Origin of the sequence: Singulisphaera sp. GP187 (assembly GCF_900129635.1) — a bacterium.
Classification (GTDB): Bacteria; Planctomycetota; Planctomycetia; order Isosphaerales; family Isosphaeraceae; genus Singulisphaera.
The window spans coordinates 3,018,601-3,076,271 of sequence record NZ_FSRB01000001.1 but is presented as its reverse complement, the minus strand read 5'-3'; the positions used below and the strand labels follow the sequence as shown (position 1 = coordinate 3,076,271).

General features: G+C 59.7%; 43 protein-coding genes and 7 pseudogenes (2 of these 50 only partly in view). 25 read left to right on the top strand and 25 right to left on the bottom strand.

Annotation, left to right across the window (positions count from 1 at the left end):
• On the bottom strand, positions 1–466 hold the 5' portion of the coding sequence (locus tag BUS42_RS41875) for an ISAzo13-like element transposase-related protein (RefSeq protein ID WP_083670171.1). It extends 197 nt beyond the left edge of the window; only the first 466 of its 663 coding nucleotides appear in the window; it begins with the start codon at positions 464–466; the stop codon falls past the left edge of the window.
• A gap of 126 nt (positions 467–592) precedes the next feature.
• Here BUS42_RS41875 and BUS42_RS12045 point away from each other — a divergent pair, with 126 nt between their 5' ends.
• The 3 genes from BUS42_RS12045 to BUS42_RS12035 all read left to right on the top strand — a co-directional run bounded on the left by BUS42_RS12045 (position 593) and on the right by BUS42_RS12035 (position 2,313).
• Positions 593–772 (top strand): hypothetical protein, encoded by a 180-nt coding sequence (locus BUS42_RS12045; protein ID WP_143206305.1) that lies wholly within the window; start codon positions 593–595, stop codon positions 770–772.
• 373 nt (positions 773–1,145) lie between these two features.
• Complete coding sequence (locus tag BUS42_RS12040) at positions 1,146–1,712, top strand: transposase (RefSeq protein ID WP_074307125.1); 567 nt, start codon at positions 1,146–1,148, stop codon at positions 1,710–1,712.
• A gap of 16 nt (positions 1,713–1,728) precedes the next feature.
• Positions 1,729–2,313, top strand: coding sequence for a transposase (locus tag BUS42_RS12035; protein ID WP_083670169.1), 585 nt, complete (start codon positions 1,729–1,731; stop codon positions 2,311–2,313).
• 114 nt (positions 2,314–2,427) lie between these two features.
• Here the strand turns inward: BUS42_RS12035 and BUS42_RS12030 are convergent, their stop codons facing one another.
• Positions 2,428–4,119: a hypothetical protein gene (locus BUS42_RS12030; RefSeq protein ID WP_074307123.1), complete on the bottom strand. Its 1,692-nt coding sequence runs from the start codon at positions 4,117–4,119 to the stop codon at positions 2,428–2,430.
• Between the two features lie 12 nt (positions 4,120–4,131).
• On the bottom strand, positions 4,132–5,265 hold the full coding sequence (locus BUS42_RS12025; RefSeq protein ID WP_083670168.1) for a bifunctional DNA primase/polymerase: 1,134 nt from the start codon (positions 5,263–5,265) through the stop codon (positions 4,132–4,134).
• 1,061 nt (positions 5,266–6,326) lie between these two features.
• Between BUS42_RS12025 and BUS42_RS12020 the strand changes: the two genes are divergently transcribed.
• From BUS42_RS12020 to BUS42_RS11975, 9 genes and pseudogenes are all read left to right on the top strand, one after another.
• Positions 6,327–6,539, top strand: coding sequence for a hypothetical protein (locus BUS42_RS12020; RefSeq protein WP_143206304.1), 213 nt, complete (start codon positions 6,327–6,329; stop codon positions 6,537–6,539).
• A gap of 128 nt (positions 6,540–6,667) precedes the next feature.
• Entirely contained in the window at positions 6,668–6,961 is a 294-nt protein-coding gene (locus BUS42_RS12015; RefSeq protein WP_254053454.1) for a hypothetical protein, read from the top strand.
• Positions 6,962–7,225: 264 nt separating this feature from the next.
• Positions 7,226–8,367 (top strand): annotated as a pseudogene (locus tag BUS42_RS46415) (ISAs1 family transposase).
• A 114-nt stretch (positions 8,368–8,481) separates the two neighbouring features.
• A complete protein-coding gene (locus tag BUS42_RS12000) occupies positions 8,482–9,579 on the top strand; it encodes a recombinase family protein (RefSeq protein WP_074307118.1) in 1,098 nt (365 codons plus the stop codon).
• Positions 9,580–9,624: 45 nt separating this feature from the next.
• Positions 9,625–9,987: an IS66 family insertion sequence element accessory protein TnpA gene (gene tnpA / locus BUS42_RS44105; protein WP_074307117.1), complete on the top strand. Its 363-nt coding sequence runs from the start codon at positions 9,625–9,627 to the stop codon at positions 9,985–9,987.
• The gene (tnpB, locus tag BUS42_RS11990) at positions 9,975–10,376 is read left to right on the top strand and encodes an IS66 family insertion sequence element accessory protein TnpB (RefSeq protein WP_074307116.1); all 402 of its coding nucleotides are present in this window, start codon (positions 9,975–9,977) and stop codon (positions 10,374–10,376) included. Before tnpA ends, tnpB begins: the two co-directional genes overlap by 13 nt.
• Before the next feature lie 8 nt (positions 10,377–10,384).
• Positions 10,385–11,974, top strand: a complete 1,590-nt coding sequence (tnpC, locus tag BUS42_RS11985) for an IS66 family transposase (protein ID WP_074307115.1) — start codon at positions 10,385–10,387, stop codon at positions 11,972–11,974.
• Between the two features lie 581 nt (positions 11,975–12,555).
• Positions 12,556–13,641 (top strand): hypothetical protein, encoded by a 1,086-nt coding sequence (locus BUS42_RS11980; protein WP_143206303.1) that lies wholly within the window; start codon positions 12,556–12,558, stop codon positions 13,639–13,641.
• A gap of 83 nt (positions 13,642–13,724) precedes the next feature.
• Positions 13,725–13,946: pseudogene (locus tag BUS42_RS11975) on the top strand (transposase); the annotation flags it as partial.
• Between the two features lie 51 nt (positions 13,947–13,997).
• Here BUS42_RS11975 and BUS42_RS11970 read toward each other — a convergent pair.
• Positions 13,998–14,963 (bottom strand): glycosyltransferase family protein, encoded by a 966-nt coding sequence (locus BUS42_RS11970; RefSeq protein ID WP_143206302.1) that lies wholly within the window; start codon positions 14,961–14,963, stop codon positions 13,998–14,000.
• A 55-nt stretch (positions 14,964–15,018) separates the two neighbouring features.
• Positions 15,019–16,233: an ISAzo13 family transposase gene (locus BUS42_RS11965; RefSeq protein ID WP_074307112.1), complete on the bottom strand. Its 1,215-nt coding sequence runs from the start codon at positions 16,231–16,233 to the stop codon at positions 15,019–15,021.
• A 266-nt stretch (positions 16,234–16,499) separates the two neighbouring features.
• On the opposite strand from BUS42_RS11965, the pseudogene BUS42_RS41870 reads away from it, so the two are divergent.
• The 3 genes and pseudogenes from BUS42_RS41870 to BUS42_RS43620 form a co-directional block, all read left to right on the top strand.
• Positions 16,500–17,290 (top strand): annotated as a pseudogene (locus tag BUS42_RS41870) (IS5 family transposase); the annotation flags it as partial.
• Positions 17,291–17,441: 151 nt separating this feature from the next.
• Positions 17,442–18,050 carry a transposase gene (locus BUS42_RS11950; RefSeq protein ID WP_074307109.1) on the top strand — a complete coding sequence of 203 codons (609 nt, stop codon included), beginning with the start codon at positions 17,442–17,444 and terminating at the stop codon, positions 18,048–18,050.
• 336 nt (positions 18,051–18,386) lie between these two features.
• Complete coding sequence (locus BUS42_RS43620; RefSeq protein WP_159452213.1) at positions 18,387–18,563, top strand: hypothetical protein; 177 nt, start codon at positions 18,387–18,389, stop codon at positions 18,561–18,563.
• 363 nt (positions 18,564–18,926) lie between these two features.
• On the opposite strand, the gene BUS42_RS11940 is transcribed toward BUS42_RS43620, so the two are convergent.
• From BUS42_RS11940 to BUS42_RS46410, 9 genes and pseudogenes are all read right to left on the bottom strand, one after another.
• Positions 18,927–19,982, bottom strand: a complete 1,056-nt coding sequence (locus BUS42_RS11940) for a DUF1559 domain-containing protein (protein ID WP_074307107.1) — start codon at positions 19,980–19,982, stop codon at positions 18,927–18,929.
• Positions 19,983–20,556: 574 nt separating this feature from the next.
• A complete protein-coding gene (locus BUS42_RS11935; protein WP_074307106.1) occupies positions 20,557–22,146 on the bottom strand; it encodes a glycosyltransferase family 39 protein in 1,590 nt (529 codons plus the stop codon).
• Between the two features lie 44 nt (positions 22,147–22,190).
• Positions 22,191–22,853 (bottom strand): transposase, encoded by a 663-nt coding sequence (locus BUS42_RS46000; RefSeq protein WP_256386140.1) that lies wholly within the window; start codon positions 22,851–22,853, stop codon positions 22,191–22,193.
• A 1,246-nt stretch (positions 22,854–24,099) separates the two neighbouring features.
• Positions 24,100–24,249, bottom strand: a complete 150-nt coding sequence (locus BUS42_RS43610) for a hypothetical protein (RefSeq protein WP_159452211.1) — start codon at positions 24,247–24,249, stop codon at positions 24,100–24,102.
• Complete coding sequence (locus BUS42_RS11920) at positions 24,246–25,070, bottom strand: glycosyltransferase family 2 protein (protein WP_083670163.1); 825 nt, start codon at positions 25,068–25,070, stop codon at positions 24,246–24,248. Before BUS42_RS11920 ends, BUS42_RS43610 begins: the two co-directional genes overlap by 4 nt.
• A 610-nt stretch (positions 25,071–25,680) precedes the next feature.
• On the bottom strand, positions 25,681–26,172 hold the full coding sequence (locus BUS42_RS11915; RefSeq protein WP_074307104.1) for a MauE/DoxX family redox-associated membrane protein: 492 nt from the start codon (positions 26,170–26,172) through the stop codon (positions 25,681–25,683).
• 36 nt (positions 26,173–26,208) lie between these two features.
• Complete coding sequence (locus tag BUS42_RS11910; RefSeq protein ID WP_074307103.1) at positions 26,209–27,390, bottom strand: rhodanese-like domain-containing protein; 1,182 nt, start codon at positions 27,388–27,390, stop codon at positions 26,209–26,211.
• Positions 27,391–27,915: 525 nt separating this feature from the next.
• Positions 27,916–29,055 (bottom strand): hypothetical protein, encoded by a 1,140-nt coding sequence (locus BUS42_RS11905; RefSeq protein WP_074307102.1) that lies wholly within the window; start codon positions 29,053–29,055, stop codon positions 27,916–27,918.
• Between the two features lie 1,207 nt (positions 29,056–30,262).
• Positions 30,263–30,779, bottom strand: a pseudogene (locus BUS42_RS46410) (transposase); the annotation flags it as partial.
• Positions 30,780–31,119: 340 nt separating this feature from the next.
• Between BUS42_RS46410 and BUS42_RS11895 the strand changes: the two are divergent.
• From BUS42_RS11895 to BUS42_RS11865, 6 genes and pseudogenes are all read left to right on the top strand, one after another.
• The gene (locus BUS42_RS11895; RefSeq protein WP_074307100.1) at positions 31,120–31,788 is read left to right on the top strand and encodes a transposase; all 669 of its coding nucleotides are present in this window, start codon (positions 31,120–31,122) and stop codon (positions 31,786–31,788) included.
• 286 nt (positions 31,789–32,074) lie between these two features.
• A complete protein-coding gene (locus tag BUS42_RS11885) occupies positions 32,075–32,512 on the top strand; it encodes a transposase (protein ID WP_074307098.1) in 438 nt (145 codons plus the stop codon).
• A 222-nt stretch (positions 32,513–32,734) separates the two neighbouring features.
• Positions 32,735–32,968: pseudogene (locus BUS42_RS46405) on the top strand (IS4 family transposase); the annotation flags it as partial.
• Between the two features lie 694 nt (positions 32,969–33,662).
• Positions 33,663–33,959: a hypothetical protein gene (locus tag BUS42_RS11875; RefSeq protein ID WP_074307096.1), complete on the top strand. Its 297-nt coding sequence runs from the start codon at positions 33,663–33,665 to the stop codon at positions 33,957–33,959.
• A 149-nt stretch (positions 33,960–34,108) separates the two neighbouring features.
• Complete coding sequence (locus BUS42_RS11870) at positions 34,109–34,261, top strand: hypothetical protein (protein WP_159452209.1); 153 nt, start codon at positions 34,109–34,111, stop codon at positions 34,259–34,261.
• 9 nt (positions 34,262–34,270) lie between these two features.
• Complete coding sequence (locus tag BUS42_RS11865; protein ID WP_074307094.1) at positions 34,271–35,239, top strand: hypothetical protein; 969 nt, start codon at positions 34,271–34,273, stop codon at positions 35,237–35,239.
• Between the two features lie 350 nt (positions 35,240–35,589).
• Here BUS42_RS11865 and BUS42_RS11860 read toward each other — a convergent pair whose 3' ends face one another.
• The 9 genes and pseudogenes from BUS42_RS11860 to BUS42_RS11810 form a co-directional block, all read right to left on the bottom strand.
• Complete coding sequence (locus BUS42_RS11860) at positions 35,590–38,250, bottom strand: redoxin domain-containing protein (protein ID WP_159452208.1); 2,661 nt, start codon at positions 38,248–38,250, stop codon at positions 35,590–35,592.
• 318 nt (positions 38,251–38,568) lie between these two features.
• Positions 38,569–39,183: pseudogene (locus BUS42_RS11855) on the bottom strand (transposase).
• 324 nt (positions 39,184–39,507) lie between these two features.
• Positions 39,508–40,539, bottom strand: a complete 1,032-nt coding sequence (locus BUS42_RS11850; RefSeq protein ID WP_074307092.1) for a Gfo/Idh/MocA family protein — start codon at positions 40,537–40,539, stop codon at positions 39,508–39,510.
• 62 nt (positions 40,540–40,601) lie between these two features.
• Positions 40,602–41,879 carry a glycosyltransferase gene (locus BUS42_RS11845; RefSeq protein WP_074307091.1) on the bottom strand — a complete coding sequence of 426 codons (1,278 nt, stop codon included), beginning with the start codon at positions 41,877–41,879 and terminating at the stop codon, positions 40,602–40,604.
• Between the two features lie 60 nt (positions 41,880–41,939).
• Entirely contained in the window at positions 41,940–42,812 is an 873-nt protein-coding gene (locus tag BUS42_RS11840) for an AAC(3) family N-acetyltransferase (RefSeq protein WP_083670159.1), read from the bottom strand.
• A gap of 39 nt (positions 42,813–42,851) precedes the next feature.
• Positions 42,852–45,230, bottom strand: a complete 2,379-nt coding sequence (locus BUS42_RS41855; RefSeq protein ID WP_083670158.1) for a DegT/DnrJ/EryC1/StrS family aminotransferase — start codon at positions 45,228–45,230, stop codon at positions 42,852–42,854.
• Between the two features lie 508 nt (positions 45,231–45,738).
• Positions 45,739–46,884: a glycosyltransferase gene (locus BUS42_RS11820; RefSeq protein WP_074307089.1), complete on the bottom strand. Its 1,146-nt coding sequence runs from the start codon at positions 46,882–46,884 to the stop codon at positions 45,739–45,741.
• A gap of 564 nt (positions 46,885–47,448) precedes the next feature.
• Positions 47,449–48,522 carry an ABC transporter ATP-binding protein gene (locus tag BUS42_RS11815; RefSeq protein WP_159452207.1) on the bottom strand — a complete coding sequence of 358 codons (1,074 nt, stop codon included), beginning with the start codon at positions 48,520–48,522 and terminating at the stop codon, positions 47,449–47,451.
• A gap of 218 nt (positions 48,523–48,740) precedes the next feature.
• Positions 48,741–49,757 (bottom strand): ABC transporter permease, encoded by a 1,017-nt coding sequence (locus BUS42_RS11810; protein ID WP_159452206.1) that lies wholly within the window; start codon positions 49,755–49,757, stop codon positions 48,741–48,743.
• Between the two features lie 1,069 nt (positions 49,758–50,826).
• Here BUS42_RS11810 and BUS42_RS11805 point away from each other — a divergent pair.
• From BUS42_RS11805 to BUS42_RS11795, 3 genes are all read left to right on the top strand, one after another.
• Positions 50,827–51,669: an IS5 family transposase gene (locus tag BUS42_RS11805; protein WP_074307086.1), complete on the top strand. Its 843-nt coding sequence runs from the start codon at positions 50,827–50,829 to the stop codon at positions 51,667–51,669.
• Positions 51,670–52,871: 1,202 nt separating this feature from the next.
• Complete coding sequence (locus BUS42_RS11800) at positions 52,872–53,723, top strand: tyrosine-type recombinase/integrase (protein ID WP_074307085.1); 852 nt, start codon at positions 52,872–52,874, stop codon at positions 53,721–53,723.
• A 2-nt stretch (positions 53,724–53,725) separates the two neighbouring features.
• A complete protein-coding gene (locus BUS42_RS11795) occupies positions 53,726–54,961 on the top strand; it encodes an IS91 family transposase (protein WP_074307084.1) in 1,236 nt (411 codons plus the stop codon).
• 346 nt (positions 54,962–55,307) lie between these two features.
• Here BUS42_RS11795 and BUS42_RS11790 read toward each other — a convergent pair whose 3' ends face one another.
• A complete protein-coding gene (locus tag BUS42_RS11790) occupies positions 55,308–55,718 on the bottom strand; it encodes a hypothetical protein (RefSeq protein ID WP_074307083.1) in 411 nt (136 codons plus the stop codon).
• Between the two features lie 142 nt (positions 55,719–55,860).
• Between BUS42_RS11790 and BUS42_RS11785 the strand changes: the two are divergent.
• Positions 55,861–56,723: pseudogene (locus BUS42_RS11785) on the top strand (phosphorothioated DNA-binding restriction endonuclease).
• A gap of 107 nt (positions 56,724–56,830) precedes the next feature.
• Here the strand turns inward: BUS42_RS11785 and BUS42_RS11780 are convergent.
• Positions 56,831–57,671, bottom strand: partial view of a tellurite resistance TerB family protein gene (locus BUS42_RS11780; protein ID WP_074307082.1) — the 3' portion only. Its footprint extends 341 nt past the window's final position; only the last 841 of its 1,182 coding nucleotides appear in the window; its start codon lies off the right edge, out of view; its stop codon occupies positions 56,831–56,833.

Genomic DNA, 57,671 nt, shown 5'->3' with positions numbered 1-57,671 from the left:
TGCCCTTCTGGATCCGCTTGAGGCGGTAGTTCATGCGATTGAGGATGTCACGCATCGTGCGTTCGCTGGGCAACTCCGCCTTGGGATAACCCTGACCGATCAAAGCCTGACACACCTCGGCGGCCGACAAATTCGTGTACCGACGTGACGACTGGAGTCCTGGGTCGGCGTAGGTGTGGGGTTCCACGACGGCGCGGATCAGGGCCGCCAGGCGCGGATCCTTCTCCTCGCTTCGCCTTCGGCCGCGGGCGGCGAAGTTCTCCAGGCAGCGAACGCCCTGCTGGGACTCGTGCAGTCCCTTCTCGATCGTATCGCGTCCCCAGCCGAAACGTCGTTCGGCCAGTCGGGCACTGCCATGGCAAAGTTTGGTAGTCACCTCGGCCTGGAAGAGCCGGCGCTGATGTCCGGTGAGTCGTCGGGCCCCCGAGCGAAGCAGTGCATCAATGTGGTCGGCGGAGCCTTCCATGTTGAAGAACCTCCGTGCTGGAGAGTTGACAGTCTTGGATGTGTTCCCCTACCGTGCTTTTGCGAGCATAACTCCGAACACGGGTAGATTTCCAGATACCGGTCGCCTAAGCGAATGACGCAGCCGATGCTCGACCTCAAGCGGCTCTTCTGGAACTGTCATCCCTTCGGTTCCGGTCCCCGCAAAGACGTCTGTCCCTACCAGGCATTGGGACTCGAACTCCCCACACACGACTTCTGGGAGTTGCTCAACACCGACCCGACCGAATTGACGCAACAACTGTCAACTCAAGCAAATCCCGAATGAGACAGGGCCAACAGGGTAGGTACTAGTCTGGTCGTAAGGATAATGACCTCAGGAGTTTAGGTGTAGAATAGGGCGGTCAGGGTAGGTCACATGATAATCTTTCTCCCGGCGCATCTCCAAACGTCATAACAACGGTCATTTAGTGGATGTCTGGCAAGGTTTATGAAGTTACCTACCCTACCTGCCCTGTTACCTGTAAAGCTCCCCAAAAAATGGGATGGTGCATCATCGTTCTGTAACCCCCCCTCCCGCCTGGATGGGGTCTGGGCTTGAAGCGGCAGGCCATCGCCGCCCCCCTGGTAGGTCGCCAAACTCTTCAAGGAGCCAGACCGATGATGACCCACCAAGTGCAGACTCAACCCTGGACGCGATCATGGAACTCCTCGTCGAGCACGGCTTCGACGGCATCGCCCGGGCAGTCACCGTGCTCCTGAACGAGGTCATGAAGCTGGAGCGGATGCAGGCCTTGGGGGGTCGCTCTCTACCAGCTGTCCGAGAACGCGCCGGCCATGCCAACGAGTTCATGCCCAAGACCTTCCACACCCGGCTCGGGGGGCCCTCACCGTGTCGTTCTGCAACCCCGGGGGGGCGAGTTTTTTCCTTCGCCCCTGGAGAAGAGTGTCCGCCCCTGGAGAAGAGCATCCGCAGCGAGAGGGCGTGGAAGCTCGCCGTCACCGGGATAGGCGAGCAGGGCGACTCGACCCGCGAGGTGGCCGCCATCACCGAACAACTGTGTGGCCTGGAAGTCACCAGTGGCCAGATCAGCCGGGCCGCCGCCATGCTCGCTGACCAACTACGGAAGTGGCGGGACCGTCCCCTCGGCGGGACGTCCTCCCTGATCCTGGACGCCCGCTACGACAAGGTCTGCCACGGCGGCTCGCTCGTCTCTTGTGCGATCCTGATGGCCATCGGATCGACCCCGAAGGAAAGGAAACGATGATGGGCACGGCGTCTCGCTGTCGGAGGCCGAGGTCCACTGGCGGGAGTTCCTGGTGGGCTCGCAGGCCCGGGGCCTGCACGGGGTGAAGATGGTCGAGCCCGGCCCTCTACGCCCGTCTCTCGGGGTGCCGTGGCAGTGGTGCCCGTTCCAACTGATGAAGAAGGCCCTGGCGTTCCTCCCAGGGCCGTCGATTCGGCCCCAGTTGGTGGCAAGTCTGCGCGCGGTGTTCGGAACCCTGGACCGGCCCGAAGCCGAGCAGCAACTGGAAACCGCCGTGAAGAAGCGCCGGAAGAGTGCCTCGAAAGTCAGTGAGCGGCTGGAGGCGAATGTGCCCGAAGCTCCGACGATGTTCACCCTGCCGCCTGGGCGCCGGCGACGGTCGAGGACGTCGAACGTGCTGGAGCGCGTGTACGAGGAGATCAAGCGGCGGGCCAGTGCAGCCGGTCAGTTCACGAACGACGCATCGACCCTGCGGCTGGTCAGTACCGGTTTGATGGAGATCAGCGAAGACTGGGAGGCGAGCTGGAAGTCTCTGACGATGGGACCGGACCTGCGGCTCTTCAGACCGGGGATTTACAGAAGCGGTGTTGCATCATCATGATTGGATAAATAGGGCAGATGCGTCCTTGTCACCTACCCTGTCCGAGCGTCACGCGAATCTGTTCTCCGCTAAAACAAGCCCGCAGTCCGGGCGACCCCGTCACTCGTGCCCGAATCAGAATTGCGCGTATTTGTTGGCCCAAGAGCCGCCCTGGCCGTCGGTTCGTGGACGAAGCTTCATGCGTTTGCCGTCAACAGGAGCCTCCGAACCTCGCCACTCCCAACCTGGTCGGCCGTCCGACCGTTTCGGGATCAACTCGTCGATACCGAGTGTCTTGAGGTGGACCGTGGCCTTGTTCGTCTCGTAGCGATTCCGGGTCGCGGTCGAGAGCCATTCGGCGGCATCACACGAAGGGATGAAGACTCGCTCGAAGTCGGCCTTGTGGCCGCGGGCTTGCAATTCGTCGCGGAACTGGCCGGCCACGAGGTCCCGCTCGCTCGAGTCGGCATCGACCTCCTCTTGCCTGAGAAGGATCGCCTTCCGGCAATTATTGGGGGTTGACACCTTCGCCAGCACCTCGGCCTCCCACTCCGCCCACCGCGTCGTCGCGACGTAGCCTTTCTTGGCGTCCGACTGCAGGAACGCTTGAATGTCTCGGAGGATCGCCCATCGGTGCGTCTCGATGAACTCCCGAACCTTGCGCCCCCAGTCCTCGGAGTATTTCGGTCGAGCCAATTTGATGTTCACGACTCGCTGGGCCATGTCTTTGCTCAGGCTGGCGCCGTTGAGCGTGATCAACCACATGAGTGTATTGGGCCGTTGCCCCTCCCCGTGGTACATGTGGTGGCCGCTGATTACGGGCGACGTGATCAGATTCTCCAGGTCATCCCAGGAGAGCTTGAGCGATTTGACGTTGTCGAGACGGGCCACTCGCCTAGGTAGCGCGTCGGCGCTTAGCAGCCGTGTCTTGATTTTGTCGATATCACCATGAGTTGAGAAGTCGACGAAGCCGCCATAGAGTTGCCCGACCATCTCCGTGAGCGCGCTCTTGCCGACGCCGCGGCCCATCCCTCCCTGATCGTCGTCCGGTCCGGTGATGAGGAACGCGGGCCTGGCCCCCGGCTTCCCACCCCAGGCCGGAGTGGCCCACAGACTCTTCAGGAGATGTTTGTCTTCGGGGGTTGCCGGCCGAAAGAATCTAAGGAGCTCATCCAGGAAACTACCGTTAACTTTGGGCAACTCCGGGTGCAGATAGTAGACGCCTGGCATGGGCGGCCAGTGCGGAAAGGTCTCGACGGCCACGTACTCCTCGGCGTTCGTTTTCAGGTACTCGAAGAATCGCTCTTGGGTGATGCGGTCGGCACCTTTGTCCCAGATGACCCGGGCCTGGGAGTCGACCCACGCAAAGAGGCAAGTGGCGTTCTTCAGGTCGAGCGGACACCCGTTTGAACGGCGGGCGAAGAGGCGGTCGCCGATCCGCTTCGGCCATCCTCCATTAAGTGTTCTCAGTTCCTCTGCGATCTCCTCGATCGGCAAGCCGCGGCCGTCGGCATGGACGTTCGTCAGCTTCGGACGTTCATCCTCGACGTCGGCCTTGGAACTGTCGACTTCCAAGGCCGCGGCTACTTCCAGCAATCGCTCCTCCACGGCCGACTTTTCGACACGGAGCAATGCCGCGACCTTCTCGGCGAAGTCTGCGCGGGCCCTGCTGGCACTCAGGTTCAGGACGTCCTTGTGTCGCAACTCGCCGTCGAACCACACGCTCAGCGTGATCCTGGTCCTGGAGTTCTTCTGATACCTGAGTTCGAGGCCGACTCGGTTCGTGCCCGATTCCGCCTCTTTCGCCTTCTTCAACTTCTTGCCCATGTTGCAATTCCTTCAGTATTTGTTGATATCTCGAGGCACCAACAATGTGAAGCTGCCTCGCTTGCCTGTGGACACAAGGCCCCGTTCTGCGGCCAGGACCCGCGCAGGCACACGTTCCTGTGAGAAGGCCGACTCGATCGTCCTCGTCGCAGCATCCTGGTCTTCTCGACTCCAGGGTCCCGCCGCCTGCATCAGGAGTGGTAGGGCCTCTTCAAACTCGTAACCGCAGCCAACCATGTCGGCCGACGCGCGAAAGAGCCTGTCGTTCCAGCCCGGCTCGTCGGCGTACGTTCCTGCGAGGAATTCGCGAGTGGCCAGGCAGAATCCCGACTTGGCAGATTGCCCGGCCTGCTCGGAGCGCTGAATGTTTGACATGTGGCGCGTCCCGCTGACTGGTTTTTTTCTGGAACCTGAGTTCCTTGTGAGCTTGGACTCCCTGGCCTGCAACGCCTCCAGGATCGGTCCTGGAACCTCGAGCATGGGCACGTCGTCGAGCGACCTCCCCTCGGCCCAGCGATAGCGATTGCCGCTCTTGTGCAGGCTGGGTGGAGCGATCACAATCCCCCGGTATCCCCGGAACTCCAGGTTGCGATGCCATGGTGTGAACTTCGCGTTCGTTGGCAACGCGGGATGCTGGAAGTACAGGTGGTACTTGTGAGGCAGTCCGCTACCTGACAAGACCGTTGGCGTCGGAGGCAAGCCGCCGAGACGATCGACGAGGATCCTGTGAGCCTCCTCGCCGTCGCAATCCACGACGAAAAGGTTAAACGCTGGGCCGAGGACCAGGGCGATCCCCGCATCCGGGAAATCATCGATAAATCTGTATTTGATAACAGAACGAGATGGCGGCTGATTCTGGTAGCCCTTCCATTTGATGCACGGGCTTTTTGCACCCGGTTTCTGAGGAATCGGGCAGAAGCCCCGCTCGTGGTAGTCGAGGGCCTCGCACACGAGTGAGGAAGGGGGAGGCAAAGGCTCGCCCCACTGGCGACACTGGGCCTCGATCGACGAGTAAATACGGGCCAGCCTCCCCGCATACGACGGCGAAGCCAGGGAGGATAGTTCGCTGCAATCGGCAGGTTTGGATGTGTCGCCGCGCGAGACGGATTGACCGCCCGCTCGGCGTAGTGTACGATTGTGAGGCATCCTGATCGTGTCTCCAGGGCCCCGGACGGGTGGCTACCCCGTCCGGGGCTCATCTCGTTTGATGCGGGTTGGTCCACGTCGGACCGACCTCGTGGTTGCAAGAGACTTGACCAAAGCGGCCTGGAGATCCAGGCCAACTCAACCAGTGGTCTTTCCCGACTCCCCCGCGCGGCGAGGGGGACAATCGGTCGGGCTGACCAAGGGGAAGCGGAAGCTGTCCCTCCTGTCGCGATGTCCCATAAACTTGCTGAGTCGTCTTCGACACAAGATGGCTCACGGGACCACCCGGGCAGGAGGGCGTGAGTTGCCCTACGAATCGACTTATATCTTTCAACTCTTTGGCCACCTGCCCGGTGAACGTCGCGGCCAACCGCGCGAAAATCCACCAAGGCGATTCCGGTCCGGGTCTTGCCACCGCCAGTTGGAGACACTGGAGAACTGACAGCGGGTTGGATCCCCGGGGGCCCCCAGCACGATCCGGTCGGCCTCGCGTTGCTGATTGAGGGGCGATCGGCTCTCCAGGATCGCTACAAGGTTCTGAGGCGTAGGTCCGGCTCGTAGTCAGGCCTGTGATCAATGCTGGGAGTTGGTTCCGGCGGGGCGTTGGCGTGCCGGCATTCCACGCGGGGCCGAAGACACGCTTGAAGAGGTCTTCGACAGGGTGCCTCTCCTTGCGCTGCGGGTCCTCGAGCGTCACGATCGGAGCATTGAGGGCGGGATCGCGGCGTGGCGTCAGCAGACGGTGCGGCTTGCTAGTGTCCTGGAAACTCCGCCCACCGGAGTAGCAGGTCCGCTCCCTATTCATAAGATCTCTCCTCGAAAGTCAAGGAAGGTACATAGTCGGGACCAATTGCAAGCGGAGACCGAGCCTGGCCGGGTAAGATCTTACCCCGATGTTGGTCTGAGCCCCCAGTTCGATGCCTCGACACGGTTCTCGGAGATGCATACTTGACATCTGGCCTTGCTCCATGCGATCGGGGCGGCCGATGATGACCGTCGATCGACGCGAATGTCATGGGGCCAAGCAGGCGCGTCCGATGGCCTACGCGAGGATCAGAGCGATGGAGAGCCTCCTCGAATCCTTCAAGCCGCGCCAAGTCGACTTGGAGCAACGATGGGGCGAGTTGCAGGAGGAGATACTCCAGACCTGGATGCGTTCAAGACGGCGAGGAGAGCACCACGCGGGGAAGGGAGCCAACGTCGCAAAAGCCGCAGCTCTGGGTTCAATTCTCGATGACACCGACTGTCATTTCCGCGATCCGGGCGGCAAGTGAAGGGGCCCCTGGGAGCGTTCGGGATCCGGTCGAGGTTGTGCCGATCATGGGGCCATCGCTATCGTACCCGGCCGCATTCTCTCCGAATGCAATCTGGCCGGCGCGGAACAGGAGAAGGGGCAGGAACGATGACCACCGACGCAGCACCGCGGAATCTCGACGAACGCCTCGACCGCATCGAATCGATGCTGGCCGCGTTGATCGAGCGGCAGACGATCAGGGACTGGTATTCGACGGACGAGTTCGCCCGTCTCGTTAGCAAGGCCGAGTTCACCGTGCGCGAGTGGTGCAGATTGGGTCGCATTCATACCGAGAAGAGGCAGTCGGGCCGTGGCGCGCATTCGGCCTGGGTGATCTCCCACGCGGAGCTGCAGCGGTATCAAAAGAGCGGGCTGCTGCCGCAACATAAACAAATCGGCTGATGTTTAGTGCCAATGGCTCTATGGATGGAAGTGCTGGGTGCAACCAGCACCTTTTTGATAAAACAGAAAGGATAATACATTCTGTATTCTCCGCGGATTTTACAGCTTGAGATTGGGATATGGATTATCGGCAGTGGCCTTTTGGTACAGGGCTAGCGCGCATTTTGAGCAAACAAGGCAAACTGTAACGCTTGCGCCCTGGGCAATTTGTTTGTATACCTTTCTTGGGAGACTTTTTCGACAACGGCACGCAGCGGGTCAATCATGGCGGACATCCAGCGGATCGGCGTGGACGAGATCATTCGGCATTTCGCGGAGCTTGAGGACCCTCGCTCTACCATCAATCGGCATCATCCTCTGAGCAGCGTCATCGTCATTGCCCTGATGGCAGTGCTGGCCGGCGCCGCTGGGCCAACCGCGATCGCCAAGTGGGCCACACTCAAGCAGGTACTCCTCGTCAGAACGCTGGACTTGCCCCATGGAGTCCCACGAAAAGATGTCTTCCGACGTGTCCTGATGGTTCTCAAGCCCGCGATGTTTCAAGCTTGCTTTGCCAACTGGCTGCAGGCGTTGCGGGAGACAGCGACCGCGGAGACCGGCGTGGAACAACCGATCCTGGCGGTGGACGGCAAGACGTTGCGGCGGAGCCAGGATCGCAAGAACGGGCTGGGAGCCTTGCATTCGGTGAGCGTCTGGGCCAGCGAATTTGGACTGTCGCTGGGGCAAGTGGCCTGCGCCGAGAAATCCAACGAGATCACGGCGATTCCCGAATTACTGAGACTGGTGGACATAAAAGGGCGATCATCACGATCGACGCGATGGGGACGCAGAAGGCGATCGCCGCGCAGATCATCAAAGGCGAGGCGGATTATCTGTTGGCGGTGAAAGGGAACCAGGAGACGTTGTTTCAGGCCGTCATGGAATCGATCAACAAGGAGTGGGAGAACGATTTCGTCGATGTCAAGGCAGGTCAACTTCAGACCCGCGAGAAGGCGCACGGGCGTGAAGAAACCCGCACTTACATTCAAATGGCTGTGCCTACAGATTTGCCGGGGCTCGCGTTATGGGAGGGCATGAAGTCGATCGGTGTGGTGGTCTTGGATTGCGTGCGAAATGGGAAAACAACGAATGAAGTTCGTTATTACATCAGTAGCCTTGAGGTGAACTTAAAGCTGTTTTCTCGCGCAGTTCGAAGCCACTGGGGCATCGAGATCCCCCAGCCAGAAGACCCACGAAGCGATAACTTGTGCGCCCTCGGATGCGCCGGTTACCATCACGGCAGACGCCCTGTTGGCGTTGGCCGCGTGGAGCGACAGAATCTCTCAGGACCACGGAGGCACCTCATGCTTAACAGTGAATCCACCTGCGTCCCCCCCCGCGCTCGATTTCTCTGCCGACCCCACTGACCGAGATCTGGGCCCAACTCCCGCCAGATCGTCGGCGGAGGCTCCAACGTCTCCTCGCCGAACTTCTCGCTCGTCCCTTGGACACCAGCGCGGCTACGCCGGAGGAGGCAAGTCATGAACATCCTCTCGCGTGATGTGCCATCGTCCCCCAAGCTCAAGTCCTGCCATCTCGACCGGGCCGCGGTCGTCTACGTCCGGCAGTCAACACCCCAGCAGGTCCTCGAACATCAGGAATCCACCGCCCGTCAATATGCCTTGACCGATCGGGCCGTTGACTTGGGATGGCCGCGGCCTCAGGTCCAGGTGATCGACGACGACCTGGGTAAGAGCGGGCGATCGATCGAGGGCCGGCCGGGGTTCCAGCGGTTGCTCGCCGAAGTCGCGTTGGATCGGGTGGGGTTGATCCTCGGGCTCGAGATGAGCCGGCTGGCCCGGTCTTGCAAGGACTGGCACCACCTGATCGAGCTCTGCGCCCGGTTCCGGGTCCTGCTCGCCGACGCGGAATCGATCTACGATCCGACCGAGTATTCGGATCGCCTGTTGCTGGGGGTGACCGGCATGATGAATGAAACAGAACTGCATATTCTAAAACCAAGGATGCACCAGGGGAAATTGAACAAAGCTCGTCGCGGAGAGTTGGTGGTCGCTGTCCCGGTCGGGTACGTCAAGTCGTCAGCCGGAGAGGTCAGCTTGGACCCGGACGAGCAGGTCCAGGAGATCGTCCGCCTGGTCTTCGATCAGTTCGATCGCCAGGGGACGGTCCACGGGGTCCTCCGTCACTTGATCGCCTGCGACTTCCGGATGCCATTACGTCGGCGCGGTGGTCCCAACCGTGGGGAACTGGACTGGCGTCCCCCATGCCGGGAAACCGTCCGCCACATCCTCCGTCACCCGATTTATGCAGGCGCTTATATTTACGGAATTCGTCCAGTCGATCCGCGCCGCCGGAAGCCCGGCAGCCCCAAGAGCGGCCGCAGCAGCGGGCTGGCTGCGGAGCAGTGCCAGGTCTTCTTGAGGGACCGGTATTTACCCAGCGTACATCAGCTGGGAGCGATTCGAGGCGAACCAGACGCGGATGGCGGCGAACCGGTCGCGAGCCGAGTCGGCCGGCGCGGTCCGGGACGGGGCCGCCTTGCTGGCGGGCGTGGTTCGTTGCGGTCGATGGAGTCCGTCCGGTGGACTGCATCTGGAAGGCGGCGTGAAAACCGGTGATCATTCCCGTGATGGGGCTGACGGCCCTGTCCGGGAGATCACGCCATGCCTCGGGGCCATATCCTCGACCTCCGCTGGAACGCCCTCCTCAACGATTTCCGCCGTAGCGGCCTGACTCAGGCCGAGTTCTGCCAACGACGCGGAATCTCCATCCATTCCTTCCGAAAGCGCCTCTACCAGGCCCCCACCCCGAAGCCGACCCCCGCGAACCCTCGTTCCGCCGACGCTGCGGCCCACTTCATCCCCGTCACCATCCTCCCTGATCCCATCCCCGCCACCGCTCCCGTCCCACAGCCTCTCGAACTGATTCTTACCAGTGGCCGCCGAATCGCTGTCGCACCCGGCTTCGATCCCCAGACCCTCCGCCAACTTATCGCCCTCGTCGAGGAGCGACCATGTTCGGACTGAGCGCCGCCGTTCGTGTCTACCTCGCCAAAGAACCAGCCGATATGCGGAAGAGCTTCGACGGACTCTCCGCCCTGGTCGTGGGCGCCCTCGAACTCGATCCCCTCTCCGGCCACCTCTTCGTCTTCATCAACAAGCGACGGGATCGCATCAAGATCCTCTATTGGGACCGTGACGGTTTGGCCGTCTGGGCTAAGCGGCTTGAGAGCGGGACCTTCCGCCTTCCAGACGCCGCCGCGGGCCGCGTCGAGATGACCACCGCCGATCTCGCCGCGCTCCTGGCCGGCATCGACCTGAACACGGCCCGACGACGGCACCGCTACACGCGGCCCCTGACACCCCTCCAAAATTCGGAGAAAGTTTCGCCAACAAATGAGCACACGTCGACGTAGTCTAGGGTATGATCACCCCGGCCGATCCGCTCCCCGACGACCTCGAAACGGCCCATCAACTCATCCGCGAGTTGTTGGAGACGCTCGGCCAGCAGCTTCATCTCAACGCCAAGCTTGAGCATCAGCTCGAACAACTCCTCCGCCAGCGCTACGGCAGGAAGAGCGAGCGGGTCGACCCCGCTCAGCTCTTGCTCTTCGCTCAGGAAATCCTGGCGCAGGCCGAGGCCGAGGCCGAGCCCGAGCCCACGCCGCAACCCGGCCCGGCCCCCGAGTCCCCGCTCCCTCCGGGGGCGCCCCAGCCCAAGAAGAAGGGCCACGGCCGAAAGCCGCTCCCTGCGAGCCTGCCCCGCAAGCCGGTCCTCCACGACGTCCCCCCCGAACAACTCGCGTGTCCCGATTGCGGCACCGTGCGCCACCGCATCGGCGAGGAAGTCCGCGAGCAGCTCGAATACGTCCCTGCGTCGCTGATCGTGCTCCAGCACGTGCGGCCGAAATATGCATGCTCCGAATGCATGGCCAACGTGGTGATCGCCGAGCGGCTTCCCGAGCCGATCGAGAAGGGGCTCCCCGGCCCTGGACTGATGGCTCACGTGATTGCCAATAAGTATGCCGATCACTTGCCGCTCTATCGCCAGGAAGGCATCCTCCTTCGCCATGGAGTCGAGATCTCCCGGTCGACGATGTGCGACTGGATGGCCGTCGCCGCCGATTTGCTGGCGCCGATCGTGACGCTCATGATGACCAAGATCCTCGAGTCCCGGGTCGTCCAGACTGACGAAACACCGGTGAAGGTGCAGGATCACGAGGGCAAGGGGATCAAGACCGGACGGCTCTGGAACGTCATCGGCGACCACTACCATCGCCATGTCGTGTATCGTTACACGGAGGACCGAAAAGGCACCGGCCCGGCGGGGATCTTCAAGGACTACAAAGGCTATCTCCAAGCCGATGCCGCTTCGGTCTTCGACCAACTGTACTCCTCGGGAAAGATCATCGAGGTCGGGTGCATGATGCACGCGCGGCGAAAGTTTTATGAGGCCCGGACCAGCGACCCGCCGCGGGCGCACCAGGCGCTGGCGTGGATCAGATTGCTCTACGACGTGGAGCGAGAGGCCAAGGAGAAACTTGAGACCGTGGAGTACGAGGCGTTCGTCGCTGCCCGGCACGCGCTGCGGGGGGAGCGATCGCGTCCGATCTTCAAGCAGCTCCATGACTGGCTGGTCGCCGAGGCGCCGAAGGTGCTGCCGAAGAGCCCGATCGGCGAGGCGATCCAGTATGCGCTCAATCACTGGACGGCGCTTGAGCGTCCGCTGGAGGCGGGGTTCCTTGAACTTGATAACGGTGCATGTGAACGCGCATTCAAGCCAATCGCTCTTGGAAGAAAGAACTGGCTGTTCGTCGGCAGCGACCGCGGGGGCGAGACGGCGGCGGTGCTGATGAGCCTGTGCACGACGTGCAAGAACCTGGGGATCGACCCGCAGGCGTACCTTCGCGACGTGCTCGACCGGGTCAGCACACACCCGGCGCGTCGGATCGAGGAGTTGTTGCCCGACCGCTGGCAGGCGTTGCGCCAGGCGGGAGAAGCCGCCAAGGACTGACCCCCCACGCCCCGAGTTCGTCTCTGTCCCAGACGAGCTCGGGGCGATTGTGTGCGCCGCGCCCACAAAAGACATCGAAGCTGCGGTTCCCCGAATGCTTTCTCCAACCCAGCGTCTTCCCGACCGTGGGTCGCCCCCAGGGCGGCCGTTGCAACGTCGAAAGTGGATCCTCACAACGCGAAGGTGCCCAGGGGTTGAGCTGTCGTCAATCGCCACCCCCATGTGCGGCCTTGGTCTCCTGCACACCGAGCGCGTCCCCAGTGCCGCGGTCATCCCGGGCCCGGTACGGGCAGCGGGCAGGTCCGCCCCCTGGGCGACCGGACGGATGCTTGGTCCGCCGCACTCAGGGTGGCGGTCGGCGCCGGGGACCCGACCGAGAGGATGATGTTCCGCCCACGGACATGAACCCAAGGCTTGCCCGTGGCTCGTGCCCCGCGTTCGCCCGATGGCCGTTGCGTTCCGGACCCAGGCTTGCGCGGCCCCTGCGTTCACTTCAAGAGGGTGCCCCGAACATCATCCCGCGCCGTCGGCCCGTCTGAAAGACGTGGTTTACCGGACGGACACGTCGATGTGGGCATCGGATGTACGTGCGCTTCAGGCGGAGCGGGGGCTGCCCCACGTACGTCTGCAGTACGTTGCGGTCGGACTACGGCCTACCCCTGTGTCAATCGGCTTCGGCGATCGAGGTCGAGGCTTGGGTCGCCCAAGAGGTCCTGGGGGCCTTGCAACCGGCGGCCCTGGACGCCAGCCTCGAGGCCGCATCCCGGGTCGATGAACAGCGGCATCAGGTGATCCGCGACTGGGAGCGTCGGGTCGAGCGGGTGCGGTACGAAGCCGATCGAGCCGGCCGGCAGTACCAGGCCTGCGAGCCGGAGAATCGACTGGTGGGCCGTACCCTGGAGCGTCGCTGGGACGAGGCGTTGCAGGCCGTTCGGAAGGTGGAGGAGGACTTCGATCGCTTCCTCAGGGCGCAGCCGCGACAGTTGGGGGAGGCCGACCGGGAGCGGATCCGCCGCCTGGCCGCGGAAGTGCCGACCTTGTGGCATGCCGCGACGACGACGCACGTGGACCGAGGCCAGATCGTGAGGCTCCTCATCGACCGGGTGGTGCTCACTGTTGATTCAGGATGTGATCATGTCAAAGCACGAATCGAATGGGCCGGAGGGACGGTGCGGGAGCGGACGCTGCCCAGGGAAGTTTTTGGATATAAAAATCAACAACAATGGAAATTGCTTTCGGATCGACTCGCGGCACTGCACGGCCTGGGTGAGACGCCGAAGGTGATCGCGACGATCCTCGACCGGGAAAGCTTTCGGCCGCCGAAGCGGGCGACCCGGTTCACAGACGGGATCGTACGACGGTTGCTCCACGAACTGGGGCTGAGGCCCCGCGTGTCGCGCCAGACGGCGGCGGTCGTTCTGTCGTCGGGCGAAGTGTGGTTGCACGAGCTGGCGCAGACCCTGGCCGTATCGCCGCACACGCTGCACGGCTGGCGAAAGAAGGGCTGGATGCACTCGCGTCAGTTGGGTGGGCGTGGCGGCCCTTGGGCGGTGTGGGTCGACGCGACTGAGTTGGACCGCCTGCGGGCGTTGAAAGAATGCCCCCGACTCTGGAATCATCAGGAGCGGCTGGCCCGATTGCGAACGCCAGGGCCACGCAGCGACTGATCTTGTTCGTTCGATCTGAAGGGGGTCGAGGCGTATGGCTCGATCCCCCTTCACACAACTTGTTACCTGGAGGGCAGTATGACTGGTCCATCGAGAATTCCTTGCATTGGCAGTTAGACGTCACGTTCGGCGAGGATCAAAGTCGGATACGCAAAGGTCACGCCGACGCCAACTTTTCCATCGTCCGCCGCATGGCATTGAGCCTGCTCAAAAATGAGGAGAGCAAGAATCCGGGGGTGAAGTCGAAACGACTCGCCGCCGGCTGGAATGACGACTATCTCGAACAAGTGCTGTTTGGAACATGACTTATGGTGCAATCGCCCTGGGGATCAGCGAGAAGTCTCGTCAAAACAATGTCATTGCTTGTGGACTTTTAGCGTTTTCGCTTGTATGACCTGCCGAATAGTTTCTGCGAGCCTCTCCTCGAGTCCATCGCCAAGAATACGCTTGACTGCATCAATCCCCTCGCGGTTAATTATTTCCACACTTCGATACAATTCGATGCATGATTGAATTTCCTCGAACGTGCCTGCCAGCCAGCAGCCGGGCATGGGTTTGGAATAGATCACATACTTGCATTGCAAGAGCGATTCGAGGACCATCCGAGGCAGCCCATCGTGAAGTGACACCCTCAAGAGGCATCCAACCTGCGGATAAATCTCCTTCATGTCGTCGATCCAGCCAAAAACGCGTACGTTGTCATGCTCGCTGAAGCGCAGTCCATCTTCACATCCAACTACAATGAATCCAATGTCACGATTAACTCGAAATACGTGGTTTAACATTAATTCATTAAACAGAGACGCTTTATGGACTGGCATATAAACAAGAATGTCCCTGCCTGCGAGCCGAGGGCAGGACGTCGGCAAAATCTTGCTCAGATCGGGGCTCGATGGCAAGAAAACGGAGTTAATGCCGATGGATGCCAGTTCCTCGCACAGGTGGGGAGCCGCGGCGATGTTGAGAGTGACCAGGCAGTTGAGCGACCTTGCGAACCAACGATCGCTCGAATTCTCCAGGCAATTCATGACGTCGGTGCCTGCCCAACGTCGAATCAATGGCACGCCCACGAGCACACCGAAAAGAATTTTCGCCATTCGTCTGAACCCGAAACAACGGTATGTAATCAGAATCATTGCATCCGCTGCATTGACATATTTTATCCATGTTAATAGCGAGCAGGAATTGGTCTCTAGGTTTGTTTGAAACCCTTGTGTTCTTAGTATGCTAGCAAGTCGTGCTGTTGGTGAATCGGGCAGGGGTTTTTCGCCTATGAAGAGAACGTTCGGCTTGCGTTGAACCGATGCTGTGGCTGGTGACATCACTTGGCCTTCAGGTCTCGAGGATAAGGAGGCTCGCCAAAATAGCATATACAATTTATAGTTTCGGAATTGGGGTGATTGTATAGTTCCACTCATCGTGGAACTTATCCTTCCTAATATGCAGACTATCCATCTGCTCGTCCGTCACTTTTTGCCCAAGCGGGTAGGTGGTGGTGTCCAGCTCCGAATGGATCGAAAGCCCTTGTTTCGTCGTCGTGTGCCCGATCAAGTTCACGACGACCTCGCGACTCACAAGTGGTCTACCACGCCAGTTCTCGGTGATGTGGCAGAACATCCGGTGCTCAATCTTGTTCCACTTGCTGGTCCCCGGTGGGAAATGGCACACCGAAATCTTCAACCCGATCTCGTCGGCCAGTCCCTGGAGTTCCCATTTCCAGAGACGACTTCGGGTCCCGTTGGAGCCCCCGCCGTCGGCCATGATCAGCAGTTCGCTCGCGCCGGGGTAGGCCCGAATTCCCATCCGCCTCCACCATCGCCTCAGAGTCTCGACGGCAAACTCGGCGGTGTCGTGATCGATCCCCACGCCGACCCAACCGGTGTTGTCCGTCGGGTCGTAGACCCCGTACGGAATGACCTTGCCCAGTTTCTTGTCGGGGAAATCCTTGGACTTAACCTGCCGCGGCCTGCCTTCGGGCTCCCATTCGCGGCCAGAATTCCGGTAATTTCCCACGTGTTCTTTCTTCTTGGTGTCCACCGAGACGACGGGCTGGCCCCTCCGCTGGAACGCCATCACGCGTCGGTTGATATGACGGAACTGGGCATCCCGGTCCGGATGATCCTTCCCCTCAACGGTCTTCCGGTTGGACTGGAGGCTATACCCGAGGGCGTGCAGCAAACGGTTGACCGTCCGCTCACTGACGGGATGTCCACTCGCTGCGAGTTCCCTGGCCAGCTTGTCGGCGCTCTTGGAGGTCCATCGCAGGGGCGACATCGGATCGCCTCGCGTGGCCGGATCGACCAGGGTCTCCAGGGCATCGAGGAGCTTCGGGTCATGGTCAGCGAGGGCATTGCGGCCACCTCCCAATTTGCGGACCCTCTCGGGATGCTCATCGGGCGTGGAGTGCAGTTCATCCAGACCCGTCCGAATCGTGATGCGAGACAATCCGGTCGCCTCGGAAACCCTCGATATGCCACCCCATCCGATCGCCCGTGCCTCGGTGGCCGCCCACAATCGCCGTGCCCGCTCGTCAAGTAACGGCGCGAGTGTCGTGTACTTCTCGGAGATGATGTTGGCGTCAGAATCAGCCATATTGTTCATGCTAACTAGGCACGCTATATTTTGGATAGGTTATTTTGGCGAGCCGCCTAAGTGGAGTAAATGCTCCGGGTTCCTGCGGTGAAAGGGCGATTATGGGCTCTGACTGACGAATCATGAACCTTAAGGCCTTAGTAACTATCTCAGAACCCAACCGTCCCTCGCTACGTATTAACAACGCACGCAATTCCACTATTGAGGACGCAGGGATGAGACGGTCTCGAATACAGGTCGCACCGCTTCTTGATACTAGCTGGGAAATCGATAAACCGCTCTGGGAGCGGATCGAGCCGATTTTGTTGAAAGATGCTCCTCCAACGCCCAAGCCGAAAGGAGGACGTCCCCGCATTGACTGGCGAGCTGCGATCAATGGGATTATCTTCCGCATGCGCAGTGGATGCCAGTGGAACAAGTTGCCCGGCCGCTTCGGCGACGACGGTTCGGTGCACCGCTTGTTCCAGCGTTGGTATCGGAACGGCGTTTTCGAGAAGATCTGGGCGGTCTTGCTCGAGGAAGGCGACGAACTCGGGGCCGTCCATTGGAAGTGGCAGGCGGTCGACGGGATGCTGGGCAAAGCGCGCTTTGGGGGGGTAAAGTGGAAAAAAACGCTACGGATCGCGGCAAAAATGGCACCACGAAGAGACTCATGGTTGAATGCGACGGTGGCCCGTTGGGGGTCGTGATCGACGGGGCCAACATCCCGGACATGAAGCTCCTGGAAGCCACCATTGAGGCGGTCGTCGTCGAGCGTCCCGACGTGGAGGAGGTCGAGTAACATCTGAGTTTGGACAAAGGGTACGACAACCCCACCGGGCATGAGGTGGCCGCGGAAAACAAGTATGTCGCCCATATTCGTTCGATCCGGGACGACCGTCGTGAGTCGCGGCGACCCGGTCGGCAGAAGTCTCGGCGTTGGGTCGTCGAGCGAACGTTGGCGTGGCTCTCGAAGTGCCGGGCGATTCTGATCCGTTACGACAAGCATGCGGTCAACTACCTTGAGTTGATCCAACTGGCCTGTGGCTACTTGTGGAATCTGCGTATCCACAGAATCATTGCCTTTGCACTGTGTTGCTATAGTCGCGTAGTTATGCGTCGGAAGCAACGTTGTCACAGGCTTGCCTATCTGTTAATCCTGAGGGCACGTCATTGAAACGCAAACCGGTTCGTCATCAGGTCATGCCACCGTTATGGAGACATCCTCCATGACCGAGGACAAAGTGCACGCCATGGCCGAGCAACTGGTCCGTTTCTATAAGCGGTTTGCTCTCCTGTTCGGCAAGAAACAGGCCCAGGATCATGCCTACACCTACGCCAAGGGGCGCTTGGTCTGCCCCGAGCGAAAGAGCATCAAACCGATTGCCTTGAACGTCGGCGTCGGTCAGGTCTCGGCGCTGCAGAAGTTTATCAACATCGCCCCATGGGAACACGGAGAGGTTCAGGCCGTTTTCGCCGACAAATTGGTCCCGACCGCGATCGACAGCCCGATCAGAGTCGTCGGTGTGGTCGATGAGAGAGTCTTCACCGAGAAGGGCACTCACTGCGCCAGCGTGGCCCGTCAGTACAACGACCGGCTGGGCAAGGAAGACAACTGCCAGGTCGGAGTCATCCTGGTCGGGGTCACTCCGGGAAGTTCGGTCCTCCTGAATCACCAACTCTACTTGCCCGAGAGTTGGTGCGAGGACACTCGCGAGTCCCGGACGCGCCGCCAGAAGGTCCACATTCCCGACAACGTCGGTTTCCAGACCAAGCCTCAGATCACCGACGGGTTGATTTGCCAGATAGTGGCTTTGGGTATTATGCATTTGGACTAGATCACGGCCGACGAGGAGTAGGGCCGCAACGGCGAGTTCCTCGACCAGCTGGAACGACCTGAGCTGTGCTACGTCGTCGAGGTCCCTACCAAAACGACCGTATGGACCTAAAATCCGGCTTCGTGCATCCCACCCCAGGGAGACCGAGACCGCATCCCGACTCGGCCGAGCCGAGAGGCCGTGGCCAGCGTGGCCGAGGTCATCTCGACTCTGGAGACTGGGGCATGGCAGACGATTTAAATCAGGCAAAAGGCCAAGGAACCGCTCTGCTTCGAAATCGCGGCAGTATGGGTTTGGGCCGTCCGGCACCTCAAGCCTGGCCCTCCGGTGTGGCTGGTGGTACGTCGGTCCCTGGAACCGGTTCCCGAGGTCAAGTACTACGTCAGCAACGGCAGCCTGTCGACGAGCGTGGAGACCCTGGCGCGAGTGGCCAGCACGCGACACGAAGTCGAGGAGTACTTCGAGGATGGCAAGAGCTACTTGGGCATAGCGCAGTACGAGACGCGGTCGTAAGTCGGATGCCATCATTATAATAGTTTGCTAGCAAGATCGCATTTGTTTATCCCAATGACACGGTGCCAACTGGGAAAAAAACGCCGCAGCTGACGTTGGACCGGACGGAGCGATTGCTCCGGAGGGCGATCGAGGTCCCCGGATTTTCGCTGGGATTGGCATTGCTACTGGTGGAGTACCACATCCACCGCAACGAAGTCGCCCAATGGTCCCACACCAAGACCTGGATGGCTCGCTACAAAGTGGTCAAATTTATTCCGCTATAGATTTAGTAGTGTGCAAAGCAAATACCCCAAAAGTTGAGACTCCGTCGCGAAGCGAAGTAATCTTCCGTCATCCGGGGCGATGACGAGTGACTGCCCCTCATAAACCCGCATTGCCGCTCACTTCGCCGCCCGCTTTCGTGCCTGCCCCCCACCACACGGGGGGAGCGATACCGTTCTTAACGAACTGGACGTTTCCGTCTCCCATCAGAACATTCACGCCTCCAGGGTGCGCACTTGTGGCCGGGGTGATGTTCTGCGAATTCGACCAGTAACTGGGCATCCCGCCGAATCGACAACCGTTGAGCGGCATCCGAGAATCGTTGGGGGTCGTAACGGTATGGAAGAGTGTGTAACCCACACGCCCAGCGGCCCAGATCGCCCCGCGATCATCTCGGATGTTGGCCCCTACCTGGAACGCCTTCACGCAGTTCTCAATGCCCTGTGAGATGGCTGATGGGTTCGTCGAGGCGTCGTACAGAATCACCGAGGGGGAGGCGTCAAGGACCGCAACCACGACGTTACCCCGGTAAGAGTTTCCAGCACCCAGTCTCCCAACAATTGCCTCGGAGAAGGCGATGGTGTTAGAAGCACCATCGGTGCAGTGCGCCATGCTGTAGCACGTGTACCTCGCGAACAGACCTGTGGTTTCCTTGGGATTCCTTATGGTGGTCGTACCCAAGCTAGCGTGGTAGCTGCACATCCGACTTGCACCGGTGAAGGGGTCCGACGGGCAAAGGAGTGTGCCAACCAAAGTCGCAACGACTGTTCTGTTAACCACCGGGCCGAGACCCGTGTTATTCGGCCCAGCCTGGTCTGGGTTCCAAGAAAAATTCGCCGCGTTGAATAAATCGGCACGCTCCAGACCGGGGAGCATCTGCGAAATGGCACTCCAGCCGTTCCATGCCCGGTAGTCACCGGGCCCCCCGAAGGGGGCTTTGGTCATACCGGGGGGGAAAACATTCATCGCGGCATGGTATCCATGCATGGCCAGGCCTAGCTGTTTCAAATTGTTGATGCACTGGGCACGGCGAGAGGCCTCGCGTGCGGCCTGCACGGCCGGGAGGAGCAAGGCGGTGAGGAGGCCGATGATAGCAATGACCACCAACAATTCGATCACTGTAAAACCGCATCGGGATTGGGTGATTCTTTGCATTCGAAATCCTCACGTTCCAGTGGGAGGTCACACCGCTTGATTCGCGCACGTTCGCGAACCTGAATCACTCGTGGTCAAAATGTTCTGCCCGAAAACCTAATCGCATGGCAGTGCAATCGATCCGGAACGAGCAAGAACGGCAAACAAGATGAGTGCGCCGTGAGTTTTCCCAGCTCGCGCGGGGGTCATGAACTTGATGCCACCGAGTCTCCCTCCGGACTGCAGGACTTCGCCCAGATTCCCGACCGCAACGCGAAGAGAGTACGTGCTAACGCAAGCCACCGTCACGGGTCGCGCAGCAATAATCGAACCACAGATGGGACAGCAGTGGACCGACCGATTGCGCTCGAGCATCTACCATGAATTCTCCCCCATCGAAGGCATGCCAGGCCCTCCGAGAGCAAGACGAAGCAACACTGACCCCATCAGGCCATCGTCGGCGATCCGAATGGACCCTCGCGGCGAGTATTTCACTGTCGGATCCCCTGAGAGACGTAACCTTGTGCCTAAATGTCATGTTATTGTAGGACCACTGAATGATTTTTCCAACGCTTTTCCGTTATGACGCGCACAATTACCGCCGAGGCCGGCGGGCATCGTAATGCAGGAGCCAGACAGGATCGTTCTGGAACAAATCGCAATTATTGTGTTGGTATGATTGCATCAGGGTCCATCCATAATGTTTGGGATCCGGCTTCGTGCTTATGAGCCAAACCCCTGGCACGTCGAGGTTCGCAAGTCGGTCCTGGTCAATCACGTCGTCATCGCGGAAATAATGAGACCCAAAAGCCCGCTCGCCCTTTTTCCTGTCGATCACGAGCTTAGGCTTGAATTCGGCCCTCGCATAGTATGCCACCTTGAAGTACGTGTGTGGCGACATGCAAAATACCGGTTCCCCTTGTAGTTTCGCCTTCGCGACAAACCGGGTCGCCCTGCTGATCCCCTCAACCGGAACCGGACCGATGGTTTTCCAGCTATGGCCGTAGGATGCGAGTGCAATGAGGGCGATGGTGAGGGTCGCCGTCGAGCGGATGAAGCCGTTTGGTATCCGAGCGACTATGAATGCGAGGCCTGCAAGCCAGAACAATTGAGGAAACACTAAATAATAACCACTATAAATGTTACGCCTTGTTAATATCGAAACCGCGATGAGCACGGAAGCGGGAAAGATCCCCGAAACCAGCAAGAACCACCTACCCCAACCAGCGAGCACCACCAGAAGGACCTGGACACCTGCCAGTAAGGCCATCGTCAGCCAGGCGATCTCCCGAGGAGAAGACGGATGCACGTCAGGCGTGAAACAAAGCGCCTGTAATGTCTCGTAAGGGATTCTTGAGCCGGATAAAACAAACAAAGGAGGGCCACTGCGTTTCCAATGTTCAGCGCGTGAGTATGCGACCATGCATGGCGGAGCTATTGCAACAGCCAGGATAACAAGCGTGACCGTGGCTTTCCTCAAGCGGTCCCCCTTGTACTCACTTTGCGGTAAGGGCACGGCTGGCGACAGGTCCGGGTCTGCGGGGAGTCGGCCCGATTTTTTGTCCGATTGGATGCGCAGGAAGGCAACCGCCGTAACGAGTAGAGAGAGGATCGGAAGGATCGCGAGATAGTGGGTGTAGCAAGCCGCCGCGCCCAGAATCGATGCTGACACGAGGGGCCAGATCGATCTCGTGTCCTCTCGAAGAGAGCGGAGCAGGAGCCAGCCGGAAAACACCAGGCAACACGTCGCGAAAGTATACCCGCGAACGATCTGAGACAGATGAATGTGCAAGGGATTCAAAGCGACCAAGAAGGCCGCAAGGAGCGCCGCCCATTTGTCCCCTCGGCTCCAGGGCGTAATCTCGCCATCGAGACGATATAATGCGAGGATTATGAGGTATGTCCCCAAGATGGTGAGAGTGCCCATTAACGCCGCCAACGAGCGCAACGCGACCTCAGAATCACCCCAGCAGTTCGACCAGGCCTGTAGCGTGAGAAAAAAAAGTGGTGGATGCAACGCCCCGGGCGCCAGGCTTCTCCACAAGGTTTCTCCGGGGGAATACCTCAAGTAGTAGGCCGAGATCGCCTCATCAAGCCATAGGCTTTTGAAGCCGAGCGGGAAGAACCTCACGAATCCCCCCAGTGCTACCACACCTCCAATTAAAATTGTATCGATATATTTCACAGATGATATCCTCGTGAAACAAGAATGGACGAATCTAGAGCGCCTCACGATTGCATCGCGTACGTTGCACGCGATTTGAACCAACCAATGATATCTTGTTGCGCGGCTTCACTTAGGCCACGGCCGATTGCGGTCGTGAGCGTATCCGTCGTTCGGGCCGCCGCCGACTTCAGCGAGCCTTTCACTTTGGAGAACATTTCCTCGAGCGGTGAGTAATCCGGGCTTGAGGGCGGCAATGGGATCATTTTCTCGCCAACCCCCTTGACCGCCTTCACCACCGACTTCGCCTTGTGCGGCTTCAGGTTGTCCCAGATCACCACGTCGCCGGGATGCAGTTGCGGTGCTAACGCCTGTTCCACGTGGGCCTCGAACGTGGCTGTGTCCGTCGCCCCCTGGAGACAATCGGGGCCGTCACGCCCGAGATTCGGAGACCGCAGATGAGGGGCAGGGTCGTCCAGAAATTGGGGACCGCCCCATGCACGCACTCTCCTCGGGGGGCGCGGCCGTGAGTCCGGGTCATCGCTGTGTTCGTCCCGGTTTCGTCCACGAAAACCAGGTGTTTCGGCTCGATTCCCACCACCTTCTTGCGGAACGCCGATCGCTTGCGGCGGCCCTTGGGCGTGTCGTGTTGGGTGGCGTGGAGCACTTTCTTCTTCAGCGTGATCCGCAGATTTGTCAGAGTGCGTGAAATGGCCATGCAACTGCATCTGACTCCCAGACGATCGCGAGGTTTCTTGAGCGTGGCGTAGGGTTGTTCCTGGATCAACTTGCGGAGTCGTTCGATGTCGTTGGGGGCCAAGGGCGGGCCGTCGCCCGCCGTTGTGCGATCGGGGCTCGGCGGAGCCGGTCTGTCGGTACTGCTTCAAGAGACGTACGATTGTGGAGACGTTGACGAGAAACCGCTGGGTGATTTGACGCAACGAGCTTTCGCCGCGTGCCACGGTCTCGAGAATACGATCTCGAAGGTCTTGGGAATAGGGTCGCATGGGACACCTCCTGGGTCTATTTCTATTCTACCCAGGCGCAAGAGAAACGGTTAGCGCTCTAGATCAAGTCGCGTAGGATGGGGAGTGTCAGAGAGAGGCGGACTCAAGTCACTCAGTTAAAATGTAATACTACAACTTTATTCCTCGAAACGCAAACGCTCTGCACGTTTGCACTATTATCACCTCAACCAATCCGATCGCTACGCTTCACGCATTCCAGCTCTACCTCAAAGCCATCCATGGCAGGGGGCCTCGCCCCTAGACTATTCGGTGCAGGGTTGATACAAGTGCTGACAGCGCAATTTAACCGATTGGTAAAAAGTTCAGGGGGCTCGGGGCTACGTCTATCGGGGAGGCGTACAGGAAAGATTCATCGACGTTGTGAATGCTGATCGCGCCTGCTTCAAAATCGAAGTGAGTTACCGTGAGAGAAATCAATGCCGGAACCAAATAACGTCGAAATGATTCAAGGTCCGATTCTCGAATGGGGCGAACGTGGTCCTGCCACGAAACCTCTGGGCATGGCCGTATCACGCGATCCTGTGAAAGCCATGGGGCGGTCGGACCGGGCGTAAACAGCGGCGTCTGAGGCAGCGGACGGCGCTGCTGCGGCATCTCGAGGGTACTCGGGGAGGCGTTTGGTTTGGTGGATACAACCTCGGCCAAGAGCTCGTCTCCAGATATCTTGAATCGGATCGCAAAAATACACTGGCCGCGATCGGGAATTGGACCTACCCTGTCTCTGAGCGGAAGGCCGCGGGCAGCTGCTCTCTCACGGCTTTTGCAAGTTCAACACGTCGACGGGACACCGGAATTGACTTGCCATCAAGAGTCCGGCTTAACTCCAATAGCACAGTCTTGTGTGCCGGCTCGGAACGCTCCTCGGCCGGTAGTTACGGGGCACATCAGATCCCCAGCTGGAGGAACTCGCGGCAAACTAGGCTCCGTGAGGCGGAACACGGCCGGCTCAGCGAATCGCAACCTTCTCCAGGCGAAACGAAACCGGTATGGAACCCTTGGTCTTGGCCGTATATCTCTTCATCGCGAGATAACCGAATGGGACCGACATGACGGTAATCGCATTGATGAGCGTGATGATGACTGCCACCGCGATCATGCGGAACGGTCCGAGGGCCGTTTTCTGCCGTTTTTCAAGGCCTCTCCGCTGGAGAGCTTAACGCGATCTGTGACTCGGCTGAAGGAGGAGCGGAGCATGGACTTGTTGGGTAGTCCCATCGATTGACCGAATCCGAAGCCTACTCGAAAGGCCTTCTTGGAGACGCTTCGCAACGTCTTCCGGCAGGGATGTCGAACGATCGTATCAGCCGCGTAGATGATTGGGAAACCCGTGGCAGTCGCCCTCTGCCCAAACTCGTGGTCGCCGCCGGAAATCAACCGCTCCTCAAAAGCCCCGATACGATCGAAAACCTCGCGATGCACGAACAGGTTGGCCGTCGCGCCGAAGCCTTCACTTACGAAACGTCGCTGGCGAAGGAACCGCCCGGCGTCCACGAATTCGTTGATGGAGGGGAATTCGGAGTGCACAAGTTCAATCGACCCTGCGACGCGCGGCGCGGAAGTCAGCGCCTTGAGTCCCGCTTCGAGCCAGTTCGGGTCGGGACGTCCATCAGAGTCAGTGAATGCTAAGTTTTCAGAGCGGGCAGAGTTGAGTCCAACATTGCGCGCCGCGTACGATCCACGGCGATCATGGCAACAGAGGAACCGAACCCCCGCCCGACAATTCAGTGCCAGCCAGTCAAGCGATCCGTCGGTCGATCCATTATCAACGAAAATCACTTCGAACCGTCCTATCGGGAGAGATTGCCGCAGCAATGCGTCCAAGAGACCTGGCAGATCGTCCAACGCGTCGAGCACCGGAATGATGACTGAGATCACTGGCCCGTCCCCCGATTCTTCCATTGCATCAATATAACACATATGATGTTCCTGAACTCGTGTACTTCCGCACGCTTGCGTGATTCCTGACGTTCTGATTGCAGTCGTGCACCCAATCCCGATTAACGATGCGATTGTTTAATTCATTGTTCAATCCGAGGCACTCCTCAGGGGATTGACCTCGACGGCCGATTCCAGTCTTGCTATGACTAACCGGAATGAAGGCAGGGGAAGTGTGTTGCATGGAACTCTACTCTCGCCGAATCGTATGAGCGGTTTTCCAACAGACCAGTCTGCATATCGTGGGCCTTCCTCAAAGCGGATCGAGGAGAATAGCATTGGAGATAGTCGAGTCCTGCAGCGTCCGTTCGGGGTCATGGGATGCACTTGATCTGGGAGTCACGTATCACATCGAAAACCGTGAATAGTTTGGCAGGCTGCCCCGAAAACTGCTCGATCGCTATTTGCACATCTCTGATCCTGCATATGATCAGCGAGCCTGGAATCTAATCAGTTCAGTCGGTTCGTGTTCCGTCGTCGGTTATCACACGACCCCACCTTCCGACCCACGTCGGATCGGAAGGCGTTACCCGGCTTCGACGCTCCAAAGGGCGTTCTGACTGCTGCCCGGTGGCACGTCGTACCCCCGATGTTAGTTCGCATCGATATGCGGCTGGCAGTGGGATCGAAGAACTAAAAAGAGTGAAGCCGTAAAAGCCAACACACCAAATGTGAGACCCCTGTATCCAATCGGTTCTCCCTGCGAACCGAAGCAGCCACACGTGATATTCAAGCCTCGCCACAGCGAGATCGCTTGAACGGTGGTAAATACTCCCAGAAGCATGCTTCCGAGGAGCAGTGCACCCCGCTCCATAATATTCATCATCAGGGCCAGACCGAGTGCAAGCTCAAACCACGGCAATAGAATAGCCATGAACAGCCCGAGATAGGCACCAACGAGATCGTAGTCGTAGATGACCGTCAAAAACTCGTACGGCTGATAAAGTTTCCAAAAACTGCTCACCAACAAAACGCCTCCCAATGCAACTCGCAGGATGGAAGCCAGCGCAGAGATTCCATCCGTGGTAAGCAAGCTGAACTCTCCACGGACGAGACCAGTCCTAACGGCAGAGAAGTCTGACATGGTTTGCTCCTCAAAATGACTTGCCTTGGTTTTGCGTTAACTTTCGCGGTCCCGCATCTCGCCCTGTAATGCATCCGTATGCTCTTTCCAATTCATCCAGCCACCGTCGAAAATACTGAGATTCTCAAACCCAAGCTCGTGCAACTTCTTCCCAATGAGCTTACTGAATGGACATGTCAGGCTTTGGCAGTAGATTACGATTGGTGTGCGTGGGCCTACACGCGTGAGAAGCTGAGCGCATTGCGACGTTGTGGAATTAGGAGGAATGTTGATCGCTCGAGGCAAATGCCCACGCTCGTAATCTTCCAGAAAGCGGGCATCTACAAAAACGACGTCTCCGGCCTTCAGGTGTTTCGAAACTCGGGTTATGTTCACGTGATAAAAGGCGGTGAATACATAATGGGATTGAATTGATTCAATTGCCGGGTGGCTTGCCAGGAAACCTTGCGGGAGGAGGGCATTATAGCCCATCACGAGCAGTGTCGGGAGTGCCAACAAAACACCAGCTTGCTGTGCCGTCGCAAGGCTGTTCTTCAGAAACGAACTGGAGTGCTGAGAGAATGATCCGGCGATTCTCGCCTCAAGTTGCCTGAGAAACTTGAGGCAAATCAGCGCCAAGACGAGGTAGCAACCGTAGAGTACAACGGATACCGCATAATACATTGACGCGGAAATTGGTTTGTTAGAAACAACCAAACCATTCCCATCCCAGATTGCTCCGAGATCGGCTAGAGTGACCAATTGCATTGGCTTGAAACCGTCGCAGATCCGGGCCGTACCCTTCTCGATGCCCATGAAAAGGACCCAGTGATCGAAATCGCGGTTTCCAGGATCCGACTTAACATGCAAGAGCGTGGGATTCGTAACCACGCTCAGGCTTGTGGTGGTAGCATGGTAGAGTGGAAGTGTATAAAGGCCATTCTCCTTGGCCGCGAGGCGCAGTTCCGACAAGGAACTTCCTTTCTGGGTCCCAATATACCTTCGAACTACAAGAGACTCGAAGGGAAGATTCATGTCGAGCGAAAGCATCGCTCGGTGAAGGGATTGGATGCCGCAGTAAGTGGAATAAGTCTGCTGCGACGTCGAGATGCGAGTGTTCTTCGGAGGCACCTCTGCTCTGAGCGAACTGACGGAACTCAAAACGATAAACATGGTGATTATCATCAGGCGATGTGCGCGAGTGCCCTTGTATGGCCCGTGGTCAATTGTCAGCCTCATGGATTTCCATCCTGGGCGGGTACGGCATGAGATAGGCATGGCTCTGTTTCTCTCTAGGCTTTCCAACGTGAGAGCTGTTCTGTACCACCTGGGCCGCAATAAAGAAGGATATTGGGTTTGGCCCGGAGATCCTCGGATGATTTTCTCAGGCCGGATGCCTTAGTCGGTGGTGCGCATATGGGTGTAACTACCGGATTCAGTGGGGATTCAAGTCCTCAGTCGACTTTCCGTATCTCGTTACAGGCCAAAGATTTATCTGCGAATACCAAGTGCTCATGGCACGGTGATTTAAGTCGGAAGGGGACCAACTTTCGACTTATATTCTCAGTACCGTCCCAAGAACATTTGGCAGGACCCGGAACGTCCAGTGGTTTCAGAGGGTTTTGGGCCCGCGAGGCAGAACATCAATGGTCCTAAATGGTTGAGTGCCAAGCACGGTTGGATTGAATGTCTGGCTGAAGCGAGTAGTTACACCCTGCGGATATAGAGGGTGTCGAATGGTCACCCACGGAAATGCAGGAGCAGCTACTCTTTGCCGGACATGGGTTTCCTGGAGTGGAACCAAACATATAGACCGATCAAGATTGCCAAGACGATAATGGCAACCATGAGATTGAAGAGAGTGAAATTACTTTCGAACGAGCCTTTTGGGCCACTATAGTCATCAAATGCAACTTCAGCGTTTTTGCCGTCCCACCGATATTGAACACCACTTTCAGATTCATCCAAGAGATCGACTGTTGATCCTACAGGAAGGTCTGAATCAAAGGTGCCTGTTGCAAAAGTCGGACTAAAAAGAATGTCAGTTCGCTGATAAACATAAACGTCGTTGACGGTTTTGCCGCGATTCCGATATATGGATTCTGTATAACGCCCTTGTGTTGGGACAAAATGATCGCCAATCTTTTCGACACGAACATTATCTAGAACACTGAGACACCGAGTGATAGGGCGTAAATCATCGGCCTTGCCTGACGGAGACCATAGAGGTTGATGCGAGATTGCTGTGCCATTCCAGAGGTCGTTGCCCGTCCGATCTACGACAAACTTGACACAGGTGTAGCCAAAATCGGGTGCGATCCACATGGTGATGGTGCCGTATCGAGTACGGCCTTCGACGACTTCGCATGTGGATTCACTTATCGACTCCTGACTGCGCATCTTCGTTCCGGATGCGTCAAGCAGCATTTCCGCAATCCGCTTGCTGTCCGAACCTGCGACTTGTCCGTCGAGTGGGCCACCGTAAATGGCGGCTTCTAGAGATTGCTTGCCAAACTTGTCGCGCTCCTTCTTGGCAATGAGCCCCGACTTGGCAACCTCGGACCCTCGTCTAACCTGGTAGGTCGTGTAGTAATCGCTGTTCTCTAGCGTACGGAAAGAGTACGAGTTGTTTTGGCCAACGTCCAGGTATGAATGCGCCCCAGTGATGTTGAATCGGTTACTGTCGCGTTGAAGGAGGATCTCGGACCGTTGTTTTTTTGGGCGTTGATCGGGATAGTCCAACGTGATTTCAGTGGTGACTTTCATCGAGGAGCGGTCGACGGCCGACTGTGCCGCAATGCATCGTTTTAACAGGAGTTTCATGTCAGGTTTCATGTCCTGTCCGACCGCCAAGGAACAGGTTGCAAGGAAGGAGAACGTGGCGATCAGGGCGGACTTATTCACGATGGTGGGCCCTTTCGGAGCTGGAGGGTCTTTGATTCGTTAAGCGACAACGCTCGATGCCGCAGTTCACTGGCATTTCCAACAGCTTTGTAATTAGTCTGATTCGATCACTCAGTAGTCTTCCGATCAACGGTGAACGAGAGCCGAGGCCGCAAGGTGTGCTTGGCGCCTCGGCTGGGCTACGCAGTCACTAATGGAACCCGTCGCATCCCGAATGCTTAAGCGTTTGAGCCGATTATGTCACGGCCTTACTACTTCGTTATCACGTCTACCGTCCTCAACGTAAGACTAATGGGGGGTCGAAACATGCAGACATCAAGAGGAAGTCCGTGCGAAGCTGTGAAACTGTAGCAAGTCTCGAATAACCAATGTCTTGCGATGAACGATCTGCGGAGTCAACGAAACGGGCTACGCCGTGACGCTATGGCATCAGGAGCAAGAATACGTCGGTTCCGCGGTGCAACCCGAATTGCTACATTGCCCTGTACCCTGCGAGAAGCACTTCAGGGCACCGCTCCCACTACAATGGTCGTTGCTGCCTGTGCATTGGGTGTTGCCGGTACACTTAGTTGATTTCGTTGTGGAGCATTTGGTGCCACTCTGTGCGCCGCGAATCTCTGCGCGGGTTCCTGTGGCGGGAAGCATGGCATAGCCACAGAGTGCAATCGCGAGGATTGCGGGCGCCGTCCGAAGCTTGAGAATCATGGGTTTTCTCCATTAAGAAGTGCTGTGAAAGCAAGTTTCTCCCACGAGTTCGGATGTTGACAAGAAAGAGTGGCAATGGCAAGTAAAATCTGGCGTGATCCTGGATCCGGCATTTCCGGCGATTGGGAACGACCGTTGTAGGTCATTCGCTGACATGGAATTACGTGCGTTTGCTCTATCGCTTTTTTTTTGATTTTTGAACTGGCGCACGAGACGGAGCCACAGCTTTTCAAATTTCCGCCGATCGCAGGCGCGGGCATGTCGAAGGCGGCGACCCTCTGGACGGGCCTCGCTTCTCATTTCGGTTTCGAGGTTATATCTGAATGTTGCGGACGAAAAGGTGATGAGACCAGCTCGTCACTGGGATAACGCAAGACCTTCATCCGGCCGAAGTGGGCTAGAATCGCATGGCCATCCTCGCCGACTCGACAGGCGTACGCCTGCCGATTCCCTTGCGCAGTCGGGAGCCGGGATTCGTCGGGGCGTCGGCGGAACGGTCGACCCACTCGGAGGGGCTGTGGTCGCGGAGCCACTTGGGAGCGGCGACGGCCAGGCTGTTGAGTGCGTGGTGCAACGTCTCGATCGCGCAGCCTAACCGATTTGTGGCGAAAACGCGTGCCAGCACATGGGTTGAGTGGGTGCGTACCGACCGCGAGCCTTGAGCAGCCCCAAGGCTTTGCAGCGGGCCAGCAGCCTCTCGAGTCGGAGAGGACGGATGCGCCGAACCCCGGGTCGGTCAGTTCGAGGCCGAGGAGGTACTTCCAGTCGATCCTCGCGCGGACGGCATCAGCGGCCGGGTGGTCGGAGAGGTCCCCACGGAATTGAAGTACAGCCAACCGCCAAGGCTCGAGGGCCGGTTACCCTTCGAGGGGGTAGAGGTCGGCGAAGTCGGCGTCGTGGAAGAGGGTGCCGAGTTCGTCGCGGAGTCGGAGGTATGGATTCCCCTCGGGGAAGGCGAGACGGGCGACGCGGGCGGTATTTTCGAGGACGGGCGGGACAAGTCGGAGATCGAGCGACACGGAGCGACCTCAAGAAGCGCTGTTGCGACAGGGAGCATACTATCAAATTGTATGGGACTGCCGCCCTGGAGGGAATTCGCCAGCAGTATCACTTTTGGTGAAAAGGGGCCGCTCTCATGGCCGGGTGGGATAGGTGCGAGAAGATGCCCCTCGCGTTAGCTAGAGCGCCGAACAGTTGAATGGCACGGGGTTTGAGAGGAAGTCACGGTAAGGAGGTGGCCGATGACACCCTATTCTGAGGATCTCCGACAGCGGATCCTCGAGACGATCCAAGCGCGGTGACGGATCGGTACGCCAGTTCGCGAACCGGTTCCTGGTTAGTCTCCCCTTCGTCACATGCTTGCTCCAACTCCATCGCACGACCGGCTCGGTCGATCCCAGACCGCAGGGCGTTGGCAATCCCGCCGTGCTCGGGCCAGAGGGCCTGGAACGGCCTCGGGAATTGATCCGCCAGCAGCCCGATGCCACGCTCGGGGAATGCCGACAACGACTCGGCCTCTCGTGCAGCCTGATGACCATCTCGCGTGCCTTGAGCAATTTGGGGCTGCCGCGCAAGAAGAAGGTGCCCCGTGCCCAGGAGCAGCGCCGCGAATTCTGCGAGCGACTCGCTGGCGTGGACCCGGAACGCCTGGTTTTCGTGGACGAATGCGGGGCCAACACGGCGATGACCCGGACTTACGGCCGCGCCCCGGTGGGCCAGCGCGTCTACGCCACGACGCCCGGGCACTGGGAGTCGATCACGCTGACCAGCGGGATGCGCCTCTCCGGGGTGACGGCGACGCTGGCCTTCCCGGGTGCCACCAACACCGACGTGTTCGAGGCCTACGTGGAACAGGTGTTGGGCCCGGAGTTGAAGTCGGGAGACGCGGTGATCTGGGACAATCTCAAGCCGCACCTGTCGGAAGATGCAATCGAGGCCGTCGAGGGGCCGGAGCGGAGGTGGTACCATTGCCGCCGTGGAGTCCGGGCCTGCTCTGAAAATAGCGAGTTCCATTCTACTGAGTGGTAGCAAGTGTGCATTTCCATCGGTTCGGGGGCCGCCAAAATGGCGGCATGTCGGCTGACACCGATTGAGGAGATGTTTTCGAAGGTCAAGGGTGCGATGAGGCCGGCGGCGGCCCGAACGACGGAGGCGGTCTATGCGACGTTCGGTTCGGCCTTGCATGATGTGCCCCCAGAAAACATCGCCGGATGGTTCCAGGACCGTGCGGCGTATGCTATGCCACTGTGAGGCGCTCTAACAGCCGCCTCGCACGGGGTTCGGCTGCGGAAAGCGAACTCGCCGTCTCGCCACTTTGAGGCACCCTCACCGGCGGATATGCCAATGGCTTCAGGCCCAAGACACTCCACACTGGCTCGGGCCGCTGACCGTCGCCGTCCCCCAGGCTCACGGGGTCGAGTTTTACCCGTCCGCCCTGGAGGTTGGTGGCCGCAACGAGTGGGACGTGAAGCTGGCCGTCGCCGAGATGCACTTGCAGGGCGCCTCGACCCGCAAAGTGGCTGCCATCACCGAGCAACACTGCGGTCTGGAGGTCACCAGCACCCGGGTCAGCCGGGCCGCCGCCGCGCTCGACGACGAGTTGCAGATGTGGCGGGACCGTCCGCAGGGCCTTGATCCTCGACGCCCGCTACGAGGCCGCATCCCGTTGGAAGCGGCGGATCCTCGGCGGGTATCTGGGCGGTCCCCCGACTCGTCGCGCCCCTCAATGGCGCCCCTGCGGGTCCGCTTATAGACCCACCCTTGAATCGTTCCGGAATTGAGCCCGCTCCGCTGGCAGAACGCTGGCAGATTCAGCAATAGTGTCCGGGATCGATCTTCATCAAATCTTCTCTTGCGCTTTTGGGTACGGTCGGCCACAGTATTCGTCATGGCGGCCAAGAAACCACCCCTGGTTGGCACTCCCCCTTCCCAGCGACCCGAACGGGTCGGGGCGCCGGGGTGTCTCTCTCGTGATTTGCCCATCTGGCCCGATCAAGTGGTCGGGGCCAAGCACATCCATTCGATCGAACGGCTCATCGCACAACTTCGCGACCAGGACCCCCACGGCAATCGCGACCTCTTCCTCGACGACGTCTTCGTTGCCATGCTCCTGGCCTTCTTCAACCCCACTCTGCGGACCCTCAGGACGATCGAGGATTTCAGCCAAACCCGACAAGCCCAAAAATTCCTCTCGATCCAGAAACTCTGCGCAAGTTGAACTGTTTTTCCGCTGTCTGAAAAGCTACGCGCGGTTCGATCATCTGATCAGTCACAGCCGCGAGGGTGTGCTATTGAGCTTCTACGTCGCCGTGATCAGCGTCACGCTAATGCACATTCCTGCATGAAATCGCCCCAACAAGTATACGTTTAGCCTGCTGGGAATGGTGGCCAACGGGTCGGCGACGATGGACGAGATCATGCCGATCCTTCGCGAGCGGGAGCGTCAGTGCCAATTACAGCGTGACCGCGTTGCGTGGAAGCGTTCCGAAAAACCCAAATAAGTGATCAAGGCCCGTCCACGCGCTGCGGACGAGGTCACGCCGCTGCATGCGCCGGGATCGCCCTCGAAACCGAAGGAGGCGACTGCAAGGCTGTTCAACGCCGATTTCCGCGGCCGGGAAAAAAATCAACTTCGTTGGGCCCTAAACCCCTATTTTTTAGGCATTTGGCCATGTCCGGGCCCCCCGATCGTTGATTATTTACCCAGCCTATAGTAGCTCGGTCGGCTTCGTATCTGCATTCTCCGTAATGTGGCTATCCCGATGGATTACTCGCCTTCTTCGGGGTTTTCAAGGCCCTCGCCAAGCTCACGGCCGTTTCCCCCCTTTTTCGGCCCCGGTTTTAGGTGTACGCTCCGCAGTGGTTTCGGAGCAGAAAATAATCAACAACCGGGAGCACGCGTCATGGACGGAAGCCACGCCAGACAGTTCTTCCTGGAACCCAGCCAGACCTTCCAACGCCAATACGAAGCCCTTCGTGCGATCTGTGTCGATGACGAGCCGCTCGACCAGGTCGCCCGCAGATTCGGCTACAAACTCTCGACCCTGAGATCGCTGGCCAGTCGCCTGCGAGCCGATTGTCGTCGTGGTGTCGCACCCCCCTTTTTCTCCCCGACGGGCGTGGCCGACCTCTCGGATCCTCGACAAGCCAAGAACGGCCGTGCCCCGAAGTTCCGGACACCGCCGATTGTCGCAAACTGAATCTCACGACCGGCCGATCGATCCGCTCCCGCGTCGCGGGTGTCTTCCTCTTCCTGCCCCTCCTGGCTCAGCTCGGCTTCGATCGACTCGTCACCGAGGCGGGGTATCCCGCCTCGGAGATGGTCCCCGCAACGAGCGCATTGCTCGCGATGCTGGCCTTGAAACTGCTCGACAAGGAGCGACGCAGTCACATCGACGACTTCAACTGCGACGAAGCCCTCGGCCTATTCGCCGGCCTCAACATCCTGCCCAAGAAGTCGTTCGCTACCGATTACTCGTACCGCGTGGGCCGCGACCAGTAACGGGGCCTCTTGCAGGGGTGGGTCAAGGCCCTTGCGCCTGTGCTCTTCCCCGCGCCCGAAGGTTTCTCCCTCGACTTCCATCCGATCCCCTATCGTGGCGATCCCATGGCACTCGATCGCCATTATCTCCCGCTTCAGGGCAAGGCCGGGCCGAGCGTGTTGACGTTCTTCGCGCTCGAGCAGACGAGCCGTTGTTTGTGCTACGCCAACGCCTATCTGACCCGCGCCGATCAGCACGGTGAATTGATGCGATTCGTGGAATTCTGGCGTGGGGTCACCGGGTCGAACCCCAAGTGGCTCTACTTCGACAGTAAGGTGGTCGACTACCCCGAACTCTCGCGTCTCAATCAAAGCGTGATCTACTTCGTCACCATCCGCCGCCGCGGAGCGGCCATCGTCCGACGTCTGGAGGGGCTGCCCACGTCCGCCTGGAAGAGGGCTGTGATCGACACACCCAAGCGTTGTCATACGCAGATCAATTACATTGAGGAATCGGTTCGCCTTCGCGGCTACGAGGGGCCGATTCGTCAAGTTGCCGTCACTGGTCTGGGCCGCGACCGTCCCACCCTGTTCCTCTCAAACCACTTCGAGGAGACCCCACGTGAATTGATCATTCGCTACGTCGGCCGCAACCGGATCGAGGGTGGCTTGGGCGTCAGCGTGAACTTCTTCCACCACGACTGCCTGGCCAGCGAGGTGAGACTGAACGTCGACCTCGATGCCGCGCTGACCGTGATCGGCAACGGTTGCTACCGCTGGCTGGCGTCGCGTCTCTATGGGTTCGTGAAGGCCGACCCCAAGCAACTCTACCGTCGGTTCATCGAGACCGCAGGGACCGTGACGATCCAAAACGACCGCTTCATCGTCCAACTCGATCGGCGGAGTCACAACCCGATCCTCCGCGAAGCCGTGCTCGACCGCAATCAGAGCCCCATCCCGTGGCTCGGCCAGCGGACGATCGAATTCACCTACCGCTGACCACGACAGCCGTCCGAGGATTGATTTGTTTCGCGGCCGCCAGCCACGACAGTCGTCCGAGGATTGATTTATTTCGCGGCCTCGGAAATCGGCGTTCAATCGAATTATTCTGGGATGTCCTGACGAAAAGTCTCCTCGCCATCAGGAATCCCGGACACTATTGAGATTCAGGCCAGTGTCCTGCCACTCGTCGATTAAGGTCGCCCATTCGACCGTCGGACCCTCGCCATGCTCGCCCCTCCGAGATGGGAACATCGGTCGTTCCATCATCGGGGGCGAGCCGGGCCAAGAAAGGATGTGGACTACCGGACGGACTCAATCCTACTGCGCCTCGCCGCCTCAGCCGCGACTCACGGCTTGAGGGCCTCGGCTACTGCGATCTGCGTCTGCTCGCCTCGGAGGTCCCTGGCTAGGATCTTTCCGTCAGGGCCGATCAGGAAGGTCGCGGGGATGGCCGAGGCGCCGTAAGCGGAGACGAGGTCCGCGTCGGGTCCCGCAAACCCCTGAACCCACGAGAGTTTCAACTCCTTCACCAAGTCCGTCGCCATACTGGGCCGCTCGTCGAGACTGATCCCAAGGAGTGCGAACCTGGGGTTCTGACCGAATCGGTTCTGGAGAGTCACGAGGTTAGGCATCTCGCCCATGCAAGGACCACACCAGGTCGCCCAGAAATCGAGGAGTACGTACCGGCCCCGAAAATCGGCGAGCCTGAGATCCCGGCCTTCCAATGTCTTGATCGCGAAGTCCGGGGCGCGATCGCCGACCTGCAATGGACGATCCGCCTGAGTGACGGACTGGATCTCGCCCAACTCGAACGGCGCATTCGCCTCCCGGGCGTCCGCGGGTATGCGGAAGTCCTGCGCGTACTCGGACAGGAGACGTCCCCAGCCGCAGGAATTGGGCGGAGGTGGTTCGTGGAGGGAAATGTTCAGGCGGTAGTCGCCCGGCTTGAGGTCCAGCGCACGGAATTTGCCACCCTCGAGAAGCTCGACGCCCACGGTGACAGGCCGATTGTCCGTTGAGTCCTTGGGGATGATTTCCGCCTTGCGAATCATCCACTCGTCTGCATGCGGCAGCACCACCCGGCCGGTGACGAGACGGCCGCTCGCGCCGATCCGCAACTCGTGGGTCCGGCCGCTCTCGACGTCAACAGTCGCTCGTTCCAGGGGCCAGATGCGGCCTTCCACGCCGTTATTCAACCACTCGACCAGCTTGAGACGGCCGGGCATGACTCGAGGTAACTCAAATTTTCCGTCGGAATCGGTCTTTACATAACGTTGGTGCACGAGGCGTATCTCGCCCGACACGGGTGCTGAACCCTCTGGGTCGTGTGATTCAAGCACGAGGCCGGCCGCGGGCTTGCCGTCGATGGTCACCCTCCCCGATACGCGGGCCCACGCCTTCAGGAGCAGAGTGTTGCCGGCTTGAAGATCATCGCGTGAAACGAGCGCGAACCCAGCATCGGCCAGGACCAGCAGGGCGAAGTTCTCTCGTTGAGGGGGCATCACAAAACGTCCGTCGGCCCCAATCTTCACGGAAACGTTTCGTTCAAGTTCCCCCTCGGTGATGTCGTCGTTGCGGAGGTAAAGTTGATCGTTCCATCCGTCCCGATGAGACGGGACGAGACACACAAGTCCAACTCGAACCGCCGATCTGTCCGGCGCTTGAACTATCCCGCGGATCGGCTCCGCCCGGGTGAGGCGGAACGCGAAGCGATGCACTTTGCCGTCGGGCGAGAACGGATCGGAATCCTCCGACAGATACCCCTCGGCCTGAACGCGCAGGACTTGCCGATCGGTAGGCGCGGTCGACTCGTACTCGAACGCGCCGGGCGCCTTCTTGACGGTCCGATCAAGATCTGATTTGCGCAGCCAGACGAGCGAATCTTCGTGCTTCGGTGCTACAGCCATCGAAAGGGTGAACCGGGGGAGGGGCTGGCCGGTTTCACGGTCGGTGACCGTCCCTTTGACCACTGTCGGCCGGATGAGCATAACCTCATGGTCAACATTCGAAGCGAGCGTCAGGTTCTCCTTGGCGGCGAATCCCGCGGCGAAAACGTCGACGTGAACTCCGCGGGCTGGGGCGTCCTTCCATTCGAATCGACCATCGTCGTCCGTGGTCAGGTTCTCCACGATCGCCGAGGTGAAGCGCGAGCCTGCGGGTGTCTCGGGACCCGACCAGTAGGCGAAGATCCTGGCGTGCGCGATAGGATCACCGACGGGGTCGACGACGCGGCCCCGGAGGGAACGGGCCAGCTCGAGGACCAAGTCAGCTCGTGACGGCCCCTCGCCGACCCTCATTCGCTGAAGGGTCGGCCCGAAACCCGGAACGCGGGCGATCAGCGTTGCGAACGTCCCCGGCTGTATCCCCAGTACGAACTTACCCTTGGCATCCGTCTTCACCGGGGGGATTGCATTGCCCAAGCCTTGACCCACCCCATAGTAAACGTCGGCGTCGGCGACCGGCTGGCCGTTGGAGGCGAGAACGGTTCCCTGAATAGTCGTGCCGCGCCGGAGCCGTAGCACTGCCGAACCATCGCGCAAGGCGGAAAGCGGCCGGAAAGGCTCCAGGAGGAAATACGATCGATCGGTCAGACAAAGATGATGATAAATTGCGATTTCAACTGATTGCGGCTGTTCTGGCACATTTGTGAATGACCAGTGGCCATCCTGGTCCGTACGGGTGGATTGGTAGTTGATGTCCACCCGTTGTCCAGATTTCGCATACGTCTTAATGACTTTCAGCACCACCCCGGCACTAGCGAGAGGCTGACCACGCTCGTCGATCACTCGACCGCGGATCTTAGTCGCCCGCTCCATCTGGAACAGGAGATGCACTGGAGGAGCCGGCGAAGCCGGCCCTTGGATCCAGCGGTTGGTCAAAGGAACTAGGCCCTCGCCATGGACACTAATATTCCAGTAGCGTGCTTCCGGCTCATCGGACAGCGAATAGGCCGTGCGGGCGATGCCGTTCGCGTCTGTGGTCGCCTGCAACTTTTCACCATCGGACATCGTTAACTCGACCGACACGCCCGGGACGGGAGCATCGGTGATCAGGTCGCGGGTTTCGACCGTGAGTGGCAGCGACTGGGCGGCCGCCCCTGCCCTGGAGGTTCGTTGCGGCCAGCTTAGCATGAGTACGAGCAAGCCGAGGACTGCTAGCGTCTGTGGCTTCGACCTGAGGCCAAGAAAAACGCCGATCGGAAGGCCCAATCTCCACGTCCCACGCAAGCAAACGCGTCGATCTCGCGGGCCATGTCCCATTGTCAGGGTTGACATTTGCACTTCCATTTTCCAGGCCTTTCTCACGAAGGGCATCCCTCGAGCGTGTTATGATCTCCACCCGAAGAGCGGAGCCGCCTTTTGGAGCATCGGCAAGTTAAACGCGACGTAATGCAGTCCGGCGAGCGTCTCGGAGAGCCGCTCGTAGTCCTTCGCCAATCGCCGGAATCGTGCCGCCTAACCGAACGAGCGTTCAATCACCCAACGGCGCGGCAGCAAAACGAACCCATGCTTCGCATTGTCCTGTTTCACGATGTCGAGGATGATCCCGTGGTTCGCCGCCGCATCGAACGCGTCTTCGCCGGTGTAACCTTGGTCGACATACGCCACTTCGATCGTCTCGCCCGTAACGTCCTAGACCGCCTTGGCCAGCGTGTCGACCCGGGCCCGCTCCTGTTCATCGGCCGGTGTGACATGCCTTGCCAGTAGATGCCCGAGCGTATCGACGGCCATGTGGACTATGGCGCCCTAGCGTCGGTTGTACGCGTCGTAACCGGCTCCGCCACCGCTCTCGGGGGTCGACTGGATCGAGCGGCCGTCGAAGTCGTCGCGAAGGTTGTGGACGCATTGTCCGGCGTCCGCGGGCAAGCGACAAAGGTATGGGACGACGAACTGCCGTTCGGCGTCGGAAAATTCACTGGGGTAGGGCTTGTGGGTGACCACATCCTATCCTAATTATCAACAACTGGACTGAAGATCATGTATCGCTCTAAGCCCTCCGCATCACGGAATTGCCCACCCTGTCGTCCGCGAGACTTCCCGTCAAGTTGCATCCGGGGTCGTCCCTGCTCACGGCCTACAGCCGAGAACAAGTTTCATTTTACACGTCCGCAAGCCGTGTGACAAGTGTCCTACTTTTCCCGGACCGATCCAAGGTCCTCGTGCGTATCGAGGGATTCTCGTAGCCCATGATACGGAGGAATTCCCTGGACGTCGCGTCGAAAGCCGCGGCCCTCCATCGCAGCGCCATCTACCCACTCTGCCAGGCTACTCCCCGACTTTACGTGATATTGGTAATCGTTGTTTGTTGAAATCTGGCAGGTTTGCAAGTTCTACCTGAACGCCGCCGCGCTGCTTACTCCGGTCGGCAGCATCCATGAAATTGTAAATCTCGAGTGTCGCTTCGTAGGCGAGCGGCGGCATGCCCGTGCGGAAAAATCTCAGGATATCGACGAGCAACGGACGTATCCCGGCACGGCAACGGATCGGAACGATGCCCTTGGATCCAAACACTGTGCAGCCGTAACCTTGATGACCGCCGCGGATGCCCCGGAAGGTACCGACGCGACCATCCGCCCAGGTCCCGACCACCATGTCGGTCCCTTCGTTACTCACTCGGGTTACCCGCCGGCAACCGGAGCCCATCACGGTGAACAGGATCTCCACGCCGTGGATGCCGTACCAAAACAGGTCAGGATGGGTCTCCTCGAGGTCACAAGGGCTGTAGGCATCGCATCCGACGACCTCGCCTATCGTTCCACCTCGCAGTACCTGCGCCACCTCGGAGTAACGTAGCGAGGAGGAGGAAAAGACCGGGACTTGATGGTGCCAGGCCGCGGTGTAGATCGCGACGGCGTCGGCGAATGATCCGGCCACAGGCTTGTCGATGAAGACAGGCTTTCCGGATTCGAGCACCGGGATGACCTGCTCAAGGTGCATCCGGCCATCATTGGTTTCCAGAAATACCACGTCGACGTGTTCGAGCAATGCTTCTATGGAGTCGACGATTCTTATCCCTAGGCTCTGGACTTGGCTCGTGTACTCAGGGACACGGCTAACGCTCGAGGGTATGTCCGGGCTACCCTGGGGATACGCGGCGATGATGCGGCAGCCGGCGAGCTCCCTCCTCACCAGGGGATTGTTGAGCAGTTTTGCGAAGGCGACGGCATGCGAGGTATCCAGGCCGATGATCCCCGCGCGGAGATTCTTGTCCTTCGCGCGTATCCGCTTCCCCAAAGGTATCGTAACACCATGAAATCGCCTGGAAAGGCTCGATAGAATGCGGGCTCCGGTGGCCATGGTATTCGAGGATCCCTGGAGGGTGCGGGCAAGACCGGCTAGACGATGTTGTCCAGCGGTCGTCATTTGGAATTCAAGAGACTGGCGATGATCGCCACTTGCTTCCGGCGGTCGAACTGGTCGATCTCTCTCTCAACAATGGGGCATGAATCGGCAACGGAGGTGACGGAAAAGCGAGATAACGAAAGAACTGCGTTTGCAATTGCGATCGGGTCGTCGGGATCGCATACCCTGCCGAGTGCCCCGCTCTTCGCTATGATGTCGGCGATCGCGCTGTGCTGTGGGGCTAGTGCCAGGAGAGGGCGATCCACCCCGATGTATTCGAAGAGTTTCCCCGGCACTTGAAGTTCGGCCCCTTTCCCCGCGATTCCCACCACAAGGAGGATGTCGGACCCTTTCATACGCTGGAGCGCCTGCTGGTGGGGGAGCTCGCCCGTCACGAGCACCATCTCGTCCCCGCCATTTCTCTCGGCAATCTCTCGGAGGTGTTGACCTCGATAGAACGGAGGGCCAATCAACTGCAGGCACGGTACTCGTGCTCCCATCATCTCGCGCAGTGGGCGGAGTGCCTGAATGATTGGCTCGGGCCGGCGCGGACCATAGAAATAGCCGGCGTGCGTCAAGACCAGACGATCGTGGCCTACGGGCCTGACCGGTTCCAATTTGGCATAGTCGTCGGGATCGAATCCGTTCGGGATGGTCACGAACCGGGATGCCAGCGAACGATAACGCCGAACAAAGTCCTCTCGGACGGTCTCGCTGTTGCAGATCACCCGGTTTGCCGTGTTAACGACACGTTCCTCGAGCAACGCATCCAGGCGGTCCAACATTCGATGGGGATTGTTGCGAAAGGGGTTATTCCGCCAGGGATCTCGGAAATCGGCTACCCAAGGGAGTCCTGTGCGCCGCTTGATGATCATCCCGATCAGATGGGTCGTCAACGGAGGCGAAGTGGAGTAGATTGCGTCGCATTGGTGATGTTTTACCGCCCGGAGAGCTGCCCGGACCGCGAAGGGGAGCCATCCGATCGCCGGATCGGGCAACAGGAGCCTGCCCAGGAATCGATTTGCCCGCGAACCAGCCAATCCGGCCATGGTTAAGACGCGATTGGGTTGAGAGATCTGAGCGTTCGCATGATAGATTCGTTTTAAGTTGGCCGTCCACGAGGTGATCTCGGGGGCCAGGGTGCGATATACCGCCAAATCCTTCGGGAGGTCGTGCAGTAACGCTGGATCGGCCGGGAATGCGGGCTTCTGTACCGTGATGATGACCGGCTGCCAGCCGCAGGACGGCAGGTATCGGACCACGGCTCGTGTCCTGTGGGTTCCGCTGGCCGCCATGGGCGGGAAATGATAGGCGATAATTAATGCAGTTTTCATGGAACACGCGAATTCGAGGGATTACAAAAATAACTTCTTAAACGCCGTGAACCTAGTCGTTGGCGATTCGACCTGATCGGCCAGGAAGAGACCGGGCTCATTGGCCAAGGCCTTGACCATCTCATCGCGGAAGGACGTGCCATCAATGAGCAAGGAAGGTGCCTTGCCGACCAGTCCGCCGTGGGCGACCTGCCGATCGAGGAGTAGTCTCTCCATTGCCTGGAACCGGCGAGCGATGCCCGACCGGTGCCTGGGCACGCCGATCGTCCGCCGGACCCCCAGGGCATCGGTGACCGTGAATCGATCGGCAAAGGTGTTCATCAGGTAAGGGACTTGGACCAGGGCTTCGATCGCGTGGAAGGCGGTGTTAGCCGTAAGCCCGACGCCCAGCAACAGGATTTGGCCGTTGTGGTCGAGGACTCTCGCGTAAGGTGTTCCCTCACCACAGGGAGTCTGGGAATATTCATGATCAGCGATCAACCAACCGGCCAGGGGACCCATCGCTGCGACGGAATGCGTCGGATGCAGGCTTCGGACCACGCCGGGCATCCGACGGAACGTCTCGGGAATTGCCCCCACGCAGCTAGACGAAGTCCGGACATCGAAATCCCGACGTCCTGCTTCCATGATACGCCAACTGTGGGTGGGCAGGACGAGGGTGCCGCCCGGGCCGATCGCCTTGATCAGGGCCTCCAGCACCGCAGGGGCACCGTCCACCACGTAGCCCAAGGCCGACAGAGAGGAATGGACGAGAAGAATCCCCCCCGTCCGGACACCGAGGGCCCTTAGGTCGTTTTCGATCTGAGGCATGGTCAGCCAGGGCCGTACCAGGTGCCGGATCGCCCTTTGGACGACTCGCCGTTCCAGCCTCAGGATCTTGCTCGACAGATACATAAGCGACCAATCATGCTTGAGAGACGACTCCGGGCATCTCTAGATCGAACCCGTCAAGCTGTCCTTGAGGTGGGGCCGCGTCCCCCGGCCATGCGCTAGTAGGCGAGCCACCTTGCCGATGGCACGCGCGATCGAGGAGGTGTGGTGAACGCAGACCCGCGGACCCCATTCCAGGTACATGAGGCTCCGGACGTATTCCTTGAGGCCGGGGAATTCATCCGCGGCGGGAGCCTGGTAGGGAAACGCACTGAAGGGATAACGGCTTGTCCCGTAAGTCCTCTGGCATTTGATGACCTCGTGCTCGAAGAGAGGTCGCGTGAGGTATTCCCTCGAGACGCGGACACCCTCGACCCGGAGCGCGGTACAGAACTCGTCGGCGCTTACGCCCAGGCCCTCTTCATCAATGCCGAACGGATAGACCAACCATGAGTCGATCGTATCACCTTGCGCCACGGGCGGGAGGATACCCGAGATCGCCCCGAGCAGTCGCGTGAGACCATCTGCCGCTCGGCGTCGTGCATCCAGCGAATCCTTGAGCTTGCCCAGTTGGGCCAGGGCCACGGCCGCCTGGAGTTCGGTCATTCGATAATTCATCCCCAGGAAAGGATGTCGCCTGTCGCCTTGCGTGCGGTCCCAACCCTTGTCGGCGAACATCGCGGCACGAGTCACCAAATCGGTGCGATTCACCAAGGTCAACCCACCCTCTCCACAGGTCATCTGCTTGGACTGCTGGAGACTGAAGCAGCCGAAGTCCCCGAACGTCCCCACCTTCCTGCCCCTGTACGTGGCCCCATGGGCTTGAGAACAATCTTCGATGAGGGGGATCCTCTTTGCCTGGAGCAATTCACACAGGGGGTCCAGATCGGCCGGACGACCGAAGAAGTGGACCAGAATGACGGCCTTGGTGCGGGGCGAGATGCGCGCGCCAATGGTCTCGGCCGTCACGTTCCCCGTCTTTGGGTCGACGTCGGCGAAGACCGGCAGGCAGTTGGCAGCAAGGATTGGGATGACCGTCCCCATGTCCGTCAGGGGGGTCGTAATGACCTCGTCCCCAGGATCAAGATCGAGGGCGCCGAGGGCGACGTGGATGGCCGCGGTGCCGGAGGCCGACGCGACGGCAAAGGGGCTGCCATACCATGTGGCGAATTTCCGCTCGAGTGCGGGGACCATGTGGCCGCCGAGCCGATTCAAGCGACGGGAAGCGACGACGATCGTCAGGTTCAGCAATTCACGAATCCCGACCGTCGGTGCCAGGGAATACTGACGGGACATGGTCCTCGGGCCGCCGTTCAGCGCAAGCTGCCCGTGCTCATCATTCTCGAACGGAGCCTCGAAGTTTACGAGGGCGACCCCTCCAGCCTGCCTGGACGAGGATCCGGGAAAGTGCTGTCGGATGACGTCACCTTCGCTCCCCAGGGGCAAGTCGACGCGATCGCCGCCCTTCCTCGAGGACTCGTACAGTGCGAGAACGAGTTCCGCCGCCGTGGCACCGGGCTCGATTGCGGCGGAGTAGGTGCCTTGCCGCCCCTGCACCCAGCGAAGGAACTCCCGGAATTGCCTGCGCCTGCCCGAGGAACCGGGGGATTGTCGGATCGTCCGTTTGTCCCCGGTCACTTTGAGTTTCTCGGGGGTCAATTCTATGATTCCGCCCGTTCCTTCGATTGTGATCGCGAAAAAGGTCGGGGATAAGTCTCCCACCTGGAATTCGAAGCGAACCCCCCCGTCGAACTCGATGGATCCAGTAGCGCTGTCCTCTGCGGGGAGGCCGTGATCGAATCCCCCTCGCTCCCTCCAACAGCGGCACGCCACCCACAAGGCCGTTGGATCGCCCAGGAGGAACCGCACCGAATCCACGAGATGGGGGCCGTTATTGCCCACCGTGCTCTTTATGCAGCCCCGGACCAGGGTGACGCGGCCGATGCGACCAGCCCGAATGAGATCCGCAGCCGCGATAAACAGCGAGTTGAAGCGATATTGGTGCCCAATTCCCAGCTTGATCCCATGAGCCCGGCAGATCGACTCTACCCGCCGAATCTCGGGCATCTGCACGGCCAGCGGCTTCTCGCACAGGATTCCCTTAACCCCCGAAGCCGCAGCGTCTTCGACTAAGTCAGCATGAGAATCGGGCCATGTGCAGATGCTAACGACCTCCGGTCTTGCTCTTTCAAGCATTCGCCGATAATTCTGAAAGCCGCGCAGCCAGGGTCGTTCATCGAGGGCCTTGGAGAGGACGGTCGGGACACGATCGCTCACGGCGATGACTCGCGCGCGGCCGCTCTCCTCGTAGCCAAGCAGATGATTCGAACCGGCCGCCCCGCAGCCGATGACCCCCACGGTCAACGGAGAACGGAAGCCGGCCGTGTTGGAGTTTGCCATCCGGATCAGTCTGCGGAGACCGCTTTGGATCAGCGCTCCCATCGATGATGTCCTCAGAATACGGGAGGATCGCTCTTTCTCGAATATTCCGAGAAAAGGAAAAGCAAATCCTCTCCTGTTTTGTTCGTGAAGGCAATTCCAAAATAAGAAAGCAGTTGAAGTTGAAGATGGTCGCGGTGCGCACCAGGGACCTCGAGCGGTGCATTACGGGGGTCGCCCGCTCGATTACGAGCCCGAACCGCTCGGCTGGGTCGAAACCCGTGAGCGGGCGGACCGCTCCACGCCCTTCGGGAACGGGTGCATCGACGGCGAGAGACCTCCGGATCTGATGCTCGAGCCTGGCCCGGGCCTCTCCTCAAATAAGAAGTACCCGTGCCTCGAAACGATGTAGTCTCAGTTGCCACAGATTGGCCTCGATCCGTGCCGCAACCCTCGAGCGGAGCGTGGATCCCAAGGTGCGAAATCCGTGCAACCCAGACCCACCGGATTCACCGACTCGTCGACTCTTGCACGACGCAAGACCTGACGGATGATCCCCATGGTGGGAGGTTTACGCCCGACAAATGGGTCGTCCTTCCAATGAATCATACAATGCTAGGACTTCTGAAGTGCATCTTGTAATATTAAATTCGGAATCGAAAACCTGCTGAAATGATTTGTGTTGTGCGACTTGAGTCTTGCCGTCTCTCGCGGCGAGGATCGCCTCCGCCCAGGTCGAAGCCGCCGCCGCGAGTGAAATCCGCCGCACCAGGTCCGGCACGATGTCCAGCTCCAGGGTCAGGCAGTCGGATATCAGAAGGGGAAGACCGGCCGCCTGAGCCTCAATCCCCACCAGCGGCAATCCCTCCCACCAAGAGGGCAGCACAAAAACATCCATCGCGCCTCTCATCAATCGCGGCACATCAGCTCTCGATCCTGCGAAGATGACCCATCGCGACAGGCCGAGATCGGCAACCTTTGCCTCGATCTCTGGGCGAAGCTCACCCTCGCCGACAAGTAGCAACCGAAAGCCGGGCGCACGTCGGACCAGTTCAGCTGCAATCTCGATTAGAAGGTTGTGGTTCTTCTGTCGTACGAAGCGTCCAACGTGGCCGACGACGAATGCGTCGGTCGGGATACCCAGTTCAGAGCGGACGACGGTCCGATGGGTTTGATCCCCCCGGAAGGGCGTCAGATCGACGCCGCAGTGGAGCACGCGCCATCGCGGGTCGCGCCGCCAACTCGCCCCGTAAAGAGATGCGGCCGCCTCTTGACTGGCCGCCAAGCCCAGCGTCGCGTGACGATCAACCAAACGAATCATCGCAAGGCATCTAATCCTTCCGTAAAGATTCCGACGATAATAACGCACCAGATCATTATGGCAATGGGCCACGCGGACGGGCACCCCCGCCCAGGATGCGACCGTCAGCACCCACCCGCTGAATTCTCGCAGGTGACAGTGGACAACGTCGTAGGGGCCTTCGGATTGCAGGATCCGCCATAGGTTGTGCGTATACCCGAAAGGATTGATTCGTGGATGGACACAAGGGATGAGCCGGGCCCCCAGGGAACGTATCTCATCGTCATATTCACAAGCCATATCTGTATGGACAAGAAAGTCGAACTTGATTCGACAATCGCAGCCTCTCAGGAGGTGCATCAGCCAGGTCTCGACACCACCCCGGTGCATTTTTCCTACAACATGAAGGACACGCATCGGTCTTTACTCCTGCACGTCGCCACGGCCGAGCGGACGTCTGTTCAGCCGCGAGAGGCCGATCAGCAGCCGCTAGCGGAAACTGGCCCCATCTCGCTCCCGTGCCGCGAGTCCCGGCACATGTAGAAGCACAGGTGAATGAGGTTGTCTTCAGGTAAAATTGTACCGAACTCTCCCCGATGCAGGAAGGTAGGGACTAGCTTGGGGAAGTGCAGTGCGGCCGACGCAACCGATCTCTTCGGAGATGACCGGAGGAGGCGAGAGACTGCCGATCCACGATGGCGCCTCAGGGCAGCAACTACCAATCGGCACCGAGTCGAGGGAGTCAATGGACTTCGAAGCTGCCGAGTGAAGGGAATCACCGAGATCTTGCAGGTGTTGGGGACAAATAACGAAATTATGATAAATTTGTAGATCGTTCGCCGCGGTCGCGCTCGCTGAATCGGCGCGCGGCCGATCCGCGACGAAGGAGCCGGCGAGGCCGAACTTTTCATGCCCGTCTGCCCACTCGGGCCGTCCTTTCCTGCGGGTGTCGGCCGGGAGCCATTCCGATGGCCCTCGGAATTACGAGGGCCGCCCCGAGGTCGACCACCTCGACCCGACATAGATCAGGTCGCCGGGACCCTTGGGGATCCGTCCTGTCCCGAAGATGTCCGAGGGCAGTATCTCGAATGTCGTCGCCCCTTCGACGAGGTCCTGGGGGCCCTCAAGGTCGGATACCGCAATGGTGGTCAGGTAGACCCCGGGCAAGAGTGGGGCATGCAGTGTCTCGCAGACAACCTCGGATAGGCCCTGCATCCCATCGAACCACACATTTTGATCCCCAGTCGTGAGCCGAAATAATCGTTGTCCCGACTGGTTCGAGATTGAGATCTGGATTTGCGGCCTCCGCAACGCTCGGCGACAGCGGATCGTCAGCACGAACCGCAATCCCTCGCCCATGGAAACGATGCCGTCCCCTTCCCATCCCACAGGACCGACCTTGAGGGCCTCGACGCGGGCATCCCCTCTCCCGGAACGGTCGGATCGTGAGACAAGATCCTCCACGCTCTGCAACGCGAGCATCTCCGAGTAGACGGCAAGTGCCCCGGAGACGTCACCATCGAAGCAAGCGGTTCCCCGATCGATCACCAGGCAGCGGTCGCAGAGCGTCTGTACCGCGGCTAGATTGTGGCTCACCAGGAGGATCGTTCTGCCTTCGCGCGCGACCTGTCCGATCCGGCCGAGGCATTTTCTCTGGAATCCGAGATCCCCGACCGCCAGAACCTCGTCGACAAGGAGGATTTCAGCGTCGAGGTGCGCCGCAACAGCAAAGGCGAGCCGCAGATACATCCCGCTGGAGTAGCGCTTCACGGGCATGTCGAGAAACTGCTCAACCTGAGCGAAATCGACGATTCGGTCGAATTCGCGGGCAATCCTTCGCCTGCTCAGGCCTAGGAGACAGCCATTCAAGTAGATATTCTCCCGGCCAGTCAACTCGGGGTGGAACCCGGTGCCGACCTCAAGGAGGCTGCCGACACGTCCTCTGAGGTAGGCGCGACCCGAGGTCGGGCGGGTGACGCGGGAAAGGACTTTCAGAAGGGTCGACTTGCCGGCGCCGTTCCGACCAATGACCCCGACCACCTCGCCTGGTTTCACTTGAAAACTCACCCCCTTCAATGCCCAGAAGTCAGCGGTCCCGCTGGAAAGGGGGGATTTACTCAGACGGGCCCATGCCGTGGACGGGAGTCTCGACGCGACATCGCGAAGTGATCGATAATTGAAGCGACGGCCCTCCCCCGCACGGTCGATGGTATATCGCTTCATCAGGTCTTCGACGCAAATTGCGAAAGTCATTTCTCCCCCGGAAGCAAGTCTCAAATCACGTCTGCGAACGAATCCTCGACTTTACGAAAGTAGAGGCATCCTCCCAAGAAAATCAAGAGGATGCCGAGCGATGAAGTGGCGAGGTTCAACCACGGCACCGGTCCTCCCAAAATCGAGGCGCGAAACGCAGCGATCGGACCGGCCAGAGGGTTGAGTGCCTTGAATACACGGAACGAGACTTGTCTCAGTAAGCCACGTGATTCCCCGAGCGGTGCCTTCTTCCGACCAGTGATCAAAGCCTCGTGCTGGTCATGATGAGCGGACGTCATGGCTGGCCGTTCAGTGGCCACTTCCTGGACTTGTAGGTAGACGGTCGGAGTTGCGAACATCCAGAGCTGGATCAGAAACGGGATGGCGTAGCGGAAATCACGGTAGGCGACGTTCAGGGCCGCAAGGAGCGTTCCCACACCCAGGGCGGCCAGGATGAGGATCGCGAAAAACGCCGGTGCGAGCAACGCAATCAGACCGGGGACGATCCCATAGTATACCAGCAGTGCAATCAAGAGTACCGAGGCGATGATGGAGTCGACAATGGCAGCGCCCACGGCAGCAAACGGGACTGCCAACCGCGGGAAATAAACCTTGCTGATCAACCGCTCCGAGCTCACAACGCTGTTACCCGCAGCGGCGACCGCTGTGGCGAAGAACGTCCAGGCCAACAGCCCCGTGAAGACGAACAAGGGATAAGGCACATCCGTCGGACCCCCTCTCGCTCGTCCGAAAACGGTCACGCAAACGACCATCAGGAGTGCGGGTTGTAGCACGGCCCAGGCGGCGCCCAGGAAGGTTTGCTTGTACCTTACCTTAACATCGCGCCAGATGAGGAAGTAGAGTAATTCGGAGTGTTCAATCAATTCTGTGAAATTAACCAGCCGCCATCGCCCCGGCGGGGTGATGAGGGTGACGTCTCGATCCCTCAGCGCGGCGGCCCACGGATCCTCTGACGGACCTCCTGAACTGAGCCCTGAGATCCGGGACGGTGAGCCCACCAGGTGATTTGCTTCCACGTATCGGCCGTCCTCTCTCAATCAAAATCGTCTTAAGTTCAAACGACTATCCGTGAACCTGTCATGGTTCCGCGTGAAATGGGAAGACTGGGTTCGGAAGAGAAGACAAGGCGCACTTGAACAGATTATTTCAATTCGTCGCCTTCATGCCAATCGCGAATACAACAGACCGGGAAGGTATCGCGACGCGCCACTTCGGTCCTGGCCCCCGAGTCGGCGCCCGCGCCGTATCGCAACGCACCCTGTCCTTTGCCCAGGCCGTCCTTCATCATAGCGCTCCCCGCTGACCTGGACAATGGCCTCGAAGCGCGAGTTCATCCTGCCGACCGACCGGCAGCTCGTGCTGCTCTTCTCCTTCTTATCGAGAGTTGCCCAGATTGCGATCGTCAAAGTTGGTTTGCTCGCGTCCGGAAGGCCTGGCCGCGGTCGCGATGCAGCCGATCGCACTCCTGAATAAACCTCGTTGCAAGAATCAGCAGCAAGAAGGCCCGCGGTACAGCGACCGGCGAGTTCCACTACCCTCTGACACGATCGGTTCAGCGGGCGGATAGGAGCAACCGCTCGGTCGCGAGGTAGAGACGGAACACGTGCCAAAGGGGGCGCGCCACTGGAATTGCGTCGGGGCCGGCACCAGAAGCGATTGCGCGATCTTCTGACGTGTAATAATAGCGTGATCTTGGTCCTATCTGACAATCCCAAAATGGCTGTGATGGAGGCTCCTCAGAAAACAGAGGCCGCCACGAACCGGCGAAAGAGCAGTTCTCCTTGACCAAGGACTCGCTACACAGCAACGGTAAGCGGGGCCAGCAATGGAACGACCACCCTACGACCCTCAATGGCATCTTCTGAATGTCCTGGAGGTATTGTTATTCTTCTAAATAGCTCCTCGCAACAGGGAAAGCAGCGGGGTGACGAAATTTCGTCACTTGCCGTAAGAGGCTGGACCGTAGGACTTTCCCCGTTGCGAGGAGCTATTTAGGCTATGTCGGAAAACCGCTTTTGAACCCCGTCAGTTGACCTGCCTTCCAGAATTGTGTGTGCGGGCATACACATCAAGGAGGCAGTCAAGATGTTGCGGCATCGGGTCACGGATCAGCAATGGGAGATCATTCAGCACCTCTTCCCCCCACCCGCTCGCACGGGTCGACCCAGGAGGGACCGACGTGAAATCCTTGATGGCATCTTCTGGATCCTCCGGACCGGTGCTCCCTGGCGCGACCTGCCTGCTGAGTTTGGCCCATGGGCAACCGTATGGGACCTGTTTGATACCTGGAACCACGACGGAACGCTGGACGCGATCCTCAATCGACTGCGGGCTGCCGGCATCGACGTGGGCCTGGTGGATCGCCAGTTGTGGTGCATCGACGGGACAGTGATTCGCGCCGCCCGATGTGCCGGCGGGGGCGGCAAGGACGACGATCCCGAGGAGCCCTTGGATCACGCCCTGGGACGTTCTCGCGGCGGCTTCTCGACCAAGATCCATCTGCTCTGCGACGGTCATGGCCATCCCCTGGATTTCCATCTGACGCCCTGGCAGGCACACGAGGCGACGGCCTTGGTCCCGCTGTTGGAGGACGCCGAGGAGCATGTGGTCGATGGCGACGGTGAGCCGATCGCCTGGCCCGTCGCGTTGGCCGGCGACAAAGGGTGTCGGGCGGAGTGGATCGATGAATACTTGCTGGAAATGGGAATGACGCCAGTGATCCCGTCGAAGGAGAACGAAGATCGTTCCGCCCGACCGGTGGAATTCGACAAGTCGTTGTATCGTCGTCGGAGCATCGTGGAATGCCTGATCGGCTGGCTGAAGGAATGTCGCCGAATCTTCTCGCGGTTCGAGAAGACGGCCAAGAACTTTGGTGGCATGATCAAGATGGCGTTCATTCAACGCTATCTACGCCTGTGCTCTGGCTGACAGTTTTCCGGCATAGCCTAGGATTCGATCACTCAGTAGTCTTCCGATCAACGGTGAACGAGAGCCGAGGCCGCAAGGTGTGCTTGGCGCCTCGGCTGGGCTACGCAGTCACTAATGGAACCCGTCGCATCCCGAATGCTTAAGCGTTTGAGCCGATTATGTCACGGCCTTACTACTTCGTTATCACGTCTACCGTCCTCAACGTAAGACTAATGGGGGGTCGAACCATGCAGACATCAAGAGGAAGTCCGTGCGAAGCTGTGAAACTGTAGCAAGTCTCGAATAACGAATGACTTGCGATGAACGATCTGCGGAGTCAACGAAACGGGCTACGCCGTGACGCTATGGCATCAGGAGCAAGAAAACGTCGTTTCCGTGGTGCAACCCGGATTGGAACATTGCAATTCACCCTGCGAGAAGCACGTCAGGGCACCGCTCCCACTACAATGCTCGTTGAGGCCTGTGCATGCGCTGTTGCCGTCACACTTAGTTGATTTCGTTGTGGAGCATTTGCTGCCGCTCTGTGCGCCGCGAATCTCTACGCGGGTTCCCGTGGCGGGAAGCATGGCATAGCCACAGAGTGCAATCGCGAGGATTGCGGGCGCCGTCCGAAGCTTGAGAATCATGGGTTTGCTCCATTAAGAAGTGCTGTGAAATCAGGTTTCGCCCACGAGTTGGGATGTTGACAAGAAAGAGTGGCAAAGGCAAGTAAAATCTGGCGTGATCCTGGATCCGGCATTTCCGGCGCTTGGGAACGGCCCTCGTAGGTCATTCGCTGACATGGAATTACGTGCGTTTGCTCTATCGCTTTTTTTTGGTTTTTGGACTGGCGCACGAGACGGAGCCACAGCTTTTCAAATTTCCGCCAATCGCAGGGGCGGGCATGTCGAAGGCGGCGCCCCTCTGGAGGGGCCTCGCTTCTCATTTCGGTTTCGAGGTTATATCTGAATGTTGCGGACGAAAAGGTGATGAGACCAGTGTCACCAAACCCGTAAAACTGGGAGTTGGACTAAACCGCTCCGCGGTAGAGTTCTGAATCCCCACCCTCCGCACACGTCGACGGTCGTCCCTTGATCGAGCCTGTCTCGCCTCTGATTTTCGCCGCTTTCCTTCCCGATCCATAAGGCCCCGGGTGCCGACCTCGCACTCCCGTTGAGGCATGATGATGGTTCCCTCCCATCTCATCTCAACTGGAGCACGTCATGACACCGCTGCGACGCCGGATGATCGACGACATGCAACTCAGGAACCTCTCGCCCAGGACGATCGACGCCTACGCCATGCGGGTCGGCACCTTCGCCCGGTATTTCGGGCGGTCGCCCCAAGCACTCGGGGCTGACGAAGTCCGCACATACCTTCTCCACCTCATTCAAGAGAAACACGTCTCCTGGAGCGTCTACAACCAGACCGTCGCCGCTCTCAAGTTCCTCTACGAGGTGACCCTCCAACGCCACGGGGTCACGCAACGTATCCGCTACCCCAAGCAGCCCAAGAAACTTCCCACCGTACTCAGCATCCACGAGACCGAACGGTTCTTCGCCGCCATCATCGGGATCAAGCATCGTGCCATCCTCATGACCGCCTACGGCGCCGGCCTCCGGATCTCCGAGGTCGTCTCGCTCCGCCTCGACGACATCGACAGCCAGCGCATGGTCATCCGCATCCGACAGGCCAAGGGTCGTAAGGACCGCTACGTCATGCTCTCGCCGAGGCTGTTGACCCTCCTCCGCGAGTACTGGAAAGTCGCCAGGCCGGCCGAATGGCTCTTTCCCGGCGACGTCCCGGGACATCCCATCACCGGCAAGGCCGTGAATCAAATCTGCGTCCAGGCCGCACGCGCCGCGGGACTTGACAAGCACGTCACCGTTCACACGCTCCGACACAGTTTCGCCACCCACCTGTTCGAAGCCGGAACCGACATCCGGATCATCCAGAACCTCCTCGGACACCGTAACCTCAGGACCACCTTCCTCTACGCCCAAGTCTCACCCACTGCGGGAGAGACGACCCAAAGCCCCCTCGACCGGCTCACCCCAATCCCGGGGGAGCCCTAACCATGACCCGGCCCAGGCTCGAAGTGGCCGACATCTTTCGACAGCACGGAGAAGCTTTCCTCGATCGCTTCGGCCACGTGATCTCGCACGAACAACGCCGCGTCTTGCACGACATCACCGTTTGCCGGACCGCGGCGTTGGGCGGACACGTCGAGCAGTGCGACCAGTGCGGACACGAGCAGGTTGCCTACAACTCCTGCCGAAACCGACACTGTCCCAAGTGTCAGGCCGCCGCCGCTGCGGAATGGGTGGAGGCCAGGGAAGCGGAACTCTTGCCCGTCGACCAGTACTTCCACCTCGTCTTCACCCTGCCCGCGGCGCTCGGCCCGATCGCCTTGCAGAACCCAGGAGTGGTCTACGGCCTGCTCTTCCGGGCCGCCGCCGAGACCTTGCAGCAGGTCGCCGCCGACCCCATGCATCTCGGAGCCGAGATCGGCTTCCTGGCCATCCTCCACACTTGGGGGCAGAACCTCCAGCATCACCCCCACGTCCACTGCGTGATCCCCGGCGGCGGGATCTCCCTGGACGCGTCGCAATGGGTCGCGTGCCGGCCGGGATTCTTCCTGCCGGTCCGCATCCTCAGCCGCGTCTTCCGCGGCAAATTCCTGTCGTTGCTCCGGACCGCATTCGACCGGGGGCGGCTCGCCTTCCACGGCAAGCTCAGCCCCCTGGCCGACCCCACCGAATTTCAACGCCGACTCGCCGCCAGCGCCCGTACCGAATGGGTCGTCTACGCCAAACCACCTCATGGCGGACCGCAACAGGTGCTCAAGTACCTGGCACGTTACACTCACCGCGTTGCCATCAACAATCATCGGCTCATCGCCATGGAGGACGCCGCGGTGACGTTCCGCTGGAAGGACTATGTCCACGGTGGGAAGCGAAAGACGATGACCCTGAAGGCGGCCGAGTTCATCCGCCGTTTCCTCCTCCACGTCCTGCCGACCAGGTTCGTGCGGATCAGGCATTACGGCTTCCTGGCCAATCGGATGTGCTGGGAGAAGCTGCAACTGTGCCGCAGGTTGCTGGCCGCCGTAACGCCACCCGAACCCGTCGTGGTCGGACCCGCCTCCGAGCCGGAAGGGACCATCGAAGGGAAGCCCGTGGCGCATATCTGCCCCGTCTGTGGCGAGGGCCGGATGGTCATCGTGGAAGTCTTGAAAGCGATCCCTGCCGAGAGGCAGGGCCGGGTGAGACAGGAGCCAGCCCTCGAAAGGGCGGAATGCGACTCGTCCTGAACCTTGACAGTGTGGTGAGAAAGCCGTCTTCTGACCGCCGTCGTCCAGAACGCCTCCGGAGGTGACCGTGGATTCCCTGCCCGCCGGGCCCCAATTGGCTCTCTGACGTGTGAGGATGATGCCTGACCGGAGCCTCGGGAGCGTTGCCGGCATCACTCCCCGGCGGATCGCAATGGCTGACGGCCGTGATCACCCCGCGTGGGCAGACTCGCCCAGGGGCAGGCGCTTGATTCAATCTCCATAGCTGAGGCCGTGCCCGCGGCTCAGTCCAACCAGTTGTATCCGAAGTGCCGAGACGGCCCTTCGTGTGGGCCACACTCTGCCTGCGGCACTCCGGATACAACCCTCAGCGTTCGTCTGCTTCAACGATAACCCCTTTCAGATCGATGCTGTGGACCTTAACCTTCCACATAACGTCGCGTCCCACAATTTGCCTGAGCTTGGATTTGTATGCGGGAAGCTTCGACGACTCGAACTCTTTCTGCAGATCGTCGTTCAGCGGGTTTCTTGCGATCGCCTCCTTAGCGGGCAGGTACTTGAGCCGGAATGCGGTGGCCTCGTCGGCGATCCAGCGATAGGTCCGCTCTCGATCGTTGGCATCGAAGGCGGCCGCAGGCGGCGGCGGTGGGGGAGCTGGCGCTGGTTCCTGTGTTTGTGGCGCCAGCGCGGGCTTACTGATGACCGTCTCATCCTTTGAGCTGCAAGCAGTTCCGCAGAGGCTTGCCAAAACGAGATAGAAGGAAGGAGACGGTTTCATGGAAACCCTTTCGCTGTAAGGCGGTTGCGACGTCGCCCCTGTCATGTCACCTTATCATGGCGACGTACCACGAATCGAGATTATGCCCTCTTTATGATCGTCAAATGATGGATATCAGGATTTATTGAGGTAAGATCGTTCTATTATAAACCACTTCGACGACCTTGGCATCTGGAAGCAAGGCGACCAACGCGCCCCGCACAAGCCGCTGCTCGTGCTCTACGCCCTCGGGCGATGGCAGGCGGGACAGAAGGATATCTCCTTTCGCCAACTGGAGCCGGACCTGACCGCCCTGCTGCGGGAGTTCGGACCGCCACGGAAGTCGGACCACCCCGAGCAGCCGTTCTGGCGGCTCCAGCGTGACGGCGTCTGGACCGTTCACGCACCCGCCGGGCTGGAGACCAAAAAGGGTGCCGACATCCCCCGCGTCCCCGAGATGAGGTCGCACAACGTCTGGGCGGAGTTCTCCGGCGAGGTTCAGGCCGCTCTTTCCGCCGACCCAAATCTTGCCGCCGCAATCGCTATCCGAATCCTCGAACGGCACTTCCCCGAGTCCCTCCACCCCGACATCCTGAATGCGGTCGGCCTGACGCTGGAGACGACCGTCAGCCGCCGAAAGCGTGACCCGGCCTTCCGGCAGCGGGTGCTCAAGGCTTATGAATACCGCTGCGCCGTCTGCGGGCTCGACCTCCGGCTCGGTTCGGTGTCGATCGCCCTGGACGCCGCCCATATCCGCTGGCATCAGGCGGGCGGCCCCGAGACGGAGGACAACGGGTTCGCCTCTGTGTCCTGCATCACAAGACGTTCGACCTCGGGGCCTTCACAGTTCGCGAGGGTATCCTGCTGGTCTCGGACCAGGCCAATGGAACGACCGGCTTTCAGGAAGTCCTGATGGCACACCACGGCAAGCCGATCCGAGATGCCCAGCACCCCGACTGGAAGCCCGAGTCTCGCCATCTGGAATGGCACGGCCGCGAGGTGTTCAAGGGAAAAGCCAGGCATTGAGGGTTAGTGTCCAAACGCCGCGGCAAACGCCCATGTATGCGATGCCACCAGGGTGGTAAACATTCTGTATCCAGAAAGCAAAGTCTATTACTTGGCTGGTGAAAACTTTAGCTCGGTGTTTGGCTCCCGGTCCACGTCGGGTCTCGCACGCCAAGGCCATCCCGGAGCTCGTTCAGCATGCGCGCCTCCTCCTCGGTCACGACCCCGTCGGCCAAGGCGTCAGTGACTGCGGAACGGTAGCGTGCGGATTTGGATTCCTCCAGCAGGCTAGCGGCGCGGTCCGAGTCGATCTCCAGCACCTTGGCCAGGCGGTCGAGCTTGGTCTGCTCGATCTGGGTGATGATCCCGTCTTCTACGAAGCGATCCGCCATGCGACGGTACACCTCATCCGCAACCCGATCGGCCTCGGAGCGGGGCAAGTCGCCGTCCGCCACCAAGGCCGGGAAGTCGACTTGAGCCGCCGGACGATTCCTCAGTTCGCTCATGAGCATTGCGCGGAAGCGGGACCGGCGACCGGCCGCCTCCTCGTTGTGTCGAGCGCGACGAGATCGGAGTTGCTCGCCCGCTAACGCTGCCCCGCCGCAACCGCCGACAAGGAGCGTGCCGCAGAGAAACAGGTTGGCGGCCAGCCCGTGCGGGCCAGCGATTCGCACCAGCAGGCCGACCATGGGCAGCGAAAAGACCAGCCCCCAGGCGATCGGGACTCCCCACTCGGGCAGGTCCGAGACCCAGCGGAATGAGAGCGCCTCGAGGGTCGACCGGACCAAGGCTTTCGCCGGCTCTAGAAGCGGGGCCGGATCGTCGTCGAGCGACGGCAGGGCAGCCGGCAGAGGCGAAGGCGAATCGCGGGACTGTAAGTCCCGGATTCCCGCCTGGATCAGCCTCAGCATGTCATGGGCCCCGGAGGCCAGCGCCTCCGACGACGTCTGGAGGCTCATCCGCAGCCCG

Excerpts from the sequence above, each read along its gene's own strand:
- BUS42_RS12045 (WP_143206305.1), top strand. The coding sequence starts at position 593 with ATGCTCGACCTCAAGCGGCTCTTCTGGAACTGTCATCCCTTCGGTTCC.
- BUS42_RS12040 (WP_074307125.1), top strand. The coding sequence starts at position 1,146 with ATGGAACTCCTCGTCGAGCACGGCTTCGACGGCATCGCCCGGGCAGTC.
- BUS42_RS12030 (WP_074307123.1), bottom strand. The coding sequence starts at position 4,119 with ATGGGCAAGAAGTTGAAGAAGGCGAAAGAGGCGGAATCGGGCACGAAC.
- BUS42_RS12025 (WP_083670168.1), bottom strand. The coding sequence starts at position 5,265 with ATGCCTCACAATCGTACACTACGCCGAGCGGGCGGTCAATCCGTCTCG.
- BUS42_RS12020 (WP_143206304.1), top strand. The coding sequence starts at position 6,327 with ATGGAGAGCCTCCTCGAATCCTTCAAGCCGCGCCAAGTCGACTTGGAG.
- BUS42_RS12015 (WP_254053454.1), top strand. The coding sequence starts at position 6,668 with ATGACCACCGACGCAGCACCGCGGAATCTCGACGAACGCCTCGACCGC.
- BUS42_RS12000 (WP_074307118.1), top strand. The coding sequence starts at position 8,482 with ATGAACATCCTCTCGCGTGATGTGCCATCGTCCCCCAAGCTCAAGTCC.
- tnpA (WP_074307117.1), top strand. The coding sequence starts at position 9,625 with ATGCCTCGGGGCCATATCCTCGACCTCCGCTGGAACGCCCTCCTCAAC.
- tnpB (WP_074307116.1), top strand. The coding sequence starts at position 9,975 with ATGTTCGGACTGAGCGCCGCCGTTCGTGTCTACCTCGCCAAAGAACCA.
- tnpC (WP_074307115.1), top strand. The coding sequence starts at position 10,385 with ATGATCACCCCGGCCGATCCGCTCCCCGACGACCTCGAAACGGCCCAT.
- BUS42_RS11980 (WP_143206303.1), top strand. The coding sequence starts at position 12,556 with ATGTACGTGCGCTTCAGGCGGAGCGGGGGCTGCCCCACGTACGTCTGC.
- BUS42_RS11970 (WP_143206302.1), bottom strand. The coding sequence starts at position 14,963 with ATGTCACCAGCCACAGCATCGGTTCAACGCAAGCCGAACGTTCTCTTC.
- BUS42_RS11965 (WP_074307112.1), bottom strand. The coding sequence starts at position 16,233 with ATGGCTGATTCTGACGCCAACATCATCTCCGAGAAGTACACGACACTC.
- BUS42_RS11950 (WP_074307109.1), top strand. The coding sequence starts at position 17,442 with ATGACCGAGGACAAAGTGCACGCCATGGCCGAGCAACTGGTCCGTTTC.
- BUS42_RS11940 (WP_074307107.1), bottom strand. The coding sequence starts at position 19,982 with ATGCAAAGAATCACCCAATCCCGATGCGGTTTTACAGTGATCGAATTG.
- BUS42_RS46000 (WP_256386140.1), bottom strand. The coding sequence starts at position 22,853 with ATGCAGTTGCATGGCCATTTCACGCACTCTGACAAATCTGCGGATCAC.
- BUS42_RS43610 (WP_159452211.1), bottom strand. The coding sequence starts at position 24,249 with ATGATCGCGGTGGCAGTCATCATCACGCTCATCAATGCGATTACCGTC.
- BUS42_RS11920 (WP_083670163.1), bottom strand. The coding sequence starts at position 25,070 with ATGTGTTATATTGATGCAATGGAAGAATCGGGGGACGGGCCAGTGATC.
- BUS42_RS11915 (WP_074307104.1), bottom strand. The coding sequence starts at position 26,172 with ATGTCAGACTTCTCTGCCGTTAGGACTGGTCTCGTCCGTGGAGAGTTC.
- BUS42_RS11910 (WP_074307103.1), bottom strand. The coding sequence starts at position 27,390 with ATGAGGCTGACAATTGACCACGGGCCATACAAGGGCACTCGCGCACAT.
- BUS42_RS11875 (WP_074307096.1), top strand. The coding sequence starts at position 33,663 with ATGGACGGAAGCCACGCCAGACAGTTCTTCCTGGAACCCAGCCAGACC.
- BUS42_RS11870 (WP_159452209.1), top strand. The coding sequence starts at position 34,109 with ATGCTGGCCTTGAAACTGCTCGACAAGGAGCGACGCAGTCACATCGAC.
- BUS42_RS11860 (WP_159452208.1), bottom strand. The coding sequence starts at position 38,250 with ATGTCCGATGGTGAAAAGTTGCAGGCGACCACAGACGCGAACGGCATC.
- BUS42_RS11850 (WP_074307092.1), bottom strand. The coding sequence starts at position 40,539 with ATGGCCACCGGAGCCCGCATTCTATCGAGCCTTTCCAGGCGATTTCAT.
- BUS42_RS11845 (WP_074307091.1), bottom strand. The coding sequence starts at position 41,879 with ATGGCGGCCAGCGGAACCCACAGGACACGAGCCGTGGTCCGATACCTG.
- BUS42_RS11840 (WP_083670159.1), bottom strand. The coding sequence starts at position 42,812 with ATGTATCTGTCGAGCAAGATCCTGAGGCTGGAACGGCGAGTCGTCCAA.
- BUS42_RS41855 (WP_083670158.1), bottom strand. The coding sequence starts at position 45,230 with ATGGGAGCGCTGATCCAAAGCGGTCTCCGCAGACTGATCCGGATGGCA.
- BUS42_RS11820 (WP_074307089.1), bottom strand. The coding sequence starts at position 46,884 with ATGCGTGTCCTTCATGTTGTAGGAAAAATGCACCGGGGTGGTGTCGAG.
- BUS42_RS11805 (WP_074307086.1), top strand. The coding sequence starts at position 50,827 with ATGTTGCGGCATCGGGTCACGGATCAGCAATGGGAGATCATTCAGCAC.
- BUS42_RS11800 (WP_074307085.1), top strand. The coding sequence starts at position 52,872 with ATGACACCGCTGCGACGCCGGATGATCGACGACATGCAACTCAGGAAC.
- BUS42_RS11795 (WP_074307084.1), top strand. The coding sequence starts at position 53,726 with ATGACCCGGCCCAGGCTCGAAGTGGCCGACATCTTTCGACAGCACGGA.
- BUS42_RS11790 (WP_074307083.1), bottom strand. The coding sequence starts at position 55,718 with ATGAAACCGTCTCCTTCCTTCTATCTCGTTTTGGCAAGCCTCTGCGGA.